General features: G+C 23.2%; 47 protein-coding genes. 27 read left to right on the forward strand and 20 right to left on the reverse strand.

Features of this window, described 5'->3' with window-relative positions; all coding sequences use genetic code 11:
* Nucleotides 1–275: 275 nt before the first annotated feature.
* From V2W16_RS10720 to V2W16_RS10815, 20 genes are all read left to right on the forward strand, one after another.
* Complete coding sequence (locus V2W16_RS10720; RefSeq protein WP_329385702.1) at nucleotides 276–605, forward strand: hypothetical protein; 330 nt, start codon at nucleotides 276–278, stop codon at nucleotides 603–605.
* A 25-nt stretch (nucleotides 606–630) separates the two neighbouring features.
* Complete coding sequence (locus tag V2W16_RS10725; RefSeq protein WP_329385705.1) at nucleotides 631–3,177, forward strand: type IV secretory system conjugative DNA transfer family protein; 2,547 nt, start codon at nucleotides 631–633, stop codon at nucleotides 3,175–3,177.
* Between the two features lie 21 nt (nucleotides 3,178–3,198).
* Nucleotides 3,199–3,405, forward strand: coding sequence for a hypothetical protein (locus V2W16_RS10730; RefSeq protein ID WP_329385708.1), 207 nt, complete (start codon nucleotides 3,199–3,201; stop codon nucleotides 3,403–3,405).
* Between the two features lie 71 nt (nucleotides 3,406–3,476).
* The gene (locus tag V2W16_RS10735; RefSeq protein WP_329385711.1) at nucleotides 3,477–5,423 is read left to right on the forward strand and encodes a VirB4 family type IV secretion system protein; all 1,947 of its coding nucleotides are present in this window, start codon (nucleotides 3,477–3,479) and stop codon (nucleotides 5,421–5,423) included.
* A gap of 68 nt (nucleotides 5,424–5,491) precedes the next feature.
* The gene (locus V2W16_RS10740) at nucleotides 5,492–6,307 is read left to right on the forward strand and encodes a hypothetical protein (RefSeq protein WP_329385714.1); all 816 of its coding nucleotides are present in this window, start codon (nucleotides 5,492–5,494) and stop codon (nucleotides 6,305–6,307) included.
* Nucleotides 6,308–6,345: 38 nt separating this feature from the next.
* Nucleotides 6,346–8,049 carry a pLS20_p028 family conjugation system transmembrane protein gene (locus V2W16_RS10745; protein WP_329385717.1) on the forward strand — a complete coding sequence of 568 codons (1,704 nt, stop codon included), beginning with the start codon at nucleotides 6,346–6,348 and terminating at the stop codon, nucleotides 8,047–8,049.
* 12 nt (nucleotides 8,050–8,061) lie between these two features.
* Nucleotides 8,062–8,457, forward strand: a complete 396-nt coding sequence (locus tag V2W16_RS10750) for a hypothetical protein (protein WP_329385719.1) — start codon at nucleotides 8,062–8,064, stop codon at nucleotides 8,455–8,457.
* A 6-nt stretch (nucleotides 8,458–8,463) separates the two neighbouring features.
* Entirely contained in the window at nucleotides 8,464–9,009 is a 546-nt protein-coding gene (locus V2W16_RS10755; RefSeq protein WP_329385721.1) for a hypothetical protein, read from the forward strand.
* Nucleotides 9,010–9,238: 229 nt separating this feature from the next.
* Nucleotides 9,239–9,505, forward strand: coding sequence for a hypothetical protein (locus V2W16_RS10760; protein WP_329385723.1), 267 nt, complete (start codon nucleotides 9,239–9,241; stop codon nucleotides 9,503–9,505).
* Between the two features lie 4 nt (nucleotides 9,506–9,509).
* On the forward strand, nucleotides 9,510–9,902 hold the full coding sequence (locus V2W16_RS10765) for a hypothetical protein (RefSeq protein WP_329385726.1): 393 nt from the start codon (nucleotides 9,510–9,512) through the stop codon (nucleotides 9,900–9,902).
* A gap of 61 nt (nucleotides 9,903–9,963) precedes the next feature.
* Entirely contained in the window at nucleotides 9,964–11,268 is a 1,305-nt protein-coding gene (gene mobP2, locus V2W16_RS10770; protein WP_329385729.1) for a MobP2 family relaxase, read from the forward strand.
* A 77-nt stretch (nucleotides 11,269–11,345) separates the two neighbouring features.
* Nucleotides 11,346–12,125, forward strand: a complete 780-nt coding sequence (locus V2W16_RS10775) for a hypothetical protein (RefSeq protein ID WP_329385732.1) — start codon at nucleotides 11,346–11,348, stop codon at nucleotides 12,123–12,125.
* Nucleotides 12,122–12,961: a hypothetical protein gene (locus V2W16_RS10780; RefSeq protein ID WP_329385735.1), complete on the forward strand. Its 840-nt coding sequence runs from the start codon at nucleotides 12,122–12,124 to the stop codon at nucleotides 12,959–12,961. The genes V2W16_RS10775 and V2W16_RS10780 overlap by 4 nt, the downstream gene beginning before the upstream one ends.
* A 60-nt stretch (nucleotides 12,962–13,021) precedes the next feature.
* Nucleotides 13,022–13,195, forward strand: coding sequence for a hypothetical protein (locus tag V2W16_RS10785; protein ID WP_329385738.1), 174 nt, complete (start codon nucleotides 13,022–13,024; stop codon nucleotides 13,193–13,195).
* 71 nt (nucleotides 13,196–13,266) lie between these two features.
* Nucleotides 13,267–20,283 (forward strand): DUF3991 domain-containing protein, encoded by a 7,017-nt coding sequence (locus V2W16_RS10790; RefSeq protein WP_329385741.1) that lies wholly within the window; start codon nucleotides 13,267–13,269, stop codon nucleotides 20,281–20,283.
* Between the two features lie 15 nt (nucleotides 20,284–20,298).
* Nucleotides 20,299–21,447, forward strand: a complete 1,149-nt coding sequence (locus V2W16_RS10795; RefSeq protein WP_329385744.1) for a hypothetical protein — start codon at nucleotides 20,299–20,301, stop codon at nucleotides 21,445–21,447.
* Nucleotides 21,444–21,734 carry a hypothetical protein gene (locus V2W16_RS10800; RefSeq protein WP_329385747.1) on the forward strand — a complete coding sequence of 97 codons (291 nt, stop codon included), beginning with the start codon at nucleotides 21,444–21,446 and terminating at the stop codon, nucleotides 21,732–21,734. The genes V2W16_RS10795 and V2W16_RS10800 overlap by 4 nt, the downstream gene beginning before the upstream one ends.
* 131 nt (nucleotides 21,735–21,865) lie before the next feature.
* Nucleotides 21,866–22,825 (forward strand): ParA family protein, encoded by a 960-nt coding sequence (locus V2W16_RS10805; RefSeq protein WP_329385751.1) that lies wholly within the window; start codon nucleotides 21,866–21,868, stop codon nucleotides 22,823–22,825.
* 21 nt (nucleotides 22,826–22,846) lie between these two features.
* The gene (locus tag V2W16_RS10810; RefSeq protein ID WP_329385755.1) at nucleotides 22,847–23,824 is read left to right on the forward strand and encodes a ParB/RepB/Spo0J family partition protein; all 978 of its coding nucleotides are present in this window, start codon (nucleotides 22,847–22,849) and stop codon (nucleotides 23,822–23,824) included.
* The gene (locus V2W16_RS10815) at nucleotides 23,817–24,125 is read left to right on the forward strand and encodes a hypothetical protein (RefSeq protein WP_329385758.1); all 309 of its coding nucleotides are present in this window, start codon (nucleotides 23,817–23,819) and stop codon (nucleotides 24,123–24,125) included. Before V2W16_RS10810 ends, V2W16_RS10815 begins: the two co-directional genes overlap by 8 nt.
* 5 nt (nucleotides 24,126–24,130) lie before the next feature.
* Here the strand turns inward: V2W16_RS10815 and V2W16_RS10820 are convergent, their stop codons facing one another.
* Nucleotides 24,131–24,736: a recombinase family protein gene (locus V2W16_RS10820; protein WP_329385760.1), complete on the reverse strand. Its 606-nt coding sequence runs from the start codon at nucleotides 24,734–24,736 to the stop codon at nucleotides 24,131–24,133.
* A 138-nt stretch (nucleotides 24,737–24,874) separates the two neighbouring features.
* Here V2W16_RS10820 and V2W16_RS10825 point away from each other — a divergent pair, with 138 nt between their 5' ends.
* From V2W16_RS10825 to V2W16_RS10855, 7 genes are all read left to right on the forward strand, one after another.
* Nucleotides 24,875–25,105 (forward strand): hypothetical protein, encoded by a 231-nt coding sequence (locus V2W16_RS10825; RefSeq protein WP_329385763.1) that lies wholly within the window; start codon nucleotides 24,875–24,877, stop codon nucleotides 25,103–25,105.
* Nucleotides 25,106–25,116: 11 nt separating this feature from the next.
* On the forward strand, nucleotides 25,117–25,407 hold the full coding sequence (locus V2W16_RS10830) for a hypothetical protein (protein WP_329385766.1): 291 nt from the start codon (nucleotides 25,117–25,119) through the stop codon (nucleotides 25,405–25,407).
* Nucleotides 25,408–25,464: 57 nt separating this feature from the next.
* The gene (locus tag V2W16_RS10835) at nucleotides 25,465–25,740 is read left to right on the forward strand and encodes a hypothetical protein (protein ID WP_329385768.1); all 276 of its coding nucleotides are present in this window, start codon (nucleotides 25,465–25,467) and stop codon (nucleotides 25,738–25,740) included.
* A 71-nt stretch (nucleotides 25,741–25,811) separates the two neighbouring features.
* On the forward strand, nucleotides 25,812–26,033 hold the full coding sequence (locus V2W16_RS10840) for a helix-turn-helix domain-containing protein (protein WP_329385771.1): 222 nt from the start codon (nucleotides 25,812–25,814) through the stop codon (nucleotides 26,031–26,033).
* A 104-nt stretch (nucleotides 26,034–26,137) separates the two neighbouring features.
* Nucleotides 26,138–26,674, forward strand: a complete 537-nt coding sequence (locus V2W16_RS10845; RefSeq protein ID WP_329385773.1) for a hypothetical protein — start codon at nucleotides 26,138–26,140, stop codon at nucleotides 26,672–26,674.
* 54 nt (nucleotides 26,675–26,728) lie between these two features.
* Nucleotides 26,729–26,950: a helix-turn-helix domain-containing protein gene (locus tag V2W16_RS10850; RefSeq protein WP_329385776.1), complete on the forward strand. Its 222-nt coding sequence runs from the start codon at nucleotides 26,729–26,731 to the stop codon at nucleotides 26,948–26,950.
* 121 nt (nucleotides 26,951–27,071) lie between these two features.
* On the forward strand, nucleotides 27,072–28,712 hold the full coding sequence (locus tag V2W16_RS10855; RefSeq protein ID WP_329385780.1) for an Eco57I restriction-modification methylase domain-containing protein: 1,641 nt from the start codon (nucleotides 27,072–27,074) through the stop codon (nucleotides 28,710–28,712).
* 776 nt (nucleotides 28,713–29,488) lie between these two features.
* On the opposite strand, the gene V2W16_RS10860 is transcribed toward V2W16_RS10855, so the two are convergent.
* The 19 genes from V2W16_RS10860 to V2W16_RS10950 form a co-directional block, all read right to left on the reverse strand.
* Nucleotides 29,489–29,713 (reverse strand): hypothetical protein, encoded by a 225-nt coding sequence (locus V2W16_RS10860; RefSeq protein ID WP_329385784.1) that lies wholly within the window; start codon nucleotides 29,711–29,713, stop codon nucleotides 29,489–29,491.
* A 266-nt stretch (nucleotides 29,714–29,979) separates the two neighbouring features.
* On the reverse strand, nucleotides 29,980–30,303 hold the full coding sequence (locus V2W16_RS10865; protein WP_329385787.1) for a hypothetical protein: 324 nt from the start codon (nucleotides 30,301–30,303) through the stop codon (nucleotides 29,980–29,982).
* Between the two features lie 18 nt (nucleotides 30,304–30,321).
* Complete coding sequence (locus V2W16_RS10870; RefSeq protein ID WP_329385790.1) at nucleotides 30,322–30,933, reverse strand: hypothetical protein; 612 nt, start codon at nucleotides 30,931–30,933, stop codon at nucleotides 30,322–30,324.
* 13 nt (nucleotides 30,934–30,946) lie between these two features.
* A complete protein-coding gene (locus V2W16_RS10875) occupies nucleotides 30,947–31,903 on the reverse strand; it encodes a CHAP domain-containing protein (RefSeq protein WP_329385793.1) in 957 nt (318 codons plus the stop codon).
* A 73-nt stretch (nucleotides 31,904–31,976) separates the two neighbouring features.
* On the reverse strand, nucleotides 31,977–32,384 hold the full coding sequence (locus V2W16_RS10880) for a helix-turn-helix transcriptional regulator (RefSeq protein ID WP_329385797.1): 408 nt from the start codon (nucleotides 32,382–32,384) through the stop codon (nucleotides 31,977–31,979).
* Nucleotides 32,385–32,398: 14 nt separating this feature from the next.
* Nucleotides 32,399–35,353, reverse strand: a complete 2,955-nt coding sequence (locus tag V2W16_RS10885; RefSeq protein WP_329385800.1) for an Ig-like domain-containing protein — start codon at nucleotides 35,351–35,353, stop codon at nucleotides 32,399–32,401.
* A gap of 138 nt (nucleotides 35,354–35,491) precedes the next feature.
* Nucleotides 35,492–35,833, reverse strand: a complete 342-nt coding sequence (locus V2W16_RS10890; protein WP_329385803.1) for a hypothetical protein — start codon at nucleotides 35,831–35,833, stop codon at nucleotides 35,492–35,494.
* Between the two features lie 315 nt (nucleotides 35,834–36,148).
* Complete coding sequence (locus tag V2W16_RS10895) at nucleotides 36,149–37,156, reverse strand: hypothetical protein (protein ID WP_329385807.1); 1,008 nt, start codon at nucleotides 37,154–37,156, stop codon at nucleotides 36,149–36,151.
* A complete protein-coding gene (locus V2W16_RS10900) occupies nucleotides 37,149–39,746 on the reverse strand; it encodes an MSCRAMM family protein (RefSeq protein WP_329385809.1) in 2,598 nt (865 codons plus the stop codon). The genes V2W16_RS10895 and V2W16_RS10900 overlap by 8 nt, the downstream gene beginning before the upstream one ends.
* A 211-nt stretch (nucleotides 39,747–39,957) precedes the next feature.
* Nucleotides 39,958–40,431: a type III toxin-antitoxin system CptIN family toxin gene (gene cptIN, locus V2W16_RS10905; RefSeq protein ID WP_329385812.1), complete on the reverse strand. Its 474-nt coding sequence runs from the start codon at nucleotides 40,429–40,431 to the stop codon at nucleotides 39,958–39,960.
* 215 nt (nucleotides 40,432–40,646) lie between these two features.
* Entirely contained in the window at nucleotides 40,647–41,219 is a 573-nt protein-coding gene (locus tag V2W16_RS10910) for a hypothetical protein (protein WP_329385815.1), read from the reverse strand.
* A 103-nt stretch (nucleotides 41,220–41,322) separates the two neighbouring features.
* Nucleotides 41,323–41,931 (reverse strand): hypothetical protein, encoded by a 609-nt coding sequence (locus V2W16_RS10915; RefSeq protein WP_329385818.1) that lies wholly within the window; start codon nucleotides 41,929–41,931, stop codon nucleotides 41,323–41,325.
* Nucleotides 41,915–42,334: a hypothetical protein gene (locus V2W16_RS10920; protein ID WP_329385821.1), complete on the reverse strand. Its 420-nt coding sequence runs from the start codon at nucleotides 42,332–42,334 to the stop codon at nucleotides 41,915–41,917. Before V2W16_RS10920 ends, V2W16_RS10915 begins: the two co-directional genes overlap by 17 nt.
* A 37-nt stretch (nucleotides 42,335–42,371) precedes the next feature.
* Complete coding sequence (locus tag V2W16_RS10925; protein WP_329385824.1) at nucleotides 42,372–42,563, reverse strand: hypothetical protein; 192 nt, start codon at nucleotides 42,561–42,563, stop codon at nucleotides 42,372–42,374.
* A 60-nt stretch (nucleotides 42,564–42,623) separates the two neighbouring features.
* Nucleotides 42,624–42,827: a hypothetical protein gene (locus V2W16_RS10930; RefSeq protein WP_329385827.1), complete on the reverse strand. Its 204-nt coding sequence runs from the start codon at nucleotides 42,825–42,827 to the stop codon at nucleotides 42,624–42,626.
* 1 nt (nucleotide 42,828) lies between these two features.
* The gene (locus tag V2W16_RS10935; protein ID WP_329385830.1) at nucleotides 42,829–43,287 is read right to left on the reverse strand and encodes a hypothetical protein; all 459 of its coding nucleotides are present in this window, start codon (nucleotides 43,285–43,287) and stop codon (nucleotides 42,829–42,831) included.
* Between the two features lie 93 nt (nucleotides 43,288–43,380).
* Entirely contained in the window at nucleotides 43,381–44,010 is a 630-nt protein-coding gene (gene fic / locus V2W16_RS10940; protein ID WP_425353966.1) for a protein adenylyltransferase Fic, read from the reverse strand.
* Nucleotides 44,011–44,138: 128 nt separating this feature from the next.
* The gene (locus V2W16_RS10945) at nucleotides 44,139–45,554 is read right to left on the reverse strand and encodes a replication initiation protein (protein ID WP_329385833.1); all 1,416 of its coding nucleotides are present in this window, start codon (nucleotides 45,552–45,554) and stop codon (nucleotides 44,139–44,141) included.
* Between the two features lie 1,012 nt (nucleotides 45,555–46,566).
* A complete protein-coding gene (locus V2W16_RS10950) occupies nucleotides 46,567–46,944 on the reverse strand; it encodes a hypothetical protein (RefSeq protein ID WP_329385836.1) in 378 nt (125 codons plus the stop codon).
* Between the last annotated feature and the right edge of the window lie 41 nt (nucleotides 46,945–46,985).

Consider the following 46,985-nt stretch of genomic DNA (forward strand, 5'->3'; position numbering starts at 1 on the left):
TCCCTTTTTATCTGCAATATTTTTTATAATATTGTTTAATCTTCTATCAGGTCTAAATGTCATTAGATATCTTTCCATATTAAATCTCCTGTAAGTTAAAATAAAGTATACTTTTTTTTCATTGCTAATTATACTATATCTTTTTTTATTTATCAAAAAAAAAGTATATAATCTTCTATTTTTTTTACTTTTTTTTATGTTTTTTAGTGTTTTTTCGTGATATTTTCCAAAAATTATTGATTAAAAAAAAGTATACATTTTTTTAGGAGGAATACATGAAAAGAAAAATAAAAAATATTTTAAAATTTACTTTTTTAACAACTTTAACTTTACCTAATGTTGTTTTTGGTAAAACAAATACAACACAAATTACAGGAATGGTAGAAGAAGCAGGAAATGACTTTGTACTACTACTAATAAAACTTGCATGGGCATTATTGGGATTTGTTCTTGCAATATTTCTATTTAGACTTTTTTTCGCAAGCTCTCAAGAGAGAGAGACAATATTTAGGGAAGGTAAAGTTAAAATTATAGCTTTTGTTTGTTTAGTTGGTGTGAATTTAATTGCTTCTTATGTTAAAGGTTTATTTTCATCTTGGTTTTAATTTAAAAGAAAGTTGTAATTAGAAAATGATAAAGAAAATTATTGATGAATTTAAACAAGATTTAGAGTATGCGTTAGATAAAAATAATATTAATAGAATTAATAGATTATTAGGGAATACATTAGTTATTTTAACGTATATTGCATTTATAGATTTATTAATTATAATGCTTGTTAATTTTATTGTTAATTTTGTTGTTAATTTTAAAATAGATTATTTAATTAAAGGTGACTTTTTTTATAACAAAATTATTAAAATTAGTAATTTTTTTAGATTTAGTCTTATTTTTCAATATCCTTTAATATATATCATTCTATTTTTATTTTTAATAATTTTCTCTATTCATAGATTTATTAAACACAAAGATAGTTATGGTGATTTTAATATTGAACAACAGGGAAATACAAGATGGGCAACAGATGAAGAATTAGACATACAGTACTTATCTGTATTAGAAGATCCATTAGATAAATATGGAAATATAAATTGGATTAATTTTAGAACTGGTTATCCAGTAGCAACACGAATAATTAATAATCAGTATATATGTTATATTGATAATAGACCTGCACACTCTTTAAATTTAGGTTCTACACGTGGAGGAAAATCTCAAATAGTTATATTGCGTTTTATAGATATTTTGAGTAGATGTTTAAATATTAAGGACAGAGCTTCAATTGTTGTAAATGACCCAAAATTAGAATTATATAGTATGACAGGACGTGAGTTAAGGGAAAACAGAGGTTATGATGTTCATGTAATTAATTTTCAAGATACAAATTATTCAATACATGTAAATTTACTGCAACAAGTAACATTATATTGGCAACAAGGTTTGTATGATGAAGCAATTAAAGAAGCAAGATATTTATCTGAATATATGTTTTCTGATGCAACTACAAATGTTAATGGTGATAATAAATTTTTCGATGAAGCTGCAATAGGTTATTTAAATGCATTAATAATTGCACACACAGAAGATTGTATCAAATATGGAATGCCAGAAAAGAATAATATGCCATCCATCTATCAAACTCATGTTCAACTAAAAGGACATACTTATCAATTAAAAGTGTCTAATAACATGGTTAAAACAAAAACATATTTAGATGACTATTTTAATAATCGCTCTGATGACTCAAGAGCTAAACAATTATATATATCTAAATTAGTTACGGATGCAACAAAAACAAGAGATAATATATTTATGACTGTATTAAATCAATTAGAATTATTTGGATATGAAGATATGGAAAATATTTCTATAAAGTCTGATTTAGATTTTTTAAAAATTGGATTTGGAAAAAAACCAGTAGCATTATTTATTGGTTCTGATGAAATTGACCATTCAAAAGATAAACTTATAGTTATGTTAATAACATCAATGTACAGAATATTATCTAGACAAGCTGTTTTTACTGGTAAGTGTAAAAGATGTGTACATTATATTTGGGATGAGTTTGGACAATCCCCTGTAGTAAAAGATATGCAAACTATGGTTAGTATGGGAGCAGGTAAAAATTTATTTTTCCATTTATTTTTACAATCATTTCAACAAATGGTAGCTGTATATGGTGAAACAACTGCAATGTCTATAAAAGAAAATTTAGATATTCAAGTTTTTATAAAAGGTAATACTACTGAAAATACAGAAGAAATTGCAAATTTAATTGGTACAGAAACATATTTAAATAAGACAAGGCATGGTGCAACTTTTAGTAATGATAAAACTATTACTGAGCAACAAGATGGTAGAACATTAGTAACAGCTGATGAACTTAGGCGTATGCCAAAAGGAAGTACTTTAGTTGCAAGGACAGATGTTAGAGAAGATAAGTATGGAAATTCTGATAATTATGATTTAGAACCATTCCCCATTGATAATAGAGCAAAGAATAAACGTTTTAGATTTGCAAAAGATTATTTAAATGATGTATTTGATACTAATGCAACATTTAATGATATGAAAAAATATACTGCAAAATTAAATAAAGAAGAAACTAAAAATAAAAAATTTATATTTAATGCTTTAGATTATACAAGAGCATTAAATAAAATAAAATATGAATTATTAAATACTCTATATGTAAAACTTTGTAGCTATTTTTCTTATTATGTAAAAGTATCTAGTGTAAACAAAGTTAAAATAGATGATATAAATAAAAAAATTAGAATATTAAAAAATGGTAATGAGTTTTTTGAATATCCACTTGATGATATTTTTAAAGATTTATTAACTATTACGGATTTATCTTTTAATGAATTAATATCAGAAATTTTGCATGATGAAATGACATTCTTAAATAGAATAACAGTAGAGAATGAAGAAGAATTCATTAATAAAAAAGAACAAGAATTAGAAAAAATTAATGATGTTATTAATGAAATTAATAATATTATTACTGTCAATACTAACGATGTTGATTTAACAACAATTGATAATATTATAAGCTATTTAACAGCATTAATTGTAAATAATTTAAATAAGGATGAATATTCACAGGAACAAAAACAAGCTTTATTATCATTAAAAAATAAATTAATAGAAGAGAAAAAAAGAAAGGATTATTAAACTTAATTGTTTTAAAAATTAATGATGGAAATAAAAAATTTAACAATTTTACTTGAAGAAAATATCTTAGAGTTATACATAAACAAAATAAAAAACATTATAAACAATAATAATATCAATATAAAAAGCATTAATGATTTAATTAAAACTATTAATATATTTATTTCGTCTAATGAATACTCAGAAGAACAAAAAGAAAAATTAAAGTATATTTTACAAGAACTATAACAGGATACAACACATTCGTTGTATTCTGTTATGTTAATTAAAAAAAAGGAAAGGAGGAAAATACAACCTAGTTGTATTTTTTAAATATGTTATTTAAAAGAAAAGAAAAAGAGGAAGTATCATTAAAAGATTTAGTAAATAAAGAATTTGTTGAAAAAATACAACCAAAAGGAGGAATATCTTTTAAAGATGAAAAACATATTAAATATGGTAATGGCTATTCCCAATGTGTAAGTATTGTAGAATATCCTAATGACTTTGCATATCTTTGGAGAAGTACTTTAACTAATATAGACAAAGCTATTATTGTGTCATCTTTTAATAAAGAAGAACAACATATTGCTGAAGAAAATATAAACAGAAGTATTGAAAATACCCAAAGTATTGCACTTACAGAAAAAAAACAAGGATACAAAGATAAATTTAACAGTAATTCTGAATTATTAAGAAATGTTCGCTCAGCTATTGATGATAATCAAGCACTTATTAAAATGAATACAAAAGTGTACTTATCAGAGAAAAGTATTAATGAATTAGATAACGTAACTGCTGATTTAATTCAATACTTTGAAAAAAATAATTTTAAAGCTACTGTTTTACTAAATGAAAATAAAAATGATTATCTGAGTATGTTTTTAACTGATGAAGAACAAAAAAGACTAATTAACTATAGAGAAGGTCAAGTTTTCTTATCTGGACAAATAGCAGCTGGATATAATTATAACTATTCTAATCTAAATGATAAGTATGGTAGATTATATGGATATACAAGCTGTGGTGGTTCTGTAAGGCTTGATATTGGACAAATTGATAACATAAATAGATTTAATTATAATTTTGCTATTTTGGGTAATTCTGGGTCTGGTAAGTCTACTATGAGTAAAGATTTATTAGAAGATAGATTTGCACGTGGTGATAATTTTCGTATCATCGACCCTTTAGGTGAATATACAACTCTTGTAAATGAATTAGGTGGTAAAGTTATAAAATTTACTGCTTCTTATGACCCAGATAGTGATGTGGATAGTGGAATTATCAATCCATTAGAAATATTAAATTCTGTTGATAATAATATTGAAAATTACAAAATACACTTAAACAATTTTGCAACTTTTATGAAATTTATAAGACCTAGCATGCACGAAGATGATATATCAATATTAAATATTTATTTAGATAAATTTTATAAACATTATGGTTTGAATTATGAAGATGATATAGTAACAGGTTTATCTCCTGAAAAGTATCCTATATTATCAGATTTTATTGAATTTATACAAGATATTCTTTATACGGATAAAAAACATTCTGAATTTAACAATAATATATCAGATAAAGTTCAAAAATCATTAGAATCACTTGAATTAACATTATCAAGTTTAATACAAACATATGGTTCTATATTTAATGGACATTCAACTTTTAAAGATTTGGTTAATTATCCTATTATTTCTTTCGATATATCGGCATTAAAAAAAGTAGATTCAAATATATTTGATGCAAGATTTTATAATATATTAACATTAGTTTGGGATAATGCATTAAAAGAAGGTGCAAAAATGAAAGAAAAATATGAAAATCATGAGATTAAAGAATATCAAATTAAACGTAATTTTATTGTTATAGATGAAGCACATTTATTCTTAAATGCAAAAAAATCTTATGCTGTTGATTTTTTATTAAGGTGTGAAAAAGAAGGAAGAAAATTTTTTACTGGTATTGGTATTATAACCCAATCACTAAGAGATATGATACCTGCCAAAACAACATCAGAAGAACAAGCAGGAATTGTTGGTATGTTAGAAGAAACAACTCTAAGATTTATTTATAAGCAAGATGCAAATATAACATCATTACTTGAACAAACATTTGAAGGGCAATTAAGTCAAAGTGAATTGTCAAGAATACCATTTTTTCAAAAAGGAGATTTGTTATTGTCAATTAAAGGTGGTAATAATATAGAATTTCATCATTATGTATCTGATAAAAAATTAAAATATTTCAAAGGTGGTATGTAAAATACAACCTAGTTGCATTTTTGTAAAAAAAGAAAGGAGGAAAATACAACCTAGTTGTATTTTAAAATATGTACATAAAAAAATATAAATATACATTTTTATTTTTAACTATTGTTTCTATTTATTTATTCTTTTTATTTTCAAATTTTATTTTAGGTTCTATTAAACTCAGTACTTTAAATTTTAGTGAAATTGGTACAAATTATGAAGTGTTAGAGAATGGAAATATAACATTAGAAAACTGGATTTATGATAAAGAAAAAAAGATGATGGAAATTGAAATATCATGTGACTATGAGTCATATTTAGATGAAAATATGTTAGTACAAGCCAAAAGTGAAAGTAAATTCTTATCAAAACAAAATCCATTACAAATTGAAATATATATTGATAAGCCGAATTATAAAATATTTAGAATATTAAATGTTCCTAATAATTTTAGGCAAATTGCTTTTGGTATTTCTTATAATAACGATTTACAAAATCGAGAACTAGATAAAAATGATTTAAGTCTAATTTTATATTCCAATTACAAAGAAGTTAAATCTGGAGTAATAAAAAATTTAAAATATGAAGATTATCTTATTGCTAAAATTGATAGAGATATTATAAAGAAAAATGAAGAGATAAAAGAAATTAATAAAAATATTGATATTTTAAATAATGAAATAAATGACTTAGAAAATATTAATGCAGAATTAAATAAAGATTTAGAATTTCAAGTTGGAGAAGAAAAGGAAAATACAATAAATAGTATATTAAATAACAATCAAGAAATATTAAATAATAATGACATTATTAATGAAAATAAAATAAAAATAGAACAAATAGAAGCAGAGATAGAAGAACAAAGAAATCAACAAGCAAATTATAAAAACAACTAAGTTGTATTTTATAAAATGATTAGAAAGGAGAGTTAAATATGGGAGTAAATAAGCAAATGTGTATTGATTTACTTTCTAATTATGACTATGTGTTTAGTTTAAAAACTTCTATGATATTTGACTTTTGCCGAAGTTTGATGGAAGGTTTTATTGATATTTTATCTACCTGTTTGTCAGCAATGTCAGTTATGTTAGATGGTATTTATAATCTTCTAAAGCCATTTACAATGGACTCGGTTATTAAAGAATTTATATTATCATATAAGTTTATTATATTTCCTGTCCTTATTATTGCTATTGCATTAATATTTTGGAATATGTATATACATTCAGATCAACATCATAATTTTAATAAATATGTTTACAATATACTTTTGGCTATGATAATTTTTATATCTATATTTTCATTTGTAGATGTATTAAATAATTTATCCTTAGGCTTAATTGATTATACTGGTGTTACATCTTATAACGAAACAGCTGGTAATATTATAGCAAATAATACGTATGATATGTATTATATAGAAAAAGGAATAACACAAAAAAATGGTCATTATATTATATCTAATGATTATTTAAAAAATAAAAATTTATTATATGAAACAAAGAATGGGAAAAAAGATTATTCTATTGCAACTAAAATTGACCATCAAGAAAAAGTTGATACAGATAAACTAACAAATACTATAGTCAAAGATGGTAAGTTGTTTGAAAGTAAAGTTTATTTAGATGTGGCAGATTACAATATTGAAAAAAGTGTAGTAGAATTATCAGACTCATTTATTGATATAGCAAATGAAAGTTACTATAGATATAAAATAAATTATATTCCTATTGTAGTAACTATTGTATGTGTTATTGTTGTTTATTTTTTTACAGGTTTAACAGCAATAAAAAAAATATATTCAATACCTGTATCAATGTTTTTATCAGTATATTATTCTTTTGCTGATATAAAAACTGGTGAAAGATTAAGAAAAATTATAGAATTTCTTTTAAGCACTTATATTATTCTAGTGATGACAGCAATATTATTAAAGTTATTTTTACATTGTATGAATATTGTTAGTAATATTGAATTTAGTTCAAATTTTATTTTAGATGGAATTATTAAGGCTTTAATTTATATTATGCTAACTTTGGCAACTATTGATGGACCTGACCTTATAGAAAAATTAACTGGTATTGATGCAGGAGTATCTGATGGTTCTCGTGGAGTCATTGCAACATATCATGTAGGACAAGCTATAGGAAAAGCAGGTAGCTCAATTAAATCTACATTTTCTAAAGGAAAATCTTCAGTTTTATCAATGATTAATAGTATAAATACTATGGATAATGAAGATAAGATGAGCAATAACAATGACAGTACATTCGATAGTAGTCAAAATCAAGGAAATAATTCCTATTCTAATTCTGATATAAATAACAATGATAGCACATTCGATAGTAATCAAAGTCAAGGAAATAATGGTTTTTCAAATCAATCTAACAATACACAAAGTGACTTTGGTGAAGCAGAACAAAATAATAGTTCAATGAACAATCAATATAATGATAATAATTCTATTAATAGTCAATATGATAGTAGTAGCAATTTTGATAATAATCAAAATAATACAACTGTTTCTATGAATAATGATAATTATAAAGGTAATTCTCGCAATAATGTTGGTACATATAAAAATTCAAAAATAAATAAGATGTTTAATAATTCTAATAACGGATTCAAAAGAAAGTAAGGAGATGATTTTATGAATTATTTTGATAATCTTTTATCTAAACGAATAGATGGATATTCTAGTTCTATACATATTTCAAAAAAAGTAACAGTAAAGTTATTTTTATCTTGTTTAGCATACTACATAATTTTACTTAGTATTTTCCCAATTGTTAGTGCTTTACCATTAGTAAAATTATTATTTCTAATTTTTCATACTATAACAACATTTATGTTATTTGCAAGGAAGCCTAAAAGTAATTACAATAAAAGACTTTACGAATGTATATTAATAGAAATTTCAAAAGTTTTGTCTGAAAAAATATACACACCTGTTTTTATTCCATATAAAATGCGACAAGTAAAAAATGGAATAGTTTTTAATAAGGAAGAATTTGAAGAAATAATAATATTAAAAAATAAGGAGTAATAATATATGAAGAAAAGAAAAAAAAAGAAAAGATTAGACTCTAACTTTTCTATGATTTCCCCTGTAGTTGATTTTAATGATGAACATAATTGTTATGTTAAATCAAATGGAGAAGTTATAGATTTTATAAAAATCATTCCTATAAATGTTTCTGTAGACCCTGCTTCAGAAATAGTATTGGATAATATGATTTTATATGATAGATTTTTAAAAACATTTCCATATCCTTTTAATGAAATAGTAATGAATTTTCCTACTGATGTAAGTTCACAAGTTGATTACTATAAGAAAAAGATTAAAGAATGTAATAATCCGTTAAGAAAAGATATGTTATTAAGGGATATGCAACAATTAGAAAATTTAGGAACTAATGACAGTGAAAAAAATTATATATATATGTTTCATGGAAAAGATTTTGATGAATTAAAAAAAATTGAAGAAACTTTTATGAGTTATTATCCAAGAACGAAATATCAATTTTTATCTAGAAAAGAAAGAGATATTATTATTGAAAAAATGTTAGATATAACATCTGTTTTATCTGATTATTAGTAATTTTTTTTAAAAAAAATCTTGTAATACAAATGTATTACAAGATTAAAAAAATGATAGCGTTTTTTTGAGATTCAACTAATCTCAGAATCCTTTTATAGAACACGAATGGCACTGCCATTCCTATCACTTTTTATAAAGTGATAGCAGTGTTCCTTATGCCCATTCCTATCTAAAAGATAGGAATGCTTGCAACTCTGCTAATTCTCAGAAAGGAAAATATATTATCATGGCTGATATTTTCGTAAGAAGTATTAACGATAAAACTTTAGCGTTACTAAAAATACAAGCTCAGCAATTAGGATACAAAAGTGTCAATAAATATATTAATTTTATTTTAGAACAATCCATTATATTAAACGAAACAAAAACAATTGTTTCAGAAATGGAAAGTTTAACATTAAATTGTTTAAATACAATAAAAGCAAATACAATTGTTTTAAATGAATTTATTGACAAAATTGACAAAATGAATTTTACAACTGAAAAGGAATAAAAAAATGAGCAAAATAACATCATTTAGATTTGAAGAAACTTATAATGAAAAAATCCAATATATAAAAAAAGAAAATAAACTTTCAAACAACTCTGATGTATTAAAATTTGTTATTGACTTTTATATAAAAAATCATGAAATAAAAACTGATACTGAAAAAATAAAAAAAGAAGTAAATAATATAAAAAAGATTTGTAGAAATATTGAAAAGAATTCTTATATCTCTACAGAAATGATTAATAATATTATTTTAAATAATTCGTATAATGATGTAATTCTAACAAAAAATTTAAAAAGCTCTATTTATTCTAGAGCAGAAGATGAATATAAAAATAATGTTAAGAAAAATGTTATTATTACAATTAATAAAAATAAAAAAAATAGAAATGCAACCTAGTTGTATTTCTATTTAATATTTAATAGTGAAGGAGGAAAATACAACATAGTTGTAAAATAAGATGAGTGGTTTAAATATGATGTGTGAGTTTTATACATCAAATGATATGCAAAAAGGTAAAGCTATAATAGATGATAAAACAGTAAAAAGTTTTAAAAGATATATTGAATATATTGATAGAAAAGAAGCAAGAAATCCGTCTTATACAGCTTCTAAAGAATCAAATTATTCTAATGAAAGATATATACAGTATATGGATAATCCTAATAAAACATCTGGATTATTTGATATTAATGGTTATGTTACAAAAGAAAAGAAAAAATATTATAAAAATATTTTTGATATGGCTGAAAAGAACAGTTCTTTGATGTGGTCTACTATAATATCTTTCGATAATAAATTTTTAGAAGAACATAAAATATTAAGTAATGGTATTTTACAAGAAGAATTGTTAGAACAATACACAAGAGAAATGATGAATATTTTACTTAAGAGTGAAAAGATAGAAAATGAACAAAATACTAAATGGGTTGCTGCAATTCATCATAATACAGATAATATTCATATTCATATAGGCATTACAGAAATAAATAATACACGTCCGATTATAGATAAAGGAAAGTATAAAGGACAATATAAAGGTAAATTTAAACAAGAAACAATAAAGAAATGTAAAAGCAATTTTGTTAATAATATTATCAAAGAATATACAAAAGAAAGAAATATTATTATCAACGATATTATAAGAAATTCAATAACCAAAAATACTAAAGATTATTTAAGAGATGATAAAATAGCATATCAAAAAATTATGTCTTTATATGAGAATCTTGTTAATGAAAATTTACAATTTGAATTTTATAAAACTAATAAAATGGCAAAATTCCATGATGAAATAGATAGTATTACAGACTATTTTTTAGATAAATATTTTCAAGAAGAATTTAAAAGTTTAATGCAGAATTTAGAAGAAAATTCAATCAAATACAAAGAAGTCTATGGCGAAAATAGTTCCCAATATAAAGAATATAAGATAAATAAAATTAATGAATTATATGTAAAAATGGGAAATCAAATTTTAAGAGAAATTAGAGAAATTTATAAAGGCAATAATACTGTCAATATTAATAATAATTTTCAAAATATTAATGATATGAAATTTAATTTAAAAGAAATAAATTTTGAAAGAACTAATAAATCATTAAATAATCATTTTAATAATATATATATAGGATATGAATTAAGAAAAATTAAATATAATTTAAAAAACACGTTAAAACAATATAAAAATCAGTGGGAGCATGAAGAATTAGAATATAATATAAAAATGAAAGAACGAGTAGAAGAACTTGGATATGGCAACTAAGTTGTAATTTTTTTTTGATAAATAAAACTTGAGTTTTTAAGTTTTATATAATATAATTTAAAAAAAGGAATGTAGAAATGTATAAATCTATTAATACTATATTAGATGAACTTCAAATAATACTTTTTAATAAAAAACTAAATTTTAGTTATAAATTAGTGAATACAAATAAAAAAAGACTAGGAACTATATACGATTATTGTTCTCATACAGGGAATGAAATTAGTATACCATATAAATTATTTACATTATCCAACGAAGATATAATCAAGGTTTTTATATTTGAATTGTTATATATATATTGCAATAATAATAATATTCAAGCTTTTAATATGAAAAACGGATACTATAAGAAGCAATTTAAAGAAGTAGGGGAGTATCACAAAATACAATTAAATTATTTAAAAAATAAAGGATATATAGATGTTAAAATAGATAAAAGATTTAATGAATTAATATTAAAATGTAATTTTGAAGATATAAAAAGTTCAAAAGAATATAATAAAGTAGCTAATAGCCAAAATGATTTAACTCAATGGAGATATTTTTGTCCTTGCTGTAATGGTATATTACGTGGAACAAAAAATATGAAAATAAAATGTTTAAATTGTAATGTAGAAATGATACATACGGATAATTTCAAAATAGAATACCAATTAAATAATGAAATAATTGGAACATATGATGATAAATTAATAATAGAAGATGAAAATGGAAATTTGTTTTATATATATGGTAATTTAAAAATGTACGATATTGGAGATTGTATTAATATAACAGATATTATATCTATATATACACTTGAAAATGACGATGTGATGAACATTTTAAGAAAGTTCAAGGAGAATATTTCATGAGTATTAAAGAAAAAATCCAAGATTTAGAAAATAAGATAAAAATAGAAATAGACAACATATTTAATAATCAAGAAAATTATTTAGAATTTTTAAAAATAAGAAGTTTCTTAACAATAGATAATATTGAAAATGCAGTGTTGCTTTATGGACAAAATAAAGACATAAATTTAATTAATACTAGTCAATCTTTTTTTAAAAGTAATATTCCTGTAAGAGTTAATGAAAAAGGATATAATCAATTAATAAATGTTGAAAGAAAATATATTAACAGAGATGGAATAGAAATCCCATTAAAACAAGCAAGTAAAGATGAGTGGAATAAAATAAGACAAGGTGATTTAGAAGTAATTACTAAAAAAGAAAAAAGTATAACAAAAGTTTTTGATATAAAACAAACTATTTGCAGTGAAAAGATGACTGACACTATATTAAATAAAACAAAAGTATGCTATGATAAAAATTTATTAAAAGATGCATTGTATAGTTTTATGCAGACAAAACAATATAATTTAGATTTTAAATTAAATTCATGTGATATGATTAATCAACTAGTGAATGGAGAAAATGAAAATTTAAAGATAGTACAAAATACGACAGTTGTTTTAATTTGCAACTATTATGGAATAGAAGTAAATGAAGATATAAAAAAAAATATCATTGTTGAGTTAGAGCAATTAAAAGAAAATACTAATAGAAGTGAGACTTTGGAAATACTAAAGCAATCAGATAAGGATTATATGATGTTAAAAAAAGAAATTGATAATAGTATTATTCCATTTATAAATACTATTGAAAAATCAAGGAAAGAAATAAATAGAGAAGAATATGAAAGATAATATTTAACATATAATATTATAATTGTATTACTAGGTTGTATTTTATAAAAGGAGATAATTATGATTACAGAAAAAAAGAAAGAAAAAAAAGTTGATATTCAAGATATAAAATTTTCGTATTTAATTGAAAATATAAACGATTTGTCAATAAAAGAAATAAATGAAATACAGGAAGATTTTTGTATTGATGAAAATGTTGTTGAAAATATTATTGAAGAAGAACGAGAAAGATAAAAATATTTTAAACATCAATATTAGAAATATATTATAAAAATACAACCTAGTTGTAATTTTAAGAGGTAAATATGAATAAGAGTAATATAGAAATTATTAATGATTTAAAAAGAAATATTTCAATAGTAGATTATGCAAGATATTTAGGATTTCATGTGGTAAAAAAAGGAAATAAATATTATTCACTAGAAGAGCATGATAGTGTTATGATTGATGTAACTTCTAATACATATAGACGTTTTAGTGTTGACGGATATAAAAAAGATATTATTAATTTTGTTGAAGAGTTTGAACATTTAAGAACTTCTGAAGCTATTGAAAAATTAAAAAAATTTAATAATAATACGTTAAATTATTCAAATAAAAAAAGAGTAGATAAACATACTCAATTTAATAAATGGTTTGATACATTTATACAAGAAAAAGACAATATAAAAGAATTTATTATTTTAAATAAAGATGATAATATTCATATGTTTAGTACTGAAGATTTATGTAAACATATAAAAAAATTTTCTATTGAAGAAAAAGAAAAAATAAAAGATACATTAGTCAAGTTAGATTATGTAAATGCAGATATTATGGATTTTTTTAATTACATAGCAGAAAAGTTATATATAGAAAATGATAAAACAATAACTTTACCTGAAAAAAGTTCATCATATAAAAATATATTTGCATATTTGAATAAAACAAGAAATATTGATAATGATATTATAAATGATGCAATTTCAAATAAATTATTATTTCAAGATGTAAATAATAACTGTTGCTTTGTTGGATATAATGAAGAAGGTGATGTGAATTATTTAATTAAAAGAGGAACAAATACATATAAAGCTTTTCGTGCAGAAGATAAAAATAATGACTATCAAAAAGGTATGTTATGGCAATATACAGATAATTCAGATAAATTAATTATTACAGAAAGTCCGATTGATACATTATCATTACAGAATATATTAAAAAAGAATAATGTTAATTATAAGGATTTTAATTATTTAATATTAGGTGGTGTTAGTAAATTAGGTTCAATAGAATACCGACTTAAAGAAAAAAAATATAAAAATATTATTATTGCTGTTGATAATGATATTGCAGGTTTTCATTGTATTCAAAAAATACAAAATATTTTAATTTCAAATGAATATGAAGGTAGTGTATCTTTATGTATACCTAATCAGAAAGATTTTAATGAAGATATTGTAAATAATAATTTTTCTTTTAAAAGTATTTCAAGTGGGAAGCTAAGAAATAAAACATATCAAGCATTTAATCAAATTATTAGTGATAACAAATATTTTAATAGATACATTGAAAATTGTGCTAATAATTACGGCTATAATACTAATATTCAAATGCTGATTTTAGAACAAAATTTTAATACATCATTTATTGCAAATAATAACATTTGGGATAAGTTAAATAGAACTATAAAAGAGCAAGCTAAACCAATTTTTAATATAAAAAAAGGTAAGTATATAGATATATTGTTTGATATTAGTGATACTGTATTAAAAACAAATAAAGAAGATATTTTTAAGAATAATATTGAAATAATTCCAAAAGAATCAAAAGATGAATTTTTTATATATTTGAAAGAACTAGTAGGTGATGAACAATCAAAAACATTACCAGAAATGATAGCTAAAATCGTTGATATTAATTTTATGTTAAATTATCCCACAAATATTAAAGATACTAATATATTAAATAACATTAAAGAAATAAGTAGTGCTGCAATTAATAAACGATTAGGTTCTGCAAATTTTGTCAATACAGACATCGAAGTTTTTAAACATGTAAATAATCAGTTAGCTTGGGAAATATTACAATCTATAAATAAAAATATAAAATTTAATTTACAATTTTATAAAAAAAATTTTGAAATATTCAAAGGGAAAAGGAGAGAATATAATGTTAAACGACAGATATCAAAAACTAATGAAATCGGACAATCTAATGGAAGAAATGAACTTGAGCCTATTCGGAAAGAAAGTATTAAAAATAATGATGCAAGACGAAGAAATCTTGTTTTATCACTTAATCAAGCAAGATTTGGAAGAATTATTAATGAACCTAGACTCAGAAGCATTGAGTTACTACAAGGATTGTCAACAAGCGAAAATCAAAGAAAGACAAAAAGAATTAGAAAGGGCAACCAAAATAGGAGATATGTCATTGTTCAAGAACATTCAAGATACAATAAAATTGGAAGCCGAAGCAGAAACGAACAGGGAGGTAGTAAATCCGTTTCTAAAGGGAATGAATCTAATTTAGAACAGACTTCTTTGTTTAATAGTGCAAATAAAGAAGATAAATATAATGTACCCAATAATGAAAAAATACAATCAAAAAGTAAGAAAGATACAAGAATAGAAGATAATATTAAAGCAATAAATTTAATTAAACATGGTACATATAATAATACAGAAAAAACAGTATTAGAAAATTATCATGGTTGGGGTGGTTTATCAGAAGTATTTGAAAAGGAAAATAAATATAATAACCTAATAAGAAATTTACTAAGTGAAAAAGAATATAAACAAGCAAGAAGTTCAACATTAACAGCCTTTTATACTTCAGATAAAATTGTAAATCCATTATTAGACCATATTTTTAGTAAAATAAATTTTGAAAATAATAAAAATATAAATATTCTTGACCCATCTATGGGTATTGGTAATTTTTTTCACTACTTAAAAGATAAAGATAGCATTAAAGAAAACTGTAAACTATATGGAGTAGAAATTGATGATATTTCATATCAAATTGCAAATTATTTATATCCAAATGCACAAATAATGCATAGTGGTTTTGAAGATATAGAATTCAAAGATAATTCATTTGATTTGATTATGTCTAATATTCCCTTTGGTGATATATCAATATATGATAAAAAATATAAAAAAAGTTATTTAATACATGATTATTTCATTAAAAAGTCAATTGATATTGTTAAACCAAATGGTATCGTTGCATTTATAACATCAGCAGGTACATTGGATAAAAAAAATAATGAATTTCGTAAAGAGATTTATAGAAAAGCTGAATTAAAAGGTGCAATCCGATTAAATAATAAAGCATTTAAAGAAGAAGGAACAAGTATAGTATCAGATATATTAGTTTTTCAGAAAAGAGAGCAAGAAATTACTGAAGAAGAAATAAATTATCCTTCATGGATTTTTTCTGAAGAATATCAGCATACAGGTATTCTATTAAATAAGTATTTTATAGAAAATCCACATATGATTTTAGGTTACATAAGTGAAAGTACAGCTCAATTTGGTAGAAAAATATTAGATGTAACATATGAAAAAAAGCTAGATGATTTATCAGTTGATATTGCTAATACAATTGAAACTATTGATATTGACAATTACAATGTGGAAAATCAAGAAGATTATATTATAGAAAATTTAGATAATCATTTAAAAGAGTTAGATGAGAATAATATTTATGTTTATCAAAATAATGAATTATTTTATATTGAAAATAATAATAAAATAATTCCTAAAATATCAAAAAAACAAAAAGATGTTATTATTAAACTTTTAGAACTAAAGCAAAGTATATACAATATTATGGATATTCAGTCTAAAGAATATTCAAAAGAAGACTTTTATAAATTACTTGAAAAGTTAAATAATCAATATGATAAATTTGTTCTTAAATATGGATATGTAACACCTAATATAAAATATATTGAAGAAGATGTTACATCATCAATTTTTTATTCTTTAGAAGTAAGTCATATTGATGATGCCGAAAATATTGTTTATGAAAAATCAGATTTATTTTTTGAACCAACTATTTCTGACCAAACTTTAAATATTAACAATATTCAAGATGCATTAGCTGTCTGTTTAAGTGATAAAGGTGAAGTTGATATTGAATATATTTCCGAAATTTATAATAAAGAAACAGAAGTTGTTTTAAAAGAATTAGATGATTATGTTGTAATTGACCACAATAGTTTATTTAATGTAGATAATCAATATAATTATATTCTTAAAACTGAGTATTTGTCTGGAGATGTAAAAACAAAGAAAGAAGAATTAGAATATTTATTAATACAAGATATAAATGACGAATTTAAAAAAATAATAGAAAAAAATTTAAGTTTAGTAAATGAAGTCATTCCAAAAGATATACCATTTTCAGATATTGGTTTTAATTTAGGAACAACATGGATAGATACAGAAATATATAATCAATTTATGCAAGAAGTTTTAAAAGTACGTAGCTATGCGAATAGTCTTGTTTTTGATTATATGACAAATACATATAATATTTCCAATAAATCTCATTTTTATCGTCAAGAAATAAATAATGAATTTGGTACGAGTAGAATAAATCCGTTACATATTCTAGAACGTACTATGAATATGATTGATGTTAAAATATATGATAATATTGATGATAAACGTATTTTAAATAAGAAAGAAACAACATTAGCACGTTTGAAGCAAGATAAAATTAAAAATGCATTTAATGAATGGGTAAGTAGTAATGTTGAAGTAAGTACTAGAATTGAAAAATTATATAATGAAAAAATGAACAGATATGTTCATAGAAGTTTTGATGAAAAATTATTTGTTGCACCTAAAAATATTACAAATAAAATTGAATTAACAAAAGAACAAAAAAAAGGTGTTGTAAGAGTTTTATTAGGTGGAAATACTTTGCTACCATATAAAGTTGGACATGGGAAAACTTTTACAATGATTGCATCAGCAATGACATTGAAGCAAGCAGGTATTTGTAAAAAACCATTATTTATCGTCCCTAATCATTTAGTTGGACAATGGGCAAATGAGTTCTATATGTTAAATCCCAATGCTAAAATTTTAGTACCTACTAAAAAAGATTTGACAGCAAAACATAGAAAAAGCTTTTTATCAAAAATAATGGGTAGCTCTTTCGATGCTGTTATTATGCCTTATACTCAATTTGAAAAGATTAAAATGAGTAATGAATATGTTTTATCTTTTTATAGTAAGGAAATAGAAAGGTATGAACAATTTATTTCTGAATATAAATATGATAATGAACGTAATTTTTCTATTAAACAATGTGAAAAACAGTTAAAACAACTTAGAGAAAAGTATAAAAAAACACAAACACAAATTGATGAAAGAAAAGATGATAATGTTCTTTCATTTGAAGATTTAGGAATTGATTATTTGTTTGTGGATGAAGCACACTATTATAAAAATTGCCCATTCACAACAAGGTTAAAAAATATTAGTGGAATTAATCCAACTGGAAGTTTAAAATCTATGGATTTTATGATGAAAACGCAGTATATAACGAGTTTACATAATCAAAAACGTGGACTTGTTTTTGCTACTGCTACACCGATAAGTAATTCTATTTCAGAATTATTTATTATGCAAAAATATTTACAAAATGATATCTTAGAAAAATTACATATAGATAATTTTGATAGTTGGGTTTCTACGTATGCACAAATAGAAACAAAAATAGAACTAAACGTATCGGCTCAAAATTATAAAACAAGGACACGTTTTACAGGATTTAGAAATTTACCTGAGTTAATAAGTATATTTAATTTAGTAGCTGATTATCAAGAAGATATTCCTGAAATTCAAGGTATACCTAATTTAAAAACTGGTAAAATACAAACAATTGCTGTTGAAAGTAGCCCTTTAGCAAAAAAAATCATGCAAGAATTTGATAAACGTAATTCTTTCATTGAAGCAGGTGTAGTAGATAGTAAAGAAGATAATATGTTGAAATTAACCAATGATGGTAGAAAGCTATCTATTGATGTTTCACTTTTGAATACAGACTTTACGCAAGAAAGACAGTTTTCAAAAGTGTATGTAGCTTGTGATTATATTTATAAAGAATATATTAATTCTGAAGAATATAAAGGGTTTCAAATGGTATTTCTTGACTATGGTGTTGCTCTTTATGACAAAATAAAAGAAGAATTAGTTAGATTAGGTATTCAAGAAAATGAAATAGCATTTATATCTGATGCCAAAACTGATAAAGCAAAAATAGAATTATTTCAAAAATGTAGAAATGGAGATGTTCGAGTTTTATTAGGTTCTACAGAGAAAATGGGGCAAGGTACGAATGTTCAAAAACGTATGATATCATTACATCACATAGACTGTCCTTGGCGACCTTCAGACATTGAACAACGAAATGGCAGAATTTTAAGACGTGGTAATATGTTTAAGGAAGTAAATGTATACAGATATGTTACAAAGGGAACATTTGATTCATATATGTGGCAGACACAAGAAAATAAATTATTATTTATAAATCCGATAGGAATAGTAAAAGGTAATGTTAGATTTGTACAAGATGTAGATGAAATGGTACTTGATTGTGCTGAAGTTAAAGCTATTTGCTGTTCTAATCCAATAATTAAGGAAAAATTAGAAATTGATAATAAAATAAAAACGTTAAAACTAGAAAAAAGTGAATTTTTAAAGAGCCAAGAAAATGCAAGACATCTTATTAAAAATATTCCTAAAGAAATTAAATTAAATAGTTCTACATTAGAAAAATATAAATTAGATATAGACTTTGTAAAAAATTATAATGAAAAAAATTATAATGAAAAAACAGATAATATTCAATTTAATATGGAAATAAATGGTGTGAATTTTACTGAAAGGAAAAAAGCTATTGAACATTTAAATAATGTTATTAAAAATATTAATATTAATGCAGATAATTATGGTAAAAATATTAAAATTGGTAATTTAAAAGGATTTGATTTATATATTAATATTAAAAGTGATGTGAAAAAAATCATATTACAAAATAATATTATGAAGTCGATCGAATATAAAGATAATTCAGATTATGGTTTTATAATTAAATTAGAAAATTTAATTAATATTGATAAATTAATATTATCAAAACGTTCATTAGAAGAATCAATTAACGAATTAAATAATAGTTTGGAATATCAAAATAAAATTATAAATAGTGAATTTCCTAAAAAACAAGAACTTGCAGATTTAACTGAGCGACAAGGACAAATACAATTTCAACTTGAGATGGGAGAGCAAGAACAAGATATAACATATGAAGAAATATAGGAGGAATATAATACAATGTTATTAGCTGTTATGTCATTTGATAAAGAATATATATTAAAAGATATTGCAGAGCAATTTAATATAGATTATAGATTGGAAAATGTTCATGGAAAAATATCGAATAAAATATCTATTTTTTCTCTGGAGAAAATAAGTCATATTTTAATTGATATCAATGAAATATATTTTGATGAAGTAGATGATAGAATTGAAGCTGTAAAAACAATAAGACAAATATCACCGAAAGTGAAAATCGGATTTATTGCAAATGATTATGATTTAAAATCAGAAATGATTATTAAATTAAAAGAACTAGGTTTTAATGATATAGTTTTTTCCTCAAAAGAACAATTTTTAAAACCATTTATCATTGATTTTTTAAATGATAATTTAGATTCAAAATTAAATGTTGTGAAAAAACAAGAAAATGATAATCGTAAGGAAATTGATACAATAATTAATAATAATATAAACTTAGATAACCATAAAAAAAAATCTATATATACAATTGGAATATTAGGAAGTCAATCACGTATCGGTAATAGTACTGTGTGTATGCAATGTTGTCAATTTTTTAAATCATTAAATACTGATAATAATGTTATATATATTGAACGTAATGATTCCAAATTTATAGATGATATTAAAAATACATATGAAGATTATATAGAAATTAATAAAGAAGTTATTCAATATAATAATATTTATTTGGCAAAATCTATAAATGGCATTGCTAGTTTATATGATAAAAGTAACTTTATTGTATATGATTATGGTGCATTTAATAATAATATGGATTTATCAAGTTTTTTTGAAAAAGATATGAGTATTATAGTTCTTGGTAGCTCTCCAAGTGAAATGAAGTTTTCTAATCAACTATTACTTCATACATATAAATTTAAAAATGTTCATTATATATTTAACTTTGTTCATGAAAATGAAAAAGCTGATATTTTGTTTTATATGGGTGAACAGAGATATAATGTATCTTTTTTAGAATATACACCAGATATGTTTACATTTAATTTGAATAACATTAATATTTTTAATTATATTTTTAATAACATCATAACAAAATATGATAAAGGAAAAGAGAAAAAAGAAATTAAAAAGAATGAAAAAATAAGTAAATTTAATAATATTTTAAGGAAGAAACGAAAATGAGCAAATTTAAAAATACATTTATGATAAAAATTGAAGATGATATAAAAGAAGAGCAAGAACAAGCTAATTTACATAAAAAATACAAACATATTGATGAAAATGTTAAAATTGTTGAAAAGAATAATAATTATAAATTTACTATAAAAACAATAGCAAGTATTATTAGAATACTTAGTAATATTATTTTATATGTATTTGCAACAATAGGATTGACATCATTAATTATTATTGATACTCGAGTTTATTTGATTGATTTATTTTTTAATATTATCAATACTTATTTTTAAAAGAACAATATTTATTGTTCTTTTTTATTACAAACTTATTACAAACTTATTACAATATTATTGCAAATTTATTGCATATATTGTATAATATATTTATGAAAATAAGAATAGTATTATAGTGAGGTATAGAGATGAAAATTAGCAAAACTATAAGTTTTATAAACCATAAAGGTGGTGTAGGAAAAACCACTTCCTCTGTAATGGTAGCAAAAATATTAGGTGAATATTATAATAAAAAAGTATTATTTCTTGATTTAGACCCACAAGGGAACGCATCTTCAATTATGAATAATCCGTTAGATAATATTTATCAATTGTTTGTTAAATTAATTATCAATGAAGATACTAAAATTCTAAAATCTGATTATACGATTGAAGATATTTTAAAAGGTGACATAGAACCTAGTAAGGCAATTAAACATTCTGAATTTAAAAATGTAGATTTTATACCTAGTTATATTACATTAACAAATGTGGAAAATCTATTGAGTATTACTCATAGTGTTCCACAACAGTTCCGTTTAGACAACGAATTAAAGAAGATTAAAAGCGATTATGATTACATAATAATAGATTGTTCACCTAGTATAAATTTATTAAATACAAATGCTTTGGTTGCTTCTGATACTGTTTATATTCCGATGAACGTATCTTTATGGGCTATTGCAGGAATGATAAATGTAAAAGAAATAATAAAGCAGGTTCAAACATACTCAAATCTAAAATTAGGAGGAACATTTTTCACTATGTTTGAACCACGTAAGAAATTACATAAAGAAGTATTTAATACAGAATTAAAATATCGAAAAGAGGAATTTATTCCTGTTACGATAAGAAAAAATAAATTAATAGAAGATATATCTATTGAACAAAAATTAGAAATAAATTTTGATAAAGTTCAAGAAGAAATAAAATTAGAACAAGAATTAAAAACTTTAACTCAAAACTTACTGCATATAAATAATATTACAGAAAAAGAAAAAAAAGAAATTGAAGAAAAGTATAATTATTTACAAAGGAAAATAGATAATTCAAAATACAAGGCTGTCATTGATTATATAAAACTTACAAATTATATTATAAATAATTAATTAGGAAAGGAAAAATTAAATATGGCAAGAAAAAAGAAAACATTTGAAGAAATGATGAATGAAGCATTTACTCAAGTGAAAAAAGAAGAAATCAAACCTGAAGAAAAAGTATTTTCTATTGATAATTTATTAAATAAAGAAAGTCAAGATATTACAAATAATGCAATGAAAATTGAGTTCATTCAATTTGATAAGTTAGTGAATTCAAAGCTTGATGATTTTTCAAAAGATTTAGTAGAAGATTTACGTATTTCTATTGAGGAAAGTGGCTTAAAAACACCTTTAACAGTATATAAAAATACTGAAGATAATTATGTTGTAGTAAGTGGTAATACACGTTTAATGGCACTTAAAGAAATTAGAAAAGAAGATAATACTTTATTTGCATATGTTCCTGTTATTATTATTGATAAACCTAAAAATGATACTGAAGAAAGATATTATATTTCTATCTATAATCAACAAAGAGAGAAAAGTGTTAAAGATAAATTTATAGATTTTAAAGCATATTCAGATTACTTTGATTTATATAATCAAGATAATAATTTTACTAAAAAAGAAAAAACTGATTTTCTATGTTCAAAAATGGGTGTATCTAGAGAAATAATAAGAAGATATAAAATTATTTTAGAAAAGGGGACTGATACGTTACAAAATTTATGCAAACAAGAAGTTATTTCTATAAAAGACGCATCCGATATTGCAAAATTGTTACCTGTTGAACAAGAAAAAATATTAATAAATATAAATGATAACAATATAACAAATGAAATAAATAAATATTCACCAAATAATGCAATAAAAAATGAAGTAAAGAACGAAATTAAAAAAGTTATTACTAAAAAAGAAAAAAAGAAAGAAAAGAAATTAAATATAATAAAAATAAAAATGAAAGATATAAAAAATTATATTCCATTAGATGTTATTGAAAAAGGAGAAAAAGATATAATTAATTATTTAATCAATGCATTAATAAAGGAAGATAAGCAACATGAATAATAAGTTAATATATTCAGTACGTGTATCAGTTGATGTAAATAAAATTATAGAAGATTTAAAACTAACAAATATGATAAATAAATCAGTTCTGTTCTCTAATGCAATTGAAAATATAACTGATGATGAAATTAGAGATAACATATATAAAAAAGTTTTTAATGAAAAAAAACAAAATATGTCATTTTCTATTGATACACATACAAAAAATTTATTAAAATCAAAAGCAAAATCAAACAATATTAGTATCGCACGATTAGTTGAAATTGCTTTATTCGTTGAAATAAACAAAATAAAGGAATAGAATATCTATTCCTTTTTTTGATTCTTGTTATATTTTATCCATTTTAATAATGTTGGATATGAAATATTTAATGCTGCAGCTACTTCTTTTTTACTTATTTCTCCATTTATTATTTTATTGAAATAAATATTAAAATCTTTTGGTATTTCTAATGGCGGACGTCCAAATGTTACTCCTCGTTTCTTTGCCGATATAATACCTTCCTTTTGTCTTTCTTTTATTTTTTTTCTTTCCAGTTCTGCTACATAACTTAAAAGTTGAAGTACAATATCAACAATAAATATATTTGTTAAATCATGGTTATTTTCAAATGAGCTTAGTAGTGGCATATCAATAACAATGATATTTATCTTTTTTTCCTTCGTAAGTAATCTCCATTGTTGTAAAATTTCATCATAATTTCGACCTAGCCTATCAATACTTTGTATAATTAATGTATCATTTTCTTTTAGTATTTTTATTAATTGAATGTATTTTGGACGATTAAAATTTTTTCCACTTGCAACATCTATAAAAATATTTCTCTTTTCAATATTATATTTTTCCATTATATCAATTTGTCTATTAATATTTTGATTTTTTGATGATACCCTCACATATCCATATCTCATTTCAAATTTTTCACCTCAAGTACTATTATATATTATTTTAAAAAAAATAAAAAAAAACTTGAATATGTCGCTTTATCGTGCTATAATAATATTAAGAAAGGAGGATAATATAAAGAAAAATTAAGAAAGGAGAAAAAAATGAACAAAAAAAAAGAATTTGTCCCTGCTGTTATACAAAGAACAAACTCTAATATCACACACTTAATTATAACAAAAAAAAGAAGAAAATACAATATTATTTTATTAAAGAAAGTAATTGTTCCTTTAATATTAGACTTAATTCTTTTTTTTATCGGATATGTATTATTTGAACAATGTATAAGAGCATTTGCTAAATTGATAATTTTATTAAGTAATATTATTTATTAGGAGTATAAAAAATGGAAGAAATAAGAAAGAAAGTTTTTAATAAAGCATTAAATGAATATAAAAAAATGGAAAAGCAAAGTAAAGAAGGAGAAATAGATATTTCTTTATATGAAATGATAAATAAAACAGATTTTCTTCTTTATATACAAAAGTATTTTGATATTAAAGTAATTGAAAAATTAGATGAAATGGAAAATCCACTATCCTATTTATATGATTTTTGGTTTTGGTTATATATGGAAAAAAATAATTTTTTTGAAGAAAAATATAAATTGATAGAAAGTAAACTATTAAACAACTAATATATACTTCACTATCACAGTGAAGTATATAAAGTTTTTTATTAAAGGAGTATAAAAATGGAAGAAATAAGAAAACAAGTTTTAAAAAAAGCATTAAATGAATATAGAGAATTAAACAATTCAACAATAGTAATGAATATGTTTGATGCTCATGAATTAAGTAATAAAAAAGATTTTATTTTTTATATAAAAGATAAATTTAATATTCAAACATTAGAAATATTAAATATGTTTGAATATCCGTTATCATTTTTATACGATACATGGATTGATATAGATGATTGCTTTTTTGAAGAAAAATATAAGTTAATAGAAAATAAAATTTTATCATAAATGTTATATACTCCACTTTATTAGTGGAGTATGTAATAAAACTTTTTTTCTTATTAGTAGGAGTAAAATATATGGAAATAAAAGAAAAAATAACATTTAAAGATTTTTTACATAGAAAAAATATAACTGTGTATTCATTATCAAAAGCAACAGGAATACCAAGAACAACTATCATTGATTGGAAAAATAATAAAAGAAATTTACTGCAGACAAGTTTATTAAATTTAATTAAACTATCTAATTATTTTAATTGTAGTGTAGAAGAATTATTAGAAGAATTGTATTATGTTTAAGGTTTTTCAAAAATTTTATATTTTTGAATTACCCTTGAGGGTGACAACTCAGATAGAGTTGTCGGGTGGTAAGGATTTATATAAATAATAAAAGGAGTAAAAAAATGAAAAAAAATATTAACTATAAAAAATTGACCAAATGGAGAAATAATATATCTTTATTTAAAGATTTAGAAAAAGGATTGATACCATTATTATATGCTTTAATTTTTCTTATCTGTGTGATAAAATTTGGTAGATTTGCTTTCGTTATTGTACTAACATTACTTATTTTACATATATGCCTTAAAATATTATTCATAAATAAAATTACCATTTTTAATTGTTTATCCCAAGAAGTTAGAAATTTTGAGGGAAGAGAATTTTTAGAAAATATCATAGATAATAATATAGAAAGTATTGTTATTACTGACCATTATGATATTATTCCATTAATTAAACATGAAAGTTATAATAACCCTTATAAAAAGATAATACATGATAAAGACCACATTAAGCATATTGTATGCTGTTTAGATAATAAATCATTTAATAAATTTATTAACTCAAAAGAGTTTAATATTATTCAAGAAATTTATAAAAAAAATATTATAAATACTGAAGAAGAAAGTCGTATTAATAATATTAAACGCTTAATTTAATTTCTTAATGTTAAGATAAATATTAATTTTTTCTTATTAGTAGGAGTTGAATATATGGAAATAAAAGAAAAAATAACATTTAAAGATTTTTTACATAAAAGAAGTATATCAGGATATAAATTGTCTAAAATTACAGGTATTCCTAAAAGTACAGTAGACAGTTGGTTACAAGGAATGCCTATATATAAGGCAAGAGTATCAAATATACTCAAAATATCAAAAGCATTAAATATATCATTATCTGAATTAATTAATGAATTATATGCAATAAAATAAAAAATGACGTCGTGAGAAGCTCTTAAATCCATTTTTTATTAATGAAACATACTCATATCTATATAAACTATTTATAAAGATAATAAGATTATAATAATTATAATATTAATAGGTGAAAATAATGTTATTAAAAGAAGAATGCAATTTAGAAAAAAAGTATAATGGTGTATATTATACACCTTTAACAATAGCTACGTGTATGGTTAAATTCTTTAAACATGATAAATATATAAAAACAGTATTAGAACCAAGTTGTGGGAATGGTATATTTCTTAAGGCATTAGTTAACGAACAATTAATTGAACAATATAATAAAATAACTGCTGTTGAAATTCAAAAAAGTGAAGCAGCAACGTTAAGTAAAACATTTAAAAATAATTCAAATATATCTATATACAATGAAGATTTTTTTGAATTTTATAAAAAAAATAAAAACAAATATGACTTAATATTAGGTAATCCACCTTATATACGTTATCAATATATTGCAAAAAAACAACAAAATAATATGATAGATGTTTTAACAAGTAACGGAATGAAAAGCAATAAACTAATTAATATATGGGTTGCTTTTATAGTTGCTTGCGTAAACATGTTAAGTAATAATGGTAAAATTGCTTTTATAATTCCTTCAGAAATATTATATAATGCATATGCAGAAGATCTACGATTATTTTTATACGAAAAATTATCAAAAATAACATTAATAACATGTCAAGAACGAATTTTTTCAGATATTGAACAAGAAGTACTTATTTTTATTGGAGAAAAAGGTGATTTAAGGAAAAAAATAAGAATTATCGAATTAAATAGCCTTAAAGAATTAGAAAATATTAATATAGATAAAGATAATTTTCAAACACTTAATAACGGACATGAAAAATGGACAAAATATTTTATTTCAAAACAAGAAAATCAATTACTTACGGAATTAAAAAAAGATAAAAGATTTCAAACTTTAGGTGAAACAGGAATTATTAATGTAGGAATTACCACAGGAAATAATAAATATTTTTCAATAAATAAAGATATTGTTGATACATACGATTTAACTAATGTTGTAAAGCCATTAATAGGAAAAAATGCACATACACATAGTATATATTTTAATATTGATGATTGGGAAAAAAATGTAAAGAAAAATAAAGATGCTTATTTAGTTGATTTTTCTAATATACCTTTTGAAAATTATTCGTTAGGACAGAAAAAATATATTCAACAAGGAGAACGACAAGGAGTAAATAATAGATATAAATGTAAAATTAGAGAAAAATGGTATCAAATACCATATATATGGATACCTGATGCTTTTTTTCTTCGTAAAAGTTATTTATATCCTAAATTTATATTAAATTGTTGTAAAGCTGTTTCTACAAGTACTATGAATAGAGTTAAATTCAATAATGGTATTGAACCTGAAAGAATTATTTTATCGTATTATAATAGTATTTCCTTCGCTTTTACTGAAATAAATGGGCGATGTTATGGTAGGGGATTATTAGAGATACTACCAAAAGAAGCAGGAAACATTTTAGTTCCTATTTTAGATTGTGTTCCAATAGATAAAATTAGAGAAGTACTATATCAAGTAGATACAATTATACGAAATAAAGAAAATATTGAAAAGGCTTTAATTCTTGTAGATAAAAAAATTCTAGAAGATTACTTAGGTATCAATAACGAAATATGTTATCAAGTGAGATATATATGGAAAAAATTACAACATAAAAGATTAAAAAAGAAAAAAAAAAAGGAGAGATAAACTAATCTCTTCTTTTTATATTAATACTTCAACTTTCCACTAAAGACAAGTTTAAAATAAAGTTATAACTTTATTTTATTAAGTCCGGGTATAAATTTAATAAAGTATTTTTAATATTTACTTTTTTTTATTAGGTATTGTTTTAACGGCCATTCTAATTTAATTTATTAAATTAGGTGCTGTTAAAACATACAATACTATTTTAATAAAACATTGTAAAACATTGTAAAAAAAAGTAACAACAAGTAAAAAATGATTAAAAATATTGACAAATATATATTATTATCATAAAATGTATATACAAATATATATACAAATATATATACAAAAGCCATAACATATAGAGTGGCACTTTATTGTTAATAGTTTTAAAAATAACTATCCTTATAATTTTGGTCGATTTGTTGGATAGTTATTTTTTTATTGTTTCTACCAATTTGGTTAAAGAAATAATGATTGATAAAATCATTATGTAATATAATATGGTCATGACATCACCTCCTGTCAATATATTTAAAACCTCCTTTACTTTGAATTAATAATATCATTACTAATCCTCCTTTCAGGTAAATTCCAAATATATAACAAGAAGTGCCACCCTCATACTATAATTCTATGGCAAAACATATTATAGCATATGATTTTATAAAAAGCATAATTTTATATACAAAAAATTCTAAATTTTTTAATAAAATAAAAAAAATGACTCAATGAGAGCCATTTTAAGCGATTTTTTAAATATTATATGTATATTTATATCATAAATTCCTTATATTTCAATTAGTAAAATATTCAGGATATAAATTATATAAACCAATATAAAATAATAAATTAAATAATTGTGTTTTTGTAATACCAATATTTACAGCAATTTTTGTTAATAATTCATATAGTTGATGTGGCATTAATATCGATGTTTGTTCTTTATTTGCACTTAAAAATAACTTTTTATTATTTAATATTTTCATTAACATCATTCTTTCTTCAATTATTATATTCATATTATCTGAAATATATACATATTTGTGCAAAGTAAAATAAATTAATTCTAAATATATATTAGTTTTATTTATGTTTTTTTTATTAGCAATATTTGTAATAATTCTTTTAATATCTGTGTTTATATTTAACAATACGATTTTTTTATCTCACTATTAAAATTTTTACTTAATAAAAGTTTCAATTAATTACTCCTAAAATGTACAATATATTATCAAAATATGTTATATATAATTTATTATACTATAAAACTACAATATTGTACATATTATTCTATCTCATATTCTTCATCTATTTCATAATATTTTTCAGCTTCTTTTTTAAATTCTTCTACTTGCAAATTATGTCGTATCGGGTACATATCTTCAGCAGTTAACTCAGGTTTTGCATACTGAAATACATCTAACTCTGCTCCTAAGCCATAAATAATTTGAGTTAATTGTGCTGTATTAAAATATTTTTTTAACACAGCATTTGACTCCACTAAAGAACGATAATTGATATCCTCTGTTTTATTCTCGATTATGTTATTTATTGCATTTTTAATTTCATATGTTATATTTTTTTCTCGTTCGTTTGTACAATTTTTCATTATTTTCTTCTCCTTTTTCTATCTATCTATAACAACAATACCATTAATACCAGTATTAACTACTTGTTCTCCTATTTCTTGATTTACTTTATACTCATCTTTATCTTTTTTTATCTCTAGTTTTGTAATTAATGCACTTTCGGTCAATACATCATCCGTTTTATCTATAACACGTGAAAAAACTACAACATCGAAAGTTGTATTAGTTTTTTTTAATAAATAAACTTCCTTTACAAATACATCTGTTGATGTTCCTCCAGTAGTCATAGTATCATCACCTTTATTATTATCAATTACCCCCAATTGTTCTTTTTTTTGTAAGTATAAACTTTCCGTAGATAAAGGCTTTATTTTTGATAATATTTTCTGACTTGAATAGTTATCTTTTTCCATTGTTATAGTTGCTTCGACATAATTTTTTGCTACAACACTAATTTTATTTTCATCTATATCATTATTATCATCAAATTGATTTATATTTTGTTCTGTTGTATAACTTTCTATTAATTGTGATTGTAAATTATTAATTTCATTTTTTTGTTTAAAAAAGATTATCAGTAAAATAAATATAATGATTAAAAATAATAAAAATACTGATAAAAGAAAAAATTTATTATTTATATATTTCATGTTATTCTCCTTTTTATTTCCTATTATATGTACAATATCCAGTAACACCACGTACAGATTGGTCAGAATATGAGCCAACAAATGAAGTGGAATTAGAGTATGTTCCTCCAAATGAACGGTTACCTTCAATTGTGTATAAGGTATTTCCTTTTCTTCCTGCAACAATACCGATATGCCCTTGTCCGAATAAAATAACAAAATCCCCTGCTTTAGGAGTATATCCACTACTTGCTGAGTGATATTGTCCTTTTGCTTGAAAATTGTCTACTACGGTAGGAACGTATGGATGAAGTGGTGCAACTTCTCTGCTTAAACCAACTTTGTCTGCACAATACATACAGAATAAAGTACACCATGCAGCATCTCTTCCATATCCGTATTTTGATTGAAATATTGCTCCATTTTGTTTTTTATCAGCATAATATTTTGCAACTTGAACAATATCACTTCCATTTATATCTGAAATTCCTGCTTGAGAAATAGAAATATAATAGTTATAAACTAAAGTTGCATATTGTTTTGATGAAATGTGAATTGCATTAGGTTCTATATCATCAAAATACATTGCTAAAGACTCTTTTATCTTATCTTCGTCTTTAATTGACTTAACATTTAATTTTTTAAAGTTAGTTGAAACAAATTTTATTCCACTTTGAATAGAATGCTGTTTATTCGTACATCTATTATTAACACAATAAGTACAATGTTTATCATGCTTTTTATGATAAAAAATATTCATTGGGTCAGTACCAATTTTTATATTATAATCAGCATGAACCTGTATCATTGATAAAAATAAATCTACAAAACCATCTTGTTTTGATTTGCTTATTCCATTTTCTTCTAAAATAGGAATACTATATTGTTCTACTAATGTTCTACATGCTTCTACTTCTTTGTTAAATTCAAAATCTTTAATAATATTACCTGTTGACATAAAAATTGCTGATAATATTGAAGTAATTATCATAAATACAATAAAAAATGGTATGAAAATTTTTAATAAAATTTTTATTAATTTAAACATAATTTTTACCTCAATATTATTTTAGTTGTTGTAAAAAGTCTTTTTTCCATTGTTCATATTTTTCTTGTTCTGTATTTTTCATATATAATACAGATATCCATATACCTATTAGAAAATTGATATTTTTATCTTTTATGTGTAAATAATAATCTTCGTTATCGTTAATAATATCTAAATCATATACAGAATCTATTTTAAATAAACATTCAAATAGTTCATGTTTATTTAAAGTTTCAACTTGGGAAAAATCATAATCAAATATATTACTTAATTTTCGCATCGTTGATATTCTAGGTTTTATTTTGTTTTGTTCAATATTAGATAAACTGGCTTGAGTTATATTTAATAATTCTGCCAACTGTATTTGTGTATATCCCCTTTCAATTCTTTTCATTCTTATAATATTTCCTATTTCTTTTGTCATTCTTATAATGCTCCTTATTTTTTATCATGTATCAGTCCTAAAGTAAACAAACACAATACCAAACCTAAAACAGCAATAGTTAGGATAACATCAAATAATGTATTAAAAGTATTATTATCTGATGTTATAGGTGATTTTACATCACCATATACTTTAACTGTTAGATTCTTTGATACTTTCATGTCATCTTCAGCAGTAATACTGATATTACTTACTCCTATTTCTTTTGCTTTGATTTCTCCACTACTATTTATTGTCGCTATTTTATTATTGTTATTATCAAAAATTAAAGTTTTGTTTGTTGCGTCTTTTGGAAGAATATCTAAAGGTAAAACAATTGATGTTCCCTTTTTCATCAATAAAATATTATTTTCTGTATCATAATTAATATCATCATTTCCATTGATAGATATTAATAAATTTGCCATATTAATTTTTATATCCGTAACATATTGATTTACTGTTAAATGACAACTGTCTGATAAATTAGTTCCATCAGTTGTCGCTACAACAATATCGCACTCCCCTGCTTTTACAGGTGTGATAATACCAGTATTTTCATCAATTGTCGCTACTTCAGAATTACTACTTGTCCATTTTACAGTTTTGTTTGTAGTATCTTCTGGCAATACTTCATACTCTAAAGAAAAAGGGCTATTGTTTGTGTATACAGTTTTTTCATCTTCAACATCAATAGATTTTGCGTACTGTTTTACTGTAACATCACATATCGCTGATATATCAGTTCCGTCAGCTGTTTTTACAATAATCTGACATTTGCCAGCTTTTTTACCTGTTACAGTTCCGTTTTCATCTACTGTTGCTATACTTTCATCTGTCGATTTCCATATAACACTTTTATTGACCGTATCTTCAGGTAGTACAGTTGCTTGTAGTTGATATGTTTCATCTACATATAATTCGATATTATCAGTATCTAATTTAATGTCATTTGCTAATCTTATTACTTCGATATCACATGTATCACTTAAATTTGTTCCGTCAGTTGTTTTTACTGTGATAGTTGCTTTTCCGTTTTCTTTAGCAACGATATTTCCGTTTTCATCTACTGACACAACATCAGGATTACTACTTTCCCAAAATACAGTCTTGTTAGAAGTATCCTCAGGTAAAACAGTAGCATTCAATTTTTCTGTTTTATCTTTTTCGATAATTAAATTATTTCTATCTAATTTAATAGATTTAGCATACTGTTTTATAACTACATGACATTCAGCTGTTATATTATTATCTTCAGTAATAGCTGTTATTGTACACTCCCCTGCTTTATTAGGTATAACTGTTCCATTACTTAAAACTGTTGCAACTGTTATATCATTTGATATAAATGATACATTCTTGTTTGTAGTATCTTCAGGAATAACCTTGTATATTAACTGATGTGGTAAATCATCAGTATACATAGTTAGTTCTTTTTCCATTTCTATGGCTTCAGGGTGTTGTTTTACTGTTATATGTGCTTTAGATGTTAGATTTGTTCCATCATTAGTCGTTGCAGTAATGTCGCACTCCCCTGACTTAATTCCTGTTACAGTTCCGTTTTTATCTACTGTTGCTATATTTTCATCTGTCGATTTCCATATAACATCTTTGTTAAACGTATCTTCAGGTGTTATTGTTGGAATAAGTTTATAGCTTTCTTTTGTATACAGTGTCACATTATCTGTATCTAAGGTAATTCCTTCAGCTTTTACTTCTTCCCAGTTGGCAGTAACAGTTGTATTCGCAGTTCCTAATGTCAATACATTATCTTGAATACTACTTCCAGTGCCAGAAACAAACCAACCTTTGAAAATATAACCTTTTCGTACAGGTGTGTTTAATTGAATAGTACTTCCCCACCTTTGTCCTTCAATGACATCATTATTTTTATATGTAATACTATCTATGTTCATTGTTGCATTACTACCCAAATTTAAGGTAGTATCGTATTTTTTTCTTGTAATTTTTAAAGTAGTAGTTTTAGGCTCTAACGTATTTGAAGTTCCGGAATAAGAATTACTATTCCATTGTATTGTATCTGGTTGCGACCATGAATATGATGTACCATGATTAGAATATGCATTGTATTTAGCAGTGGCAGTTCCAAAAGTTCCGTCTGTATTTTCGTACTGTGCATTAATAATATTTTTTGTTTGTAATGTAATTTTGGCAATACCATTTACACAAGTATCACTGTTTCCTAAATGTGCATTGTAAAATAAATTTATTCGTATTAAAAAATGACCATCTGCTACTCCCATTGTTGTTGGTTCTCCAACATCAGAATTATAGGCAAAACTTGCGTCTGCTTTTACTTCAAATTCACCAACTTCATTCCAATTATTCCAGTTGTTATCTTCATTTGGTTTTTTATATGTAAAATCCATTGTTGTCCAGGTATAATTATCAGCTGTACTTGTTTTTGTAACTACTTGATTTTTAGATAATGCAATTCCATGATTATTCGTTCCACTCAGTGATAGTGTTATCATTTGTGATGTATCATATGATAAACTTGATGTTTTTATTGAAACTTTAACTTGACTTGAAATATTGCTTTGCATTTTTATAGTATAGTATCCAGATGAATATGCAAAATTACCAAACATAACAGGCTTATCATATTCTTTTTCTGCATATTTATAATATGGCATAGATGTTTCATCTATTACATTCCCATTTTCATCAAATTGATATTCTACATTCGGCTCATTTAGATAAATAGATTTATCTAATATATATTTATAATCTTCATCAGATAAATTTGATAAGAACTCACCAATATCTTTTGCTTCATTTTTGTAAAAAACATCATCAATTTCTTTCACTGACATTTCTTTGTAATTTTTATTATCGAACATTTCACATTTAAAATATTCATCATTTGTTTCTGTTTTCGCTAAAACATTGTTGCCTATAAAGAAACAAAAAAGTAAACATATTAATAATGTAGTTATTTTTTTCATATGTGTTTTGTTCCTTTCTTCTAAATTTCATATTCATATAAAAGAGCAATATACTTATATTGCTCTTTTTTAGGGATTAAATATTGACAAATGACAAATGCTTTCCCACCTCTTTACTTTCCCTCCCTTAAAAGCATTTTAAATTTTATGTATTCGTAAAATAAGGTTAAATTTATCATTAAAATAAATTTCATATTTTAAATGATTTTTTCTAACAGAAATATGTCCTTTGCTACATAATTCTTTTACCATCTTATTATTTATATATTTGCCACATATTTCTTTTTGTATTTTCATACCACAATATTCACAAACATAATTTGATTGATGTTCTAATATATTACTTTTACATTTAGGACAGCTACAAACATGTTTGCCATACTTAATATTTAAAATATTTTCTATTATATTTCCATAATCATTTTGTAATATATTTTGATAAACTTTTTCTTTCATCTTTGTTTTTTCATAGTAATTCATAATTATAATTGTTTCCTTGTTTTCATTTGATGAACTGGATAAAAATCCAGTTCATCTCAATCATCTCAAATATTAAAGGAGAAATTATTTATTTTGTAGGGTATAAATAAACGTGTAATGGAACAAATGTTTAAAAGTACTAAAAATTTATACCCTACGTATATATCAAACACTATGCGTGTTTTGACCTTTAGGTTGTGATAGATTTATATAAAATATAAATCTATCACGACATGTACGTATTCGATAGAAAATACGTATTTGATAGAAAATATATATAACAAAACTAATATTTTTATTAGTTTTATTAGCTAATTAGTTAATCATTTCTTGTTCTTCATCATCTTCATCTTGATTTTTATTTTTCTTTTTTTTAAGGAGCATAATTATTATTGCAATTAATCCTGCTAATAATACAGCTCCAGCAATAACTGCCATAACAACATGACTTTTATTTATTTCAATTCCTCGCCACGTATACACAGCTGTTAATTTAACTGCTTTTGCGTCTGGTAATTCAATTTCTTGCTCATATATTGCTTTATATTTTGCTTGATATCTTTGACCATTAGCAATAGCATTCCTGTATGTTACTCCACCTTTAGTAAATTCTTTACCTACCCATTTAATAGAGTTAATTCTATATTTATCAGTAGGTAAATCTAAATAATTTACCAGTGCTTCTTCTTTTCCTGTAATATCAGGAACAGAACCGTCTAAATTATGTTTTAGATAATGTGTTTCATCAATTTGATACAATGCACTTCCGTACCCTTTAAACTGCATTGTCGGATTAAATCCATTTCGCCAACTCCAATCATCAACGACTTGAAGTTCTTTTACTTTTATTGCTACTTTTACAGCTTTATCTCCGTTCTTCTTTTGCTGTTTATCGACATTAATAACATCTTTTGAAGGTTCTAACCCATTATCATAATAAGTAATTATTTTTGTCTTATCTGCATTTGGAACATTTACATCATATGTGAAATTTGTTTCCGATGTAACTTTAACTTTCCTATCAGTGATTTTATCTTCACTTTCTTTAATTTCCGTTAATTCCATTACAATATTTGCATTTTGATTATTTTGTGATATAAATGTTTCATCAAATGTTTTCTTTGTTTTTGCAACTTCATTTGGATATACAGTTTTAGATACTGTATATCTTTTAACTACTTCTTGTGTAAAAAAACCAGTATCTTCTGTTGATGATTTTATTGGTGTAGTATTCATGGTTTCATTATTACCACAACCTACCAATGAAACTACTAATAAAGAAGAAAATAATATTGATATAACTTTTTTATTTAATTTATTCATTATCATTTTCCCCCTTTTCATCACTATTTTCTATATGTTCTTTTTTTTCATAAATTTTTATATCTTCATCATTATCAGGGTCATCAGGATTATTTTTATTTTTTATATCAAAAAACATATATATTAATCCAATTAAACATAGAGCTGAACATAAGAATAAACTTATCATTTCATATAACGATAAACTATCACCTGTCTTAACTGATACTCCATATTCATTTACATCTTCATTGTGATTTAACCAAACACTTCCTATTTTAGCTTTGTTTTTTATTTTAATATATACATCTTTTTCAATTAGTTTTTCTTCAGTATCGTTTGTTTCATTTTGTATATTATCTTCGTTGCTTCCTAAATCTAAATCATTCATTAAAGATAGTGAAGTTAGATTATTTTCTAAAGTTAAACTTCTACCTTTATGGATATTATTAATATTATCTTTTAAATCTTGATTATTTTCTTCTTTGTTTTCTGTCTGTTCTTTTCTAATATTAAAATAATATTTATTAGTGTCTAAAACAAATCCACTTGGTGGTGTTTTTTCGATAATATAGTATTCTCCATACCATAAATCATTAAAACTTGCTTTTCCATTTTTATCTGTGGTAATTGTTGTTACCAACATATCTTGTCCCAATTTAATATTTTCTAATGGAATATTTAATTGCAAATCTTCATTCATTTTGATTGATATAATTAAATCTTCATTAGTTTTATTAATACGATATATTTCAAATTCAGCATTTGCTAATGCCTCATCTTGAATTGTTGGGTCAATCAAATTACCATTTTCATCTTTTGGGTAATCAGTTGTTTTTTCGATATGTACATTACCTTTTTTTATATTGTTTTCAAAAGTTACATACGTAGTATTTTCTATTCCTCCATATTTTGGTAAATCAACAATTTGTACTTCATTTTCTTCGTATCTGTCAGGTGTTAACTCGGTTATTTGATACTTTCCTGCCTTTTCCAATTCTAAATGCCATTTACCAACATCATCTGTTTCAACTATTTCAAGAAAATCAGTATTACCTGTTTCTTCATCTATTCCTTTTACTTCAAACTTTAAGCCTGCAATTACATCATCTTCCGAACGTTTTTCTAATTCTAAATGATGTTTTAATTCATTATAGAATTTAACAGTTACCGTATATGATTCTGTATTATCAGTTGGTAATTCAACTATTTGTTCTTTCGGTTGAATATAACGGTCAGGCGTTTCTACTTCTGAAATTTTATATTTTCCACCTTTTGTTAAATCTTCTACTTTAAATTTACCATTTTCATCTAATGATACAGTTCTGTCATAATCCATATTGTTTGTTGTTTCATCTATTCCCTGTATCCTAAATTTCATGCCTTCAACGAATCCATCTTCAGATTCTTTTTCTAAATAGAATCGGTATTTCAAATTATTAATAAACTTCGTTGTTACACTTCGTCCTCCGTCTAATACTTTTACTTGCCTTGGTTTATTGTCGGAATTTTGCACGTATCTATCTGCAATATTCAACTCTGTTACAGTATATGTACCTTTTGGTAATGTTGCTGTGACAGTTCCTTTACTATTAGTTGTGACAGTTTTATTTATACTTGTTCCGTTATCTGCTGTACCTTTTATGGTATATTTCATGCCTTCAACGAATCCATCTTCTGCTTCTTTATCTATAATCAAATCTCCGTCTGATATATCCAATTTGAAATACATAATAATAGGGTCTTCCAATAAAATATCATACGTAATCATTTTTTGATAACTTCCTGATGTCATATAAACTAATTTCGCTTTATTTTTATATTTTTCTGTAGTATTAGAAGATTTAATTGTTACTCCACCATTTTTCATAGAATATGAAGCAGGTGCAGTAATTTTTAAAGAACTTGCAGTCTTTGAAAAAGTCAATCCAGTTGCAGAATAACTAAAGTTATTTGTAACACCTTTTGTATCTTTTAAAGTGACTTCATATTTATTAGTCGAACTATTCCACTTCATTTCGTAAGTTTTTGAAGAAGAACTTGACATACTAGCAAAACTTGGAATTTCATAAAATTCTACAATATCACTCCATAACTGCTTAGCATAATTGCTAGCACTATCATTTGCAATAAAACCATTTAAAATAGCATTACGTGTTGTACTATTATTATATGCATTTTCCATTATCATCCATATAACAGCTTGGGTTGCTGTTTGATGTGCTTGGTTGTTACCTGATGTATGTCCAAGTGCAATTGCAGCAGATAAATACCATTGCTGTTCAATGCTAATAGAAATTGGAGGTGTAGATGATGTATTATAGTTGCCACCTCCATTTATACTATGATTATCAATTTCAATACAATATACAGCTTTGCCACCTTGTTCATTTGCCCAATATAACGAAGTACTTGCTGTATGCTGTCTAAATGCAGCAGGCAGATTACCTGCGTTAGGGTTGTAGTTATATGCAGAGTCTGCTACTCTTGCACTTAACATAGTAGTAGCTCCTTTAACTACATTCATATTCATTGGTACTAAAAACGAAAACATGAATACTGCCATTAGTATTATTGTTATTTTTTTTCTAATATTTTTTAAAATGTACATATTTCCTCCTTTGTAATATATTTATAATATTATTATAGTATGTTTATAATATAATTATAATATATATTTATTATAATATTTTCAAGATAATTTCATATTTTTTTACTAAAAATTCCATTTTTTTTTATTAAGACATTTCTTATAAAAAAAATAGGAAGTAAAAATACTTCCTATTTTTTTATTCCCACTAATTTGGTTATGTATGTAAAATTTATTTTTTTAATTTATCTAATATTAAAGGAATATTTACTTGTGTTGGCATAAACTTTATTCCTCTTTTTAACATTCCAATAACTTTTTTTGCTTTATGTTCGATTGTTTTAATATCATGTTCACTTGTTAATAATAAATGCTTTCCGTTAATAGTATATTCTCTTTTAACATATTTTTTTGTTATTGGAAAGATATCTTGAATTAAAAATACACTTAAATAACCATTATCTAATTTAGTTATATGAATAATATCACATGGTTTATTATTATTTATTTTTTTTTCCATTATCTTTTTATACTTATCAATTTTACTTGATAAAGGAATCATCCAATAAACTCCCAATTTATCATCTTTAAAACAATAATAATGAGGTCTATTTTCACCTTTATTTCCTTTTAAGTAAGGTTCTTTCATATCTAAAAAAAATTGCTCATCTATTATATAAAAACCTGTTTTTTTTATTTCTTCCATTTATACCTCTTATAATGAAAAATCCCCTATATTGCATATAGAGGATCTAAAACTTTCAACCCGACCATTTATATACCACATATCGGTCAGTGGTAAACTTTCAACCCGACCATTTATATACCACATATCGGTCAGTGGTAAACTTTCTTTTTTCAATTATATTATATGCAAAAATTCTCTAAAATACAATAGAAAAATGAATATTTTTACTATAACTAATTACCACAACTTGGACAATGACTTCCATAGTATCTTATACCACAATTATGACATACTGTTCCAAAATCAATTGTTCCTCCATTTATAGGAGTACTCCAACTACCACCTGAAGAACCGCCTGAGCTACCACCTGATGAAGAACCACCTGAGCTACCACCTGATGAAGAACCACCTGAATATCCACCTGAATATCCACCTGAGTATCCACCACCACTATATGTAGGAGCAGGTTCTTCTCTATTACAGCTTACTTTTTTACCTTCAGAATTTGTATAAGTGTATTTACCGTATTTTCCTGCATCTTCCATTTTCTTTAATGCTTTTTCTTTAGCCTCTTTATCATATGCTTTTCTTAATGAACTTTCTTTTGAAGTTGCTGTTTTAGTAGAAGAATTGGAAGTTTCTAAAATCATAATGCTTTGTTGTTTTGTTGTTTGTATATCTTTTGCAAGAACTTCTTGAGCTTTAGAATAATCACTATATAAAAATCCTGCAACAACTAAAATTGCTACTGCTACTATTCCAACTATCTTTTTGTTTTTTAGTAAATTTTTCATTTTTTCTTTCATTTTTTTATCTCCTTTTAAAATATTTTATCGACTTTAAAGAATAACTCTTTTATTTATGTTTTACCCATTTAGTTAAATTTTGTTCCATATTAATTTTCCCCTATTATGATAATATATTATCAATACAACATTGGTTTATTTTTCTTTGCATAGATTCCATATCTCCTTTATATATCGAATAAATATTACTATCTTTTAACTTATATACAAATTTATAAAATAAATCATCATTTAAACTACAAATAAAATGTTTCATTTCATTTTCATCGTATATTATCTTTTTATAATGATTATTATATTCTTGACCTTTTCTTAATGGAATAATATCATAATTGTCAGTAATAACAATCCTATTAATATATTTTTCGATTATTTCTTCTAACTCAAAACCAACAAAATAATATAATGATGGATGTTCTTTATAATATAGTTTTTTATAATATAATGAACGATATGTTTTAAAACTTCTATTTTCCTTAAAAGCTTCTTTATATGTATTACTATTAGATACAAAAATACATAATAATACCATTATAACTATTGTTAATAATATAAACATTAAAAAATAAATAATTAGCGATTTAGTTAATAAACCTAAGATTATAGATACAAATAATATCAAGATGATTAAATTTTTTTCTAATATATCTTTCACATTGATATTTCTAATTTTAGTTATTTTTCCATAATCAATATTATTTTGTTTCTTCATTATATTCACCTCTAATATCTTTATTATAATGATTATTTTTTTGTAACATATCCATTATAAATGCAATTATACTTGCAAATGTGCAAATCAAAAATAGAACTGTTAATACTTTTTGAAATATAGCATATACTTGAAAATATTGAAGATCCATTTTTACAAATATACCAATTACATTTATTGCAATAATATTAATACAGCTCATAATAAAGTAAATAAAAAATTTATATTTATTATTTACTTTATTTACTATTCTTAATATTCCTAAAGATATAAATAAAATAACCATTAATAGTATCATTCCTTTGCCGATAGGTGTATCTATAAAATCTTTAAAATACACATTACCAACAATCAAAACAAGCATTACTAAAAAAAAATAAATTTTGAATTCATCTACTTTCATCTTTATCTCCTATTCAATGATATTTAATGAAGATATTTTAAATCAATCCTATGGCAAAACTATGTAAAGTTGTTAAACAAAATAAACATAGTACAATGAAAAAATACCTTTTTATATTATCTCTTTCTTCTTTTGAATGATTTTTATAATCATAAACCATATAAAACATTACTGCAATTTCAAGACAGGTCATTATCAAACCATATATATGTACAATATTTAACATCATATTACTTTCGCCTCTTAATCTTTTATATATTTACCTACATCATCACTAAATTTTTAATATTTAATAAAATGTTTTTATTAAATATCCCATTGTAAACATTAAAACAATACAAATAGTTGAACGTAACATTATTTTATCATATTCTTTATTTCTTTTTTCTTCTGATTCATTTTTAACATTATAATGTAATGATATTGTCTTAATAAAATCAAAAATCAAACAAAACGTAAGACAAGCATTTAATAATATACATATAGTTTTCATTTTATTTTTCCTTTACACTTTTTTGTAAATTTTGAAGTTTTGTGATAACTTCATCTCTCTTTTGAGATATTTCTTTTATATCTTCCATATAATTAATTTTCTTTAATTTATCTTTTTCTGCTACATACTTTTTATATGTTTCAGCCATTTGTTTTGAATATGTAGCAATATCTACATAATAATTCTGAACATTTACATATGCTTCAGGAGTATCTATATTTATAATATCTTCAGATTCCTTTATAAGTGTATCTGCAATTGTATTTGCATTTTTTGTTTGTTTTGATATTTCATTACTGAACTTTTCACTTGCTGTTTCATATTCAGCAACTTCTTTTTTTAAATTATTATAATATTCTTGTCCTGCTCTATCTTCTCTTGAAAAAACTTGACATCCACAAGTACCTAAAACTAACATTCCTGCAACTACTAAACTAAAAATTTTTTTTAACTTTTTCATAATTTTTCTCCTTTTAATAATTATTTATATTTAAAATACAACTAGGTTGTATTTATATGTAATACATTTATAATATATATATTTAAAATATTATTATCGTTCTATTTCTTCTTCATATTGATATTCATAATATATATATTCTTTATTTTCAATTATTTGTTTATCGTGATATTTATATTGTTCTAAATTTTCATATTGATATGAAACATCAATACCTTTCATATATACTTCTCTATCATTAATTTTATCTGTTAGAGCATTTTTTAATAGTATTTCAATTTCTAAATCATTTATTGGAGAACGTTCCATTGCTTGCAAATACAATGTTTTATCTACCTTACTCCAATCTATACACTTATTTATTTCTTTTTTTAAAATACAATCAAGCCAAATTCTAGTAGCACGTCCATTTCCCTCTCTAAAAGGATGTGCAATATTCATTTCAACATATTTGTCTATAATTTCTTCAAATGTATTTTGAGGCATCTTATCAATAATTTCTAAATTACTACTAAGAAATAAAACAGGTGCAAATCTAAAATTACCTTTACTTAAATTTACTGTTCTAATCTCTCCTGCAAATTCAAACACATCTTGAAATAAATACTTATGTATTTCTTGTAGCCCTTTTATAGTACCAATTTCAATATTATCAATAAAATTATTTTCAAATAACTCTAATGCTCTTTTTTTTGATAAAAATTCTTCTTTTTTTATATTCATAAGTATCCTTTCTTTAAAAATACAACTAGGTTGTATTTTTAATTATTTAGTTTAGAATTAATCATTATACTTTCCTTTATTTCACTATATTTTAAGTAATTAATTAAAGTTACATGTAAATATTTTTTTTATTTTATTATTAAATCATAAATTTCATTTATATTTTTACATTTATTAAATTCTATTTTAAATTTTAACATTTCTAAATCTTTTTCTTGAATAAAATCCTTTAACTTATTAAATTTACTCATTTTATCTAAATATAAATTAATAAATTCATCAGAAAACAAATTATTATTTTTTATAAATTTATCTTCTATTTCATAAATATTAGTAACATTTTCATCTTCAGAAAACATTCTTATATTTAAATCTATTCTTATAAATTCATCAGCTTCTTTTAAATTATTAAATATTAATTTCCTAAAATCTAAATACAATTCTTCTATGTCATCATTTATATTAAATATTTTATATTTATCAAAAAACTCTATATATTTAAAATCATTAAAAGTTGACGATGAAACATTTTCTTTTATATATTCAAAATCATCAAAATACTCTTTACTCAATAATTCAAAAAATATATTTTTTGAATTATTGATTGGATATGTTTTTAATGATGTATCTATGTAACTAAATATATTTTTAGTAGCAAATTTTTTTGCTTTTTCCCCTACAAAAAATATTAGATATAAGCTATATTTATTTTGCCAAATTTCAAATAATTCAATTCTATTTTGAATCATATTATCATCATCAATATTATAATTAATAAAATCACAGAAATTATTAAAATACTCATTTGATACAACATATTTAATATTTTCAATTTGTTTTTTATCAGTAATAATAAATTCTAATTTTTCTATTTTTCGTCCTATTTTTATTGGTTCCATTTTAACATTTAAATTCGTTTTTTCATTTATTTCTTGAAGTGCGGGATTTAAAACTCTTTCTTTTAATCTTTTAAATTCTTTATATTTATTTTTTTCGATAGCATAAAATTCTTTTATATAATCAGTAGAATATGTTACCTTATGTTTCCAAAGATTTGATTGACAAAGAAGATATAACTTCATTGTATATTTACATTTGAACTGAGAAATATATTCTTTTATAAATTTAAAATAATTACCCTTTGAATAAATATCCAATAAATAAGGCTTCATATCTTCATTAAATTTAAAAGTAAAAATTCCATTATGATACTCAGCTTGTCCAAAAATATTTTTTTGTTTATAGCTATCAGAATTGAGATCTTTAATTAAAATTTGAGCAGTCAATGCTTTTGAAGTGATAAATTCTTTTTTATTATAAACATAATTTTTACTTACATTGTTTTTATCAGCAAATTCAACTAAGCCTATATCAATATAATCAAAATTTTTTTTATTTATATCAACTTGTGCTAAAGCCGTTATAAATAATTTTTGTGAAACAAGTGGCATATCATATTGAGCTTCTGCCATTACATTTAACATACCTATTTGAGTTTGCGTTCTTTTCTCTAATAAATCGTATTCATATTGTTCTTTATCCATATTATTAACCTTGTTATATCTTTTATTAATCTTTTAATATATTTTTAGCATATAAATAAAATTATGTCAATAAAAATATTAATCTTTTGTAGCCCTATTATTAACTTTTTGTAGACCTAACGTTAACCTTTTGTAGTCCTGATTAATCTTTTGTAGTCCTAACGTTAACTTTTTGTAGTCCTGATTAACCTTTTGTAGTCCTAACGTTAACTTTTTGTAGTCCTGATTAACCTTTTGTAGTCCTAACGTTAACTTTTTGTAGTCCTGATTAACCTTTTGTAGTCCTAACGTTAACTTTTTGTAGCCCTGATTAACCTTTTATAAACCTAATATTAACCTTTTTTATAAAATTAAGGACTACAAAAAGTTAATTTTTTTATCATTAATTAATCTTTTGTAGTCCTTAATTTAATTTTTACAGTTCTCATTTTAATTTTTTGTAGTCTTTAACCTTTTGTAGACCTAATGTTAACTTTTTGTAGTCCTAATGTTAACTTTTTGTAGTCCTAACGTTAACTTTTTGTAGTCCTTTAAATTATATTTCTTTAAATTTTATTAACCTTTTGTAGACCTGACGTTAACCTTTTGTAGACCTGACGTTAACTTTTTGTAGCCCTTTAATTTCTAAAACCCTTTATTCATACAGGTTTCATAACTTCCTAATAAATAAATATAGATGATGATATACTATAATAAATAAATAAAAGATAGATATTAATATACTTTAGCTTTGTTCTAATAAATAAATAGACAGACTGAAAGACTAATTAAATAAATCTTTCTATCTATCTGAAAAAAAGATAATATATAAATTTTAAATTTAACTTTAACTTAAACTTAAATTTATATTTATTTTAATACAAGTTAAAGTTTATATAAATAACTAAAAGCAATTTAAAGAATTTTTTCTTGTAAAGCTATAATTACTATAAAAAAGAAAAAAAATGTCTTATATTACAAATGAGAGCCTCTGAGGGGTATATATTATATTATAATATATTCATAATATTTTCTATTTATAAATATTATCTAAATTATACTCTGGATATAAAGTTTTTAATGGTAATAAACATAATAAATTTGTTATATCAGAAACATTGCATGTAAGTAACTTTGTTAGGTCTAATATTGTTTTATATGTATGCATAGGTATTCGCATTGTTGTAGGATTTTCTTTATATTTTTTTGAAAATAAATTTATAATTGATAAAATATATTTTTTATTTGTTAAAACGTTATTATAGTTGTCAATATCATTAATGGAATCTAAAGAATAATAAATTAGTTCTAATCTAATATCTGTACATGTTCTTCCCTTTTTATCTGCAATATTTTTTATAATATTGTTTAATCTTCTATCAGGTCTAAATGTCATTAGATATCTTTCCATATTAAATCTCCTGTAAGTTAAAATAAAGTATACTTTTTTTT

It is taken from the genome of Anaerofustis butyriciformans (assembly GCF_036289385.1).
Lineage (GTDB): Bacteria > Bacillota > Clostridia > Eubacteriales > Anaerofustaceae > Anaerofustis > Anaerofustis butyriciformans.

Coding starts and splice junctions, on each gene's coding strand:
- V2W16_RS10920 (WP_329385821.1), bottom strand. CDS start 42,334: ATGAAAGTAGATGAATTCAAAATTTATTTTTTTTTAGTAATGCTTGTT.
- fic (WP_425353966.1), bottom strand. CDS start 44,010: ATGAATATAAAAAAAGAAGAATTTTTATCAAAAAAAAGAGCATTAGAG.
- V2W16_RS10890 (WP_329385803.1), bottom strand. CDS start 35,833: ATGAATTACTATGAAAAAACAAAGATGAAAGAAAAAGTTTATCAAAAT.
- V2W16_RS10830 (WP_329385766.1), top strand. CDS start 25,117: ATGGAAGAAATAAGAAAGAAAGTTTTTAATAAAGCATTAAATGAATAT.
- V2W16_RS10885 (WP_329385800.1), bottom strand. CDS start 35,353: ATGAAAAAAATAACTACATTATTAATATGTTTACTTTTTTGTTTCTTT.
- V2W16_RS10910 (WP_329385815.1), bottom strand. CDS start 41,219: ATGAAAGAAAAAATGAAAAATTTACTAAAAAACAAAAAGATAGTTGGA.
- V2W16_RS10895 (WP_329385807.1), bottom strand. CDS start 37,156: ATGAATAAATTAAATAAAAAAGTTATATCAATATTATTTTCTTCTTTA.
- V2W16_RS10725 (WP_329385705.1), top strand. CDS start 631: ATGATAAAGAAAATTATTGATGAATTTAAACAAGATTTAGAGTATGCG.
- V2W16_RS10825 (WP_329385763.1), top strand. CDS start 24,875: ATGAACAAAAAAAAAGAATTTGTCCCTGCTGTTATACAAAGAACAAAC.
- V2W16_RS10805 (WP_329385751.1), top strand. CDS start 21,866: ATGAAAATTAGCAAAACTATAAGTTTTATAAACCATAAAGGTGGTGTA.
- V2W16_RS10790 (WP_329385741.1), top strand. CDS start 13,267: ATGAATAAGAGTAATATAGAAATTATTAATGATTTAAAAAGAAATATT.
- V2W16_RS10930 (WP_329385827.1), bottom strand. CDS start 42,827: ATGAAAACTATATGTATATTATTAAATGCTTGTCTTACGTTTTGTTTG.
- V2W16_RS10775 (WP_329385732.1), top strand. CDS start 11,346: ATGTATAAATCTATTAATACTATATTAGATGAACTTCAAATAATACTT.
- V2W16_RS10785 (WP_329385738.1), top strand. CDS start 13,022: ATGATTACAGAAAAAAAGAAAGAAAAAAAAGTTGATATTCAAGATATA.
- V2W16_RS10870 (WP_329385790.1), bottom strand. CDS start 30,933: ATGAAATATATAAATAATAAATTTTTTCTTTTATCAGTATTTTTATTA.
- V2W16_RS10900 (WP_329385809.1), bottom strand. CDS start 39,746: ATGTACATTTTAAAAAATATTAGAAAAAAAATAACAATAATACTAATG.
- V2W16_RS10915 (WP_329385818.1), bottom strand. CDS start 41,931: ATGAAGAAACAAAATAATATTGATTATGGAAAAATAACTAAAATTAGA.
- V2W16_RS10935 (WP_329385830.1), bottom strand. CDS start 43,287: ATGAAAAAGTTAAAAAAAATTTTTAGTTTAGTAGTTGCAGGAATGTTA.
- V2W16_RS10855 (WP_329385780.1), top strand. CDS start 27,072: ATGTTATTAAAAGAAGAATGCAATTTAGAAAAAAAGTATAATGGTGTA.
- V2W16_RS10730 (WP_329385708.1), top strand. CDS start 3,199: ATGATGGAAATAAAAAATTTAACAATTTTACTTGAAGAAAATATCTTA.
- V2W16_RS10850 (WP_329385776.1), top strand. CDS start 26,729: ATGGAAATAAAAGAAAAAATAACATTTAAAGATTTTTTACATAAAAGA.
- V2W16_RS10755 (WP_329385721.1), top strand. CDS start 8,464: ATGAAGAAAAGAAAAAAAAAGAAAAGATTAGACTCTAACTTTTCTATG.
- V2W16_RS10740 (WP_329385714.1), top strand. CDS start 5,492: ATGTACATAAAAAAATATAAATATACATTTTTATTTTTAACTATTGTT.
- V2W16_RS10800 (WP_329385747.1), top strand. CDS start 21,444: ATGAGCAAATTTAAAAATACATTTATGATAAAAATTGAAGATGATATA.
- V2W16_RS10760 (WP_329385723.1), top strand. CDS start 9,239: ATGGCTGATATTTTCGTAAGAAGTATTAACGATAAAACTTTAGCGTTA.
- V2W16_RS10780 (WP_329385735.1), top strand. CDS start 12,122: ATGAGTATTAAAGAAAAAATCCAAGATTTAGAAAATAAGATAAAAATA.
- V2W16_RS10720 (WP_329385702.1), top strand. CDS start 276: ATGAAAAGAAAAATAAAAAATATTTTAAAATTTACTTTTTTAACAACT.
- V2W16_RS10815 (WP_329385758.1), top strand. CDS start 23,817: ATGAATAATAAGTTAATATATTCAGTACGTGTATCAGTTGATGTAAAT.
- V2W16_RS10845 (WP_329385773.1), top strand. CDS start 26,138: ATGAAAAAAAATATTAACTATAAAAAATTGACCAAATGGAGAAATAAT.
- V2W16_RS10880 (WP_329385797.1), bottom strand. CDS start 32,384: ATGACAAAAGAAATAGGAAATATTATAAGAATGAAAAGAATTGAAAGG.
- V2W16_RS10875 (WP_329385793.1), bottom strand. CDS start 31,903: ATGATAATTACTTCAATATTATCAGCAATTTTTATGTCAACAGGTAAT.
- V2W16_RS10950 (WP_329385836.1), bottom strand. CDS start 46,944: ATGGAAAGATATCTAATGACATTTAGACCTGATAGAAGATTAAACAAT.
- V2W16_RS10860 (WP_329385784.1), bottom strand. CDS start 29,713: ATGAATATAATAATTGAAGAAAGAATGATGTTAATGAAAATATTAAAT.
- V2W16_RS10765 (WP_329385726.1), top strand. CDS start 9,510: ATGAGCAAAATAACATCATTTAGATTTGAAGAAACTTATAATGAAAAA.
- cptIN (WP_329385812.1), bottom strand. CDS start 40,431: ATGGAAGAAATAAAAAAAACAGGTTTTTATATAATAGATGAGCAATTT.
- V2W16_RS10820 (WP_329385760.1), bottom strand. CDS start 24,736: ATGAGATATGGATATGTGAGGGTATCATCAAAAAATCAAAATATTAAT.
- V2W16_RS10925 (WP_329385824.1), bottom strand. CDS start 42,563: ATGATGTTAAATATTGTACATATATATGGTTTGATAATGACCTGTCTT.
- V2W16_RS10750 (WP_329385719.1), top strand. CDS start 8,062: ATGAATTATTTTGATAATCTTTTATCTAAACGAATAGATGGATATTCT.
- V2W16_RS10865 (WP_329385787.1), bottom strand. CDS start 30,303: ATGAAAAATTGTACAAACGAACGAGAAAAAAATATAACATATGAAATT.
- V2W16_RS10835 (WP_329385768.1), top strand. CDS start 25,465: ATGGAAGAAATAAGAAAACAAGTTTTAAAAAAAGCATTAAATGAATAT.
- mobP2 (WP_329385729.1), top strand. CDS start 9,964: ATGAGTGGTTTAAATATGATGTGTGAGTTTTATACATCAAATGATATG.
- V2W16_RS10745 (WP_329385717.1), top strand. CDS start 6,346: ATGGGAGTAAATAAGCAAATGTGTATTGATTTACTTTCTAATTATGAC.
- V2W16_RS10810 (WP_329385755.1), top strand. CDS start 22,847: ATGGCAAGAAAAAAGAAAACATTTGAAGAAATGATGAATGAAGCATTT.
- V2W16_RS10840 (WP_329385771.1), top strand. CDS start 25,812: ATGGAAATAAAAGAAAAAATAACATTTAAAGATTTTTTACATAGAAAA.
- V2W16_RS10945 (WP_329385833.1), bottom strand. CDS start 45,554: ATGGATAAAGAACAATATGAATACGATTTATTAGAGAAAAGAACGCAA.
- V2W16_RS10795 (WP_329385744.1), top strand. CDS start 20,299: ATGTTATTAGCTGTTATGTCATTTGATAAAGAATATATATTAAAAGAT.